This is a genomic window from Psychrobacter sp. UBA6739 (assembly GCF_002453835.1).
Classification (GTDB): Bacteria; Pseudomonadota; Gammaproteobacteria; order Pseudomonadales; family Moraxellaceae; genus Psychrobacter; species Psychrobacter immobilis_A.
The window spans coordinates 1-57,671 of sequence record NZ_DKHR01000019.1; the positions used below are offsets into that span (position 1 = coordinate 1).

The window sequence follows — 57,671 nt, forward strand, 5'->3', positions numbered from 1 at the left end:
CCAAATATCGACAAACTGTCTAAATGTCGGATTGCGACTGATACAAGCTTCTGCTCTATCAGCCAGTGCCGTCATCTCCTGTGCTCGTTCACTTTTTGGAAAGTAAGCAGCGTAGTCGAAGATGCCTAGGGTAATTTCTGCTTCCATTTTCTTCATTACTTGCGCTAATTTTTTACGATTAGCCGGGTTATCTTCTAAACTGGTCTTTTCTCGACAGCGCTTACCTAAGTAGCGGAAATCGACGACCAGCTTGCCAAACCGTCCTCGCATAGTAGCCATAGTAAATCTCCTTATTTTTATTGAAGTGCCATTCCATTGATAGCGCTCATGACAGGTTTACACATATCCTCTTCGATACGTTCCCATACATATAGGATCTTGCGACCACCAAACGGGCGTATGTAATGGATATTCTCAATTAGGACAGTGTCTTTCATTTGATTGCGAATAGTACGTGCATCGTACTTGATACGTTCGGCTAGCTCATCAGTTGTTAAATAAGTATTGCTCATGATATTTACCTCTTTTCGGTTATTAAGTCTTTGCATTAAGTGATAGAATAAAAATTATTTTATCGACCTGTAAAAATGCATCTTGAAGGAATCAGTTGGAAATTACCCGCTTAAAGGTAATTAATGACCGATTTGTGTAATATATTACCTTTTTACTGCAATGTAAAGCATTTTTACCCGAAAAGAGGTAAATTTTATGATCGTGTCTAAACTCCCTGTTATTTTGGCAGAGAAAAAATTGCGTGTAGCAGATGTTGTAAGAGCAACAGGCATGAGTAAATCAACCCTTCATAAACTATATAATGAAGAGTCATCAAGAATTGATTTCAATACTATTGACCAGCTATGTGAGTTTTTAGACGTGCAGGTGGGTGACTTGTTTATCTATCAGCCAAATAAAGATGTTGGTGACCAGTCCTGAAGACCTATAAAACTAGAAATATATGCGTAGAGAAACAGCGGTATAGCCTTATATATAAGGCATTTCAAAGTATAAAATTAAGGTTGGGGTTATTTTTAATACTTACTTTTTCATGATTTGGTCACGTTTTGGTCACGCTATGACCTAATTGTAAAAAAGCAGTAGAAAAGGAAAAGCGATGCTAAGAAAATATTTCTTAGCATCGCTTCTTATAAAGGTAGGAATAATAAGTTGGGGTCAATTACAAAATCAGTATTTATAGCGTGGGCACGAAATGGTCACGTTTTGGTCACGGTGCTGATTTTGAGACTTTTATCTCGTTAGATTAACTTAATAGTTTGATGGATTAATAGTATATAAAAACGCTATAGCCCCCGAAAATTGGACAAAAAAAAGCCTCACTGTTAAGTGAGGCTTTTTAAGTATTTGGAGCGGGAAAAGAGATTCNNCGCTAATTATCAATTAACTATCGTTAGTTGATGAAGGCGTATTATACGCATTTTTTTGAACGTGTCAACAGTTAGTATGAAAAAAAGTAAAAGATAGTAAATTGCCATATTATCCTAGCCTTCATCTGTGATATAACAGATTGTTGTAATCTATATTCCAAAAGCTTTGCTTTCTATAAATAGGCTGGAATACAGTTTTATAATGACTTTAACCATATTAATCATTTTTATGATTTATAAAGATAACACTTAAGGATAAGTACTATGAGTCAACAATATACCATCGCTGATTATTTGTTTGATCGTGTCGCAGAAGCAGGCGCGTCAGAGATATTTGGCGTACCTGGTGATTTCAACTTAACTTTTTTAGACAATATTATCGCCTCTGATAAGCTGCGCTGGGTGGGTAACACCAATGAGTTAAATGCAGGTTACGCAGCTGACGGCTATGCACGTGAGCGCGGCTTTGCGGCGATGGTGACGACCTTTGGGGTGGGAGAATTGTCAGCGATTAACGCGACCGCAGGCTCTTTTGCTGAGTATGCACCAGTGCTACATATCGTGGGCGCGCCAAGTACGGCTCTACAAGATTCAAAGCGCCGCATCCATCACTCACTTGGTGATGGCGTGTTCAATCATTTTATTAAAATGGTAGAGCCGGTCACGGTAGCACGAGCGCAGCTTACCCCTGAAAATGCTGCCTCAGAAATCGACCGTGTGATTCGTTTAATTCTTAAAAAACATCGCCCGGGCTACCTGTTACTATCGCCTGATGTTGCTCGTCAACCTATTTATCCACCGACTACAAAGCTTGTTGATAGCCAAGAAGACATCACCAGTCAAGCAGCATTGGCAGACTTTAAGCAAGCGCTCATAGAGTTTTTGCCAAACAAAACCACGACGCTGATGGCAGATTTGATGGTGCATCGTTTAGGGCTGCAAAATCAGCTTAAGGCATTGATTGCCGATACAGATATTCCTTATACGACTTTATCGTGGGGCAAAACTTTGCTTGACGAGAATAGTGAGCGCTGGGCAGGGACTTATGCTGGCGTGGCATCACGTCCCGTGGTCAAGGATGCAGTCGAAAACTGTGAGTGCTTAATAAAAATCGGTGTGCAATATACCGATACTACGACGGCAGGTTTTAGCCAAGATATTGATGAAAGTACAGTGGTTGATTTGCATTATGAGCGCGCGAGCATTGCTGGCAAAAACTTTGCGCCCATTGCCCTAAAAGATGCCCTAAAAACGCTACATGAAGTCTTGACCTCAAATATTAATATTGTGCCAAAGCAATTCTGTAAAGAAGTCAAGCCGCATGAGCAGCATGGTAAGGACGATGAGGCTATTCTTCAAGATGATCTATGGCATATCATTGCCGATCATCTAGACCATAATAATTTGGTGTTTGCAGAACAGGGAACGGCGTATTTTGGTATCAGTGATGTACGTTTACCAGAAGGCGTGACTTGTTATGGACAACCAATGTGGGGTTCGATTGGTTATACGCTACCGGCAAGTTTGGGTGCGGCTATTGCATCGCCAAACAAGCGCAGTGTTTTATTAATTGGTGATGGCTCAGCTTTGTTGACCATTCAAGAAATCGCGGTGATGATTCAAGAGCATATAAATCCAGTGATTGTACTGATTAATAATGATGGCTATACCGTGGAGCGGGCGATTCATGGTGAAAACCAGCGCTATAATGATATTCCTAAGTGTGACTGGCAGATGATGCCAAAAGCTTTTGGTGCTACCGATGATAATAGTCTGCTGCTAAAAGCAGAAACAGCAGGCGAGTTAAAAGCGGCTCTTACGCAAGCAGCGGCTGTAAAAGACAAGTTGGTTATGTTGGAGGTCATCGCTGATAAGCATGATATCCCGCCACTACTCGCCGATATCAGTGCCGCACTGAAGCCAAAAAACGATTGAGTGAGTAATAAAAAACTCGCTTCATAAAAATGAATAGCCCCATTTAGCACCATTGCTAGATGGGGCTTTTTGCACTTTTTTATCATATAGATTAATTAATCAGCTATTACTCTTATGTCGGTTTGCAGACTTTAGTATCATGGTGGATTGGGCTATTTCCAGCCCTTATCATTCCATAGGAGATGACCCCGTCGTGATTTGGTTAAAAATGCTTATTGGTGCTCTAATGGTATTGGCGATTCAATTATTCGCGCAAACCAGATTTTTTTATTTGGCAGCACTCGCGCCATTGTTCCCCACATTTACATTAATCAGTCACTTTATTGTGGGTACTGAGCGTAGCCCCGCCGATTTAAAAGTTGCATTAATATTTAGTATGCTCGGTGTCATACCGCACCTTATTTATACCTTTGTGGTGTTTTTTAGCATCGGTTACGTCAGCTTATATAAGGCATTACTGTTCGGCGTTGTCGCTTGGACAATAGCCGCAGCGATTTTGGTCCTTACATGGCAGTACATTCAGGCTTAGTTGTGGTTAGAAAAAAACGTAAACTCTGTCAAAGGGCAATATATCAAAGGTATATATAAAATTCGGTACATATTTCTACAGATAATTTTTATAGATTCGGTCGTAGATGTTATTCTTAAGAGCGATTTTATGGTGCTACCTGTAGCAAACTAAAATTAGAATGATCGCGATAACTCCATTCATTACAATTTATAAAAATAGGGCTTAAAAAAAGATGGATACCTTAAATATCATCTATCTCGTAGGGGCATTGTTAATTTTCGCCAGTATTATGGCAAGTACGTTATCGGCGCGCTTAGGCGTTCCGCTATTGCTGTTGTTTTTGATCGTAGGGATGTTGGCAGGCGAAGATGGTATTTTAGGTATCGAGTTCGCCCAATACGGGCTTGCTAATTTCGTTGGGCAGGCGGCTCTTGCTTGTATCTTGTTAGATGGTGGACTGCGCACGTCTTTTAAGTCATTTCGAGTGGGTCTCAAGCCTGCTATTACCTTAGCCACTTGGGGCGTACTTGCGACGGTAATGATACTGGGTATATTCGTCACCTGGCTACTCGATGTTGATTGGCGTCTTGGTTTATTGATGGCGGCCATCGTTGGTTCAACCGATGCAGCAGCGGTGTTTTCATTGCTGCGTAATGGTGGCGTCAAGCTTAACGATCGTGTACAGGCTACATTGGAGCTAGAATCGGGCGCGAACGACCCTTTGGCTATTTTGCTGGTGACAGGATTGATCGCTTTAAATGTTGATCCCGCTGGACAGACAATACTGGGCTTTTTAGGGTTGTTATTACAGCAACTTGGCTTTGGTTTGGGCATGGGCTTACTGTTTGGTTATTTATTGGCGAGGCTATTACCAAAAATACACTTGGCAGAGGGTATGTATGCCATTTTGATCATGTCTGCGGGCTTGGCAGTTTTTGCCGCAACCAATCTGATTGGCGGTAGTGGATTTCTGGCAATTTATCTCACTGGTGTGCTAATTGGTAACCATAAAGTGCGCTCAACTGAGCATGTGATGCGGGTGATGGATAGCTTTGCGTGGTTGTCACAAGCGGTATTATTTGTGGTACTAGGGTTATTAGTGACGCCATCGCATGTGATTGATGTTTGGTATTACTCCGTCGCGATTGCAGCTTTTATGATCTTTATTGCTCGCCCTATTGCGGTCTATACTAGTGTGAAACCTTTTAAATTTAAAGACAGAGAAATCGGCTTTATTTCTTGGGTAGGTCTGCGCGGTGCGGTTCCTATTACGCTTGCCATATTACCGGTGATGGCAGGGATAGATGGCGCTTTTATGTTGTTTGATATTGCTTTTGGCGTGGTGGTTTTGTCTTTGATTTTACAAGGCACAACCATTCCTTTTATGGCAAATTTATTTAAAGTGCGTATTCCTAGTAATAAAGACCCAGAAGAAGAGCATGAGGTCTGGGTATCTGACAAAGCAAGCATTACTTTATATGAGTTTGAAGTAAAGTCAGGGGCATTTGCGATTGATCGTCATCCAATGGCCATCTCTAAGCGCATAAGCCCTAATGAAATCAGTGTCTTTGCCTTGGTACGCAGGCAGCATATTATCGTTGTTGATGAAAACACCAAGCTCAAGTGCGGTGATAGGGTGTGGTATGCGATGACAGGTAACCACGCCACTCAAATTGCTAAGATTTTCAATGATACGACCCTTGACCATAAAGCCATGGATGATTTTTATGGCGATTGGCTGCTATCCCCAAGTGTGAAGCTTGGAGATTTGCCGTTTTTTACCGGTATTATGGCGTCTGAGTCGCTTGTCGATAAACTCAAATCCAAATCTGAGGACAGCGCCAAAAGCATGTGGGATCAAACGGTCGCTGAATATATCAATGATAGCTTAGAGATAAAGCCAGTATCGGGTGATACGGTCGACATCAATGACGAATGGTCGTTGGTCATAAAAGAAGTGGATGATAAAGGGAAGCTTAGAACCATTGGTTTAAAGCATCTAGAGTGATTAATAGCAGGGTAGCTATGTAGCTATTTGCCGTCATTATTCACAAAAGACGCGTCATTTGACTTAAAAACTCGGCGACTTGTTTGTGTAAGTTTTCTCGATAAGCCCAATGATGCTTGACCTCGTAACTGGCCTCATTGGGCAATAGTATTTTCATCAGCCCCATTTCTTCATAACGCTTGGCTAAATCATTAGGCAAGTAACCAACATGATGGCCCGCCAAAATGAGCTGCGCAGTTGCCTCCATATGATAAGTGGTGGCACTCAATGTTTTTGGACGGACATGATTGATACTCAAATCGGTAATATAGCCTCGTTTTATCCATGGATAGTTTTGTTCCAAATCCTCAAAAGTTAACCCTTCTGACCCATAAAACAATCGATGCTCGCGTCCACAGCAGACCACCTGCTTTTCAATAAATGCTGGCTGAAAAGTGAGTAGTGGTGGAAAACTGCCAAAATATCCCACACCAATATCACTCTCGTTGCTTAGCAGCTTCTCTAGCATGCTTTCAGGGCTTTGCACATCGATAGAAAAGTGAATAAGGGGATTGTCACGATAGCTAGCAGCCAAGCATTGGCGCAAGGCATCATAAAAAAATGTCGGCATCTGGTCAATGAGACACAGTCGGATATGACCGCCACGCACCGAATCCAATTGGCGAATATAGTGCAGTTGATGTTGAAAGCTGGCAACCGCTTCGGTAAAACTCAAACAGGCTTCATAAACCGCTGCGCCATCTTCTGTCAGCTTAAAACCTGCGCGTCCACGATGACAAAGCGTCATACCTAAGCGATCTTCTAAATGGGTCAAATGACCACTAATGACAGAGGTCGTCACATTTAAGCGAGACTGTGCGGCTGTCACGCCCTGACATTCTACGATTGCCATAAAGCTACGCAAGGTTTTGATGTCTATTTTTATCAATTCATCTAGCATCGGTCATTATTCCTCAGTACCTATGATGTCTATCAAAATAAATCTTCTATTTATCACTTTTCTAACATCAAATTTATACCAAACTTCTGATAATAACGGTTAAATCTAAATTACTACGAAAAACCAGAAGTTTACTTCTAAATTTTACCATGGTCTGACTTCAAATATTTAGGTATTGTCAAAGCATATAAAAAATTGCCTATTTTAAACAAACTGAAACAAGGATGTGATTTTATGAAATTCAATCAACCATTAAGCGGCAACGATATGCCAAGATTTGGCGGCTTTGCTTCTATGATGCGCTTGCCAACTCAAGCTGATGCAGAAGGGTTAGATGTGGCGTTTGTGGGTGTGCCTTTAGATATCGGTGCGTCAAACCGTAGCGGTGCGCGATTGGGTCCACGACAAATTCGTGATGAATCACGCATGATTCGTCCCTATAATGTCGCCACTCGTGCAGCGCCTTTTGAGTCTTTACAAGTTGCTGATATCGGCGACGTGCCTATCAATACTTTCAACTTGCTAAAAAGCATTGATATCATCGAAAAATTCTATACTGATAAAATCGTGAATCATGGGGCTATCCCATTGACGTTGGGCGGCGATCATACCATTGCCTTGCCTATCTTGCGTGCGCTTGCCAAAAAACACGGCCCTGTCGGCATGGTGCATATTGATGCGCATGCAGATATCAACGATGAGATGTTTGGCGAAAAAATCGCTCATGGTACACCGTTCCGCCGTGCTGTCGAAGAGAACTTAATCGATGGCAACCGCGTGGTACAGATTGGCTTACGTGGTACAGGCTATAGCGCCGAAGAGTTTGATTGGTCAACCCAGCAAGGCTTTCGTGTGGTACCTGCCGAAGAATGCTGGTACAAGTCGCTGACACCATTGATGGCAGAAGTACGCGAAAAGCTCGGTGATGGCCCCGTCTATTTAAGTTTCGATATCGATGGAATTGATCCTGCTTTTGCACCGGGTACGGGCACTGCTGAAATCGGTGGCTTGACCTCAACGCAAGCGATAGAAATCATTCGCGGTATGCGCGGACTTGATGTGGTAGGTGGCGATTTAGTAGAAGTGTCACCGCCGTATGATCCATTTGGTAACACCTCAGTATTGGCGGCAAACTTACTGTTTGAGATGCTATGTATCTTACCGGGTGTGCGCTATGACGATAAGGTAAAGGCGGTGTATTAAGAATGATTTGTAATCGCAAACTGCTTTTATTAAGCTGCTTTTTATAAGGGATTAAAGGGCAGCTTGGGTTTAACACTGAACAACTTATTTAAACGCGATTGAACTTTTTAGGATGATTAACTCATGACGCAAACGCTTCAAACATCTTCTTCAGCGCCCGCCACGCCGTCTCTGACATGTGGTGAGTTGCTCGTACAGTGGCTAGAGTATTATGGGGTAGAGACCGTATTTGGTATTCCGGGTGTGCATACGGTCGAGCTATATCGTGGTCTGCCAAACACCAACATCCGCCACGTGACACCGCGTCACGAGCAAGGCGCTGGGTTTATGGCTGATGGCTATTACCGCGCGTCTGGTAAAGTTGGCGTGTGTTTTATCATCACAGGTCCGGGTATGACGAACATCATGACGGCCATGGCGCAAGCACTGGCTGATTCTATCCCAATGTTAGTGATATCTAGTGTTAACAAGGTAAAAGATACCGGTAGTGGTGAAGGGCACTTACATGAATTGCATGACCAACAAGGTATGGTGAGCAAGGTAGCGCTTACGAGCAAAACCATCTGGCAGCCTGAATCGTTACCCAAGGTCATCGCTGAAGCGTTTGCATTATTTAATGGCGCACGTCCAGGGCCAGTGCATATCCAGCTGCCCATTGATGTGATTACTGCCGATGCCAGCCATGTCGCAAAGCCCTCTGATTATTTAAATAACTTTGCAAAAAAATCGACTGATGCACATGGTTTAACGTCACCTCAAGTAATGAGACCGCTGCCCAATCCTGCGCAATTAGATTTGATCGTTGAATCTCTAAAAGCGGCTAAAAATCCAGTGATACTTTATGGTGGTGGCTGCGTCGATGTCGATCATGACGCGCAAACCCTAGCAGGGCTTATCGATGCACCGACGTTTCTGACCATCAATGCCAAAGGTTTGCTGCCACCTAGCCATCCATTAAGTTTGGGTAGCAACCAATCATTAGACGCAGGTCGCGCCGTTATTGCTGAGGCTGATTGGGTGTTGGCGATTGGTACTGAGCTGGGTGAAACTGATTATGATGTGTTCTTTAACGGCCAGTTCAAAATCAATGGCACGCTGATTCGTATCGATTGCGATGCTCAGCAATTACAGCGTCCTTTTAGAGCCGATATCGCGGTATTGTCCGATGCGCAAATGGCGGTAAGTGGTCTATGTAGTCGTTTAAAGGGTCAGGCGTTAAATCATCAAGCGGTATCACGAGTAAACGAGGCAAAAAAAGCACTATTAGCAGGAATGACACCAGACTTTGCTGGGCAAAATGCGCTACTTCAATTGATTCGAAATGAAGTAAAAGACGTCATCTTCGTTGGTGATTCAACGCAGCCTGTCTATAGCGGCAATCTTGGTTTTGAGGCATTGGCGACGCGTCGATGGTTTAACTCGTCAACAGGGTTTGGCACGTTAGGTTATGGTTTGCCTGCTGCCATTGGTGCCATGATTGGTTCCAACAGTCCAGTGGTCAGCTTGATTGGCGACGGTGGTATTCAATTTACCATCGCAGAACTCATCTGCGCTGCCGAGCTTGAGCTGCCATTGATTGTGCTGCTGTGGAACAACCAAGGCTATGGCGAAATTCGTCGTTATATGGAAGAGGGTGGATTGCCACTAATCGGGGTTAATATTAAGACGCCGAACTTTGAGCCGCTGGCAGCAGGATTTGGTGCAGGTTATCGCAGAATCACAGCCAAACAGCAATTGCTCGACGCTTTAAAAGAAGACATCAAGGGCAAGCAACCCATCATCTATGAAGTTGATGAAGCCGATGACTTTTTAATTGAAATGGGTATGACGTTTACCTGCTTTAGCTAACAATATAGTTAATCCTATATAAATCAGATACGGTGTCAGGCTCGCTTAGTCTACTATTTGTAGTACTTTCACTCGCCTTTCTTGTATCTAAATTATATTGAACCAACTATACCAACACTAAGCATAATAAAGGCTGGTCGCTCAAGGAAGAACGTCTATGATGCCACATGCTAACCGCTCGTCTGGTCGCTTGAGCACCTCGCTGGCAAGCTTATTAACGGATTTATCCGCCGTTGTTGGCGCGACCAATGTATTGACCAAACCCAGCCAGCAGCAGTCGTATACACAAGGGGCGATTGCTTCTATCACGGATGCTGTCGCGGCAGTTGTGATACCAGACTCTCTTGTGGCACTATGGCGCGTCATTAATCTCTGTGCGGCGACTGATGTGATTATTATTGCACAGGCTGCTAACACAGGGTTGACCGGAGGCTCGACACCGTACGGAGAGTACGATCGAGCAGTCGTTGTGATTTCTATGCAACGATTGGGCGGTGTTCATCTGCTCAATGATGCAGCAGAGCTGGTTGCTTTGCCAGCGGCTAGCCTCCAGCAGTTGGAGTCTCAGCTTGCGCCGTTAGGGCGTGAGCCGCATTCAGTGCTGGGCTCAAGTTGTGTTGGTGCTTCGGTGATTGGCGGTATTTGCAACAGCTCTGGCGGTATGTTGGTGCAGCGTGGTCCAGCGTATACCGAGATGTCGCTATTTGCCAAACGTAATGCCATGGGTGAGTTTGAATTAATCAATCACTTAGGCATTGATTTAGGTGCAGATCCAGAAGAGATACTTAGAAACTTACAAACTGGCACGTTCAATAAAAATCCAGAGAGTGCCAACAGGAAGTCCTGTAAAAATCACCATTATCAACACAAGGTGCGCGATTGCGAGGCAGACACACCTGCTAGATTTAATAATGACCCTAACGGATTATATGAAGCCTCTGGTTCAGCAGGCAAAGTCATCGTCTTCGCAGTTCGAGTCGCGACATTTGCCAAACCGACGCAAGAGCAAACGTTCTATATCTCGACCAATGATGCCGATACTTTGACCACACTCAGGCAACAGTGGTTAAAAAGCGAGCTAAACCTGCCTATTTTGGCAGAATATATGCACAAAAATTACAACGATATTACCATGCGCTATGGCCGTGATACTTGCTTGAGTATGCGAAAACTGCCAGCCAGTAAGATAGGAGCGCTGTATCGGTTACAAGCCAAGATTGGCTATTATTTGGATAAATGGCGACTGCCTCAGACTTTACCAGATCGGCTGCTACAAATGACTGGTGTTTTCATGCCGCCGTCATTACCCAATTCTTTGGCTGAGCAGGCGTGCTCCTATCGTTATCATTTAATCATTAAAGTCGCGAATAGCAATAACGATGATAATAGCAATGATAACGGCAGTCATGGTCATATTGCCGCAGCCCAAGCATTTCTACAGTCCCATATGCAGCAGCATCAAGGCGTCGTACATCTTTGTACAGCAGCAGAATCCCAAGCATTATTGGTGTTTCGTAGTGCGGCAACCGTTGCCATGTTTCGTTATCACAATCTTAACCACACAAGGTTTGGCGCGCTGTTGTCTACCGATATTGCCTTACCACGGAATGCTGTAGATTGGGATGAAGTGCTACCTATTAACTTACAAAAGCAGGTCAGTAAAACCTTTTATTTGGGGCATTTTTTCTGCCATGTCATGCACCAAGATTATCTGTTATACCCTGAAGTGGATGCAAAAAAATTCAAGGATGAGCTATTGGCGTTTTATGATCGACGTCGTATAGAGTACCCTGCTGAACACAACGTGGGTCATGTCTATACCGCAAAACCTGCACTACATACTTTTTATAAAAAACTAGATCCGACCAATTCGCTAAATCCAGGCATTGGTCAGACAGCAAAATGGAAAAATTGGCGATCGTCGCCCATCAAGGAGGAATTAAATGACGAATTATCTCGATAAGTCGCAGCAACCGATATTAGGAAACGATGTTGTCGATTCAGAAACGCCGCAAGGAGAGCAGTGGCGTGCGTCAATGTGGAAGTTTTTATTGTTTTCAGCATTGGGCATTGCACTATTTATTATTCCGTTTCAATGGGACGGAAAGGTTACGATTTTATTGGGTGTGTTAACGGACGCTTTGCAAGCTTTGTTGGGTGGTTATGTCGTTTATGTGGCAATGGCAATCGTGACGACCTCCTTTCTTGGGGCGTTGGCTGTGAAGGTGTTAAAACCCAACCTGCATGAAGACTCTATGGTCAAAAAACTCTTCGATGTTGATTGGTTTTGGCTCACTGCCCGATTGCTAGGGATGGTGTTTGTCTGGATGATTTATCTGCAAGTCGGCCCTGAGTTTATTATTAATCGTAATACAGGCGGCGTCATTTTCGAAGATTTGATACCGATTTTGATTCCTTTGTTTTTCTTCGCCATTTTATCGTTACCGTTTTTGACAGATTTTGGTTTGATGGAGTTTTTGGGCACACTGGCGAGCAAAATATTTGTCAAGTTGTTTAAGTTGCCAGGACGCTCAGCGGTAGATGCCATGTCCTCTTGGTTTGGCGCAGCTTCTATCGGCTTGCTGGTGACCATGCAAGAGTATGATAAAAGCTACTATAGCCAGCGTGAAGCGGCGATTATCGCGACGACTTTTTCGGTGACTTCGATCGCTTTTACTTATGTCGTCGCCAAAACCATCGGCGTAGACGATAACTTTGTTTATTTTTATCTGACCATTGCTTTAACAGGCTTTATCGCCGCGATTATTATGCCGCGTATACCGCCACTCTCCTTAAAGCCTGACACCTATCATTCTGGCAAAAGTATGCTTGATGAAGGGATTCCTGCTCAGTACACGACCTACCAATGGGCGGTCAATCGTGCTGTGACGCGCGCACACTCAATGCCAAGTCTGGGTCAAGTGTTCAAACGTAGTGTAAAAAATCTATTCGATATCTATTTTGGGCTAATCCCCGTGATTTTCGCAATTGGTACGATTGGTCTGGGCTTAGCCGAATATACGCCTGTGTTTAAATGGTTGTCTACACCGTTGGTACCGCTGCTTGATTTGTTACAGATTCCAGAGGCAGCAGAGGCGGCTCCAGCAATGATTATGGGCTTTGCGGATATGTATTTGCCAGCCTTGGTCGGCAAAAGTATTGAGAGTGAGATGACAAGATTCATCGTTGGTGCATGTTCTATTACTCAGATTATTTATATGTCTGAAGTGGGCGCGCTGATTTTGAAATCAAACATTAAGCTTAATGTGTTAGAGCTGTTCATGATTTTTATTCTTCGTACTCTGATCAGTTTGGTGGTGATTACTTCAGTGGCGCATTTACTTTATTAGCCATGCAGTCAATATTAACTCAGGCTCATCAACCCAGCCTGTAGTATAACGATAATGTGCTAAATAATCGGTTTATCTAACTAAAGAATAAACTGATTATTTAGCGAATGATTTATATAGACACTTATAAATGCAATCAAAGACAATAGGTATAAAAAAATTATATCAAACCATATAAGGTGATTGACCATCATGGAAATGACGAATGCTAACAGTTTAACGAGGGAAAGCGCCATCCAAACGGTTCACGATGAAGTGATGTTAAATGCAGCTTATATAGATGGCAAATGGATGACTATTGAAGCGCCTGCTACCGATACTGCTGACGCTGATAGCTATGATTCGAATCATGATTCAAGTTATGATTTATATGATTCAAATTCGGGAACAATCATCGCTACCACTCGATTGTGTACCAATACACAGGTAGAAATGGCAGTCAATGCGGCTTCTGCGGCGTACCCATCTTGGTCGCAAACTGCTGTAAGCGAGCGCGCATCGTATCTCAATGCCATTGCCGAGACGATGGAGGAGCAGTTTGACAAATTGGTGGGATTGTCTGTGTTAAATAATGGTAAGCCCATTGAAGAGGCAAAAATAGACGTGAGCGATGCCATTGCCTGCTATCGCTATTATGCCAATCTCATCACAGAACAAGCGACTTGGTCGGAGGTATCCACCAGCGAGTCAGGCATACGCTTGCTAAAAACGTATGCGCCTGTTGGTATTTGCGCCCTTATTGTCCCATGGAATTTCCCAATGGTGACCACTGCTTGGAAGTTAGCCCCTGCATTGGCTGCAGGCTGTACGGTACTATTAAAGCCCTCCGAGGTGACATTATTGCCAGAGTTGATGCTGGGCAATATATTGTCTGCTATTAAACTACCGAAAGGAGTCGTTAATATTTTACCGGGTGCAGCTGAAGTGGGCGCTGCCATGACCTGCCATCCATTAATCGACAAAATTTCTTTTACTGGTAGCAACGCCGTTGGTGAAAAGGTAATGAGCCAAGCGGCAAAAGGTATCAAAGATATCAGTCTAGAGCTGGGCGGTAAGTCAGCCATCGTCGTATGTGCAGATGCTGATATCGACGACGCTTGTGATTTAATCATCGGTGGTATATTTACCAATGCTGGTCAGATATGTTCAGCCACATCAAGGCTGCTTGTTCATGAAAGCATTGCTCAGTCGTTGTTTGAGACATTAAAAGTTAAGACAGAAAGTCTGAAAATCGGTGATGGCTTTGACACTGACACGCAAATGGGTCCACTGGTTAGTGAGCAGCAACTGAATCAAGTAAAAAAATATTTTGACATTGCTGCTGCCGAAAGCCTGACTTGTCTCACTGGTGGTGAGGTTTTAAATCGGCAAGGGTATTTTGCGATGCCGACCATTTATACCAATGTTCCAGTGACCAGTCGATTATGGACAGAGGAGGTTTTTGGGCCAGTACTAGTGAGTCAAACGTTTACAGACCATGCAGAGGCAATTTCTTTAGCCAATGATAGTAAGTATGCGTTGGCAGCGAGCATTGTTAGCGCTGATGAAACGGCGGCAATAGAGATGGCGCTACAGATACAAGCGGGTCACATTTGGATCAATGAACAACAGATTGTATTGCCAGAGTCAGGGTGGGGCGGGTTTAAGCAAAGCGGTATCGGGCGTGAGCTGGGTGTGGATGGCTTGTCTGCATATCAAAAAAGCAAGCATGTGCTATTGACGGCTTAAACGTTGGGCGCTTTCATATCTCATTAAGACATTGATATTGCTACCAATCGCTAAATGAGGTATTTGCTTTGTAAATTAACTTTACTGGACTAAGAATGCCATTCAAGATAAAATTGAGCAATCATTCAAATTTTATCGCTGTGCTTATTTTTACATGAGGTTACGGCTTTTGAGATGGAAAAACTATGTCACGTACCGCACTTTATAACCGTCAGGATGCCTTAGAACGCGCATTACAGCTTTTTTGGCAAAAAGGCTTTCATGCTACTTCTTTAAAAGATATAGAAGAGGCGCTCGATATGCGTCCGGGAAGCATTTATGCTGCGTTTGGCAGTAAAGATGGATTATTTCAAGAAGCGTTAGACTACTATGCTCGCCTAGGTTTGAGTGAGCTTAAGCGGGTAATGGGCGCTTATCAATCGCCGCTGTTGGGGTTAGCCGCTTTCGTGCGTCAGCTGGGCGGTATTCGTGATAAAGGGCTGCCGAGTCAGGCTTGCATGTTGGTCAAAAGCTTACTGGAGCTTGGTGCTCGTGAGCAGACAGCGCTACAAAAAGTTGAAATGCTGTTGGCAGGTATGGAGCTGCGTTTTATAAATTACTTTACCGAAGCACAGCGGCTGGGTGAATTGGATAGTAAGTTGGATCCGACTAGGCTTGGACGACGACTACAGGCGGAAATCATGGGGCTGCGTGCTTTTGCGCAGCGTGATGTCGAGAGTGCAGCGGTGCAAGCGTTGGCTGAAGATATGGCGCTCTCCATAGAAGCGCTGCGTATTGATGAGCCTGTTGGCGAGTAGTGCATGTTGACTATTTGCAAATAAGCACTGCTAAAAGGTTATTGCCGATTAGGTAAGGCTGATTGCTAAGATATTTTTGGTATGAAAAAAGGGTTTTAGAGTTACTGTATAGCCAGAGACTATACAGTAACTCTAAAACCCTTAGCTTTTCTAAAACTCTTAGTTTTGAAGACGCAATCATTAATCAGATAATTTAGTCTGGTATATCAGCCAACTGCTGCAAAATGCTTTTATAATTTTCAACACCTTGTGCGCCGCTAATTAAATGACGCTCATTGAAAACCATAGATGGCACACTTTGAATGCCTTGCTGTTGCCAATGCTGTTTTTCTTTTTCTACTGCTGCCGCAAATCGCTGGTCTTCTAAGACCGCTAGTGCTTCGCTACGATCCAGTCCGATTTCTGCTGCGACATCTGCAAGTACGGTACTGTCAGCTACATTTTTATTATCGACGAAGTGTGCGACGAACAATGCTTGTTTTAGGTCGTGCATACGTCCTTGCTGATCGGCCCAATACAGCAACTGATGCGTATTAAAAGTGTTGTAAGTACGAAACTCATCGGTAAACTGAAAATTAAATCCAGCTTCTTCACCTGCTGCTGTCATTCTAGCTCGGCTCTCTTTAATGTCCTCAGCAGTCGTACCGTACTTCTCCATGATATGCTCACGATAGTTTCGTCCTTCGTGCGGTGTATTAGGATTTAACTCAAATGGATGCCAGTGAATCTCGTGTGGAGTGTTGGTTTGTTTTAATGCCTCGGCTAGTTGACTATAGCCGATAGCGCACCAAGGGCAGACCACGTCTGACACGATATCTATTCGTAATGGTTTTTTTAAATTACTCATAGTGGCTCCTTATTTGGTTCTTATATAATTAGACAGCTTTATGCCATTCAAACTTTTGGAAAGGCTTGTCGATTGGCGTGTTGGCCAAATGGTTGGTGTAGTTACTCATCACTTTTTGAGCCGCTGCAAGAACCACTTCCAAAATCTGACGTTTAGTAAAGCCTGCATCTAAGAACGCTTGCACTGCGTCATCATTTACATTACCACGATCACGAACGACCGATAGCGTAAAGTCGCGTAATGCTTCTAGTTTTGCAGTTGGTAGAGGTGTCTCATTACGTAATGCTTCAGTAATGGCGTCGTCTACTTTCATGCTTTTTGCGATACCAGTATGAGCGGGTACACAGTAATGACACTCATGCTCTACGTTGATGGTTTGCCATACGACCGTGACTTCCTCATCATCAAAACTGCTGTCTAAAAACAACTGATGCAGACGTTGATAGCCTTCGAGCAAGCCAGGCGCTTCAGCCATGACGGCATGTAGATTAGGTACCATACCAAACGCTTTGATAGAAACGTCAAGTAAGTCTTTGCTTGCTGCTGGGGCTGTGTCTTTGTCGTGTAGGGTAAATTCAGTCATATTAAAACCTTTTAATCATTATTAGTGAATTTTTATAAAAGTAAGTGTATAAGCGACTTGAGAACCTATTATATAGTTGAGTGAGTACTCAATTTTATAAGTGAGATTTTCGTGAGTCGCTCAACAACTGCAGCCACTATAATCCATTTTGAGCAATCGTTCAAATAATATTTGAGAGAATGCTCAAGTTGTTTGTAAATTTCGTTTACATTCAAAGCTAGGCGGCATCACGACAGTTATTTGTTTTTCTTAACCAAATTATTGCTAAATGGCATGGTTAACAATCCCCATAGCGAGGCATTTTGTTTGGCTGCTGGGTATTCTTTTAGCCCAATATCTAGCTCATTATCAGACTGCTTTGCTTTACCCTTATAACTACCAAAAATCCAATCCCACCAAATGACACTAAAACCATAGTTTGAGTTGGTCTCACTAACGCGTTGGCTATGGTGAATACGGTGCAAAATCTGCGTCATTAATATTAAGCGTAGCGGTTTTTCAAGCGCAGGTGGCAGGCGAATATTGGCATGGTTAAATATCGCTAAGCCATTTAACGCAATCTCAAATATCAATACGGCGATGGCAGGAACGCCCAACAAGCTGACGGCAACGAGCTTTACTAGAATGCTTAAAATGATTTCAATGGGATGAAACCTAAGCCCTGTGCTGGCATCAACATGCGCATCAGCGTGATGGACTTTATGTAAACGCCATAGCATAGGCACGCGGTGAAATAATCGATGCTGCCAGTAAATGATGATGTCGAGCAATATCAAGCTTAGTATGACGACGACAATGCTTGGCAAATTGATGATATTAAATAGACCAATGCCATGCTGCTGATTATACAGCGCCACAGCCGTTAGACCGACAGGCACCGCTAGACGAGCAATAACTGACGAGATAAAAACCAAGCCAAAGTTAGCGAACCAGCGTTTGCTGCTTTTGATCGGTGCTTGACGTGCAGGCATGCGCCATTCTATCAGCATCATAATCACTAAAATGCTTAAAAAGAACCCAAGCCGCCACCATACTTCGTTAGTCATTAGCTGCCTCTTAACTTATTATATTTATATACTGTTTTTATCTATTTCTAGCTGCTTAAGGGTATGGTAGCCGCCATGGATACGGGTAGAAATCGTAATCGCGCAGGCTGTGGCAAAAATGCTGGCAAGTAATACAAAGTGCTGTGGCCACAGGCAAAAAGCGACAAACAGCGCAATGGTTTCTGTGCCTTCCGTCAAACCGTTTAAATAATAAAAACTCTTATATTTAAACTGCGGTTTATCCAGTGTAAACTTTTCCGCAGCAATGGCAAACGCTAAGAAGCTAGAGCCTGTGCCAATAAAGGTCGCGAGTAATAAAGCGCCAGCAATGGCATTCTGTTCAGGATTTGCCAATATAAAACCCAGCGGGATGGCGGCATAAAATAAAAAGTCGAGCGTAATATCTAAGTAGCCGCCTGCGCTAGAACTTTGCTTTGCATAACGGGCTAAAGCGCCATCAAGACCATCAAAAATACGATTCAATGCAATGACTGCCAGTGCGCCATACCAAAGCTCAAATGCGAGTAACGGCAAGGCTAACATACCGATTAAAAAACCTGCCACCGTGAGTTGATCAGCCGTGATGCCGCGTTTATGTAATACAACGACCACAGGGGCTAGTATCGGCTTAACCATGGGCGTGAGAAATTTGTCTAGCATGCGCTTGCCTTTTGTATTTCGCTTTGACGTTTAAGACTTTATGTATAAAACGATAACTTTAAAACTACAGGTCTAAATGAATAACTTTACCCTTTGCGGCCTCGGCATCGCTATAATCGTGCGTGACCATGATGGCGGGAAGTTTATGAGTGCGGATTTGCTCAAATACCAGTTGCCGCGTATCTACTCGAAGTTGGGTATCAAGCTTGCTAAAAGGCTCATCGAGTAGTATCGCTTTTGGTGCGCTGAGCAAAGTGCGCAGTAGCGCCACGCGTGCTTGTTGTCCGCCTGATAAATTATCGGGATGGCGATTTTCCATGCCTGCTAGACCAACTTGTTCAAGTGCCTGCTCTATTTTTTCACGGCGCTGTTTTTTATTGAGCTTCTCAGCGCTATTCTTATTGTCTTGAGGCATCGCAAAAGCAATATTACCTGCGACCGATAAATGCGAAAACAGTAGGGCGTCTTGATACAGTACCCCAATATGACGCAAGTGCGTCGGCAAATGACTTACATTTTTATCATTTAACCAAACCTCACCAGTAGCGGTGAAACCATTTGGCAATATACCTGTGAGCCAGTTCAACAAGCTTGATTTACCACTACCAGATGGACCCATAATAGTTAGTATTTCACCACCAGCAATCTGCTCATCTAGGCTCAGTAATAGCTCGCCTTGTCGATATAACTGTAAGTCTTTTATCTGTAAAGAGGATTGCATCAAGAGCCCTTTATCTGCGTTTTTATAGTGAGTTGTTTTTCAAAATCAGTGCTATTTAGAATCAGTTCTTTTCAAAACGAATATATTTTAAAAAACGTTTTAACGGCTGCTATTTTTACCACTTTTAAAGAAGTACTTCGGCAATACCCACGCCAATATAAAGCCTACTAACGGTAGCGCCATTTGGATGATGGCATACACTGCACTGGTGCGCCTACTGGCACCATTGGCAAGGGTCACCGCTTCTGTGGTAATAGTGGCGATACGTCCGCCGCCTGCTAATAATGTCGGCAAATATTGACCAAAGCTAATCGCCAAACCAAGAGCAATGGCAATCAAAATCGGCGCAAACAGTTGTGGTAATTTCACCTGCAAAAATACTTTGGCTGGCGTCGCACCAAGGCTTGCCGCTACATGAGCAAAATGAGGGTCTAGACGTCGATAACTGCTGGCAAGCGATAAAAACACATAGGGCAGCACAAAGAGCAGATGGGTAAATGCCACATTAAAAAACGCTGTTTGATTATTCACCAGTTGCTGTAGCCATACTAAGCCAAATAAAAAAGCAATGCTCGGCACTAACAGCGGCAAATAGATAATTAAACTGGTAAATGTTGAAAGTGGTTTTTGACTTAATTGCTCAGCTTCTAAACATAATAAAGTCAGCACAATGGCAAATACCGTACTCACGATACCGATTGTAATGGTATTAAATAATGGCGTGCTCATTTGCGTAAAGGCGCTTTGAAAATGCAATAACACCAACTGCTCTGGCAATACAGCTGGAAAGCGCCAAAAACCAGCTACTGACCACATTAAAAGACCAATGAGCGCCAGCAAGATAAAGCCAATCACCACAGTGGTCAATGCTGCGGTGATTTTTTGCCATAATGCATCGGCATAGTGGCGCTTGCCATTGAGCAACGTGCCATTAAAGCAAGTTTTTATCGCTCTCTCGCTACCAAGCCACAAGGCGATTAAACTACCCGTCAAAGCGAGCTGTAATAACGCGCCCGCCGAGGCTTTTATACGTAAGTTTAAATCAACATCGTTAAACCATTGCATGATAGTGACCGCCAGCGTTGGCGGCGTGTTTGGACCGAGTATCAATGGCATCTCTACGCTGGCACTAGTATAGGCGAGCACGGCTAAGATAGGCAAACGTAAAAAAGGATAGAGGACAGGAAGTACCGCTTTAAAAAAGGCAGTAATGGGGTAATAGCCGAGATTTAGCGCAACTTTATACTGCTGACGTAGCTTTTTACCAAGCTCAGGCTGTGCCAAAGCGCCTAGCGCCATGAGTAATAAAAACGGCAGCTCTTTTAAGGTTAAGCCCAAAATGATGCTAATGCCGTACGGGTCATGGGGAAACATACCGTCTGGAGCCAATTCCCAACCGCTTAGCCATGGTGATATAAGGCGTGAAAACATACCAGAAGGCGCAATTAAAAAGCCAACGGCGATGGCTGCCGCTGCATGAGGAATGACCAAGATTGGACTCAGTAAATGCTCAATACGGTTCAGCCAAACGCTATTAAAAAATGCTGCTAATATCATTAAGGTCATGACAAAAGCGAGTAACGTACTTAGCAGTCCAGTAGCGATGCTTAAAGCGACCATTTGAGTAAGACCAGGCGTCTGCCAAAGATCATGAAACCCTTGTAGACTAACAGTTGTTTGCTCAAGTGCAGTCACCCAGCTAAAGGCAGGCAACAGCACGCAAACCAAACCACCGAGTACCGGCAATATCAGTAGCAGCAGTAAAAATGTCGGACTCAAGGAGACGATACGCGTAAATAGGTCTGTTTTATAAGGCGCGGTTATACCAGTAATTGTTGCAGAATGGACTTTTTCCTTAGTCGTTTTATTATTAGTATTTTTACTCATGGGCTGACCCCATAACGTGTCTGCCAACCTTGCATAATGGCATCAACCCAGCTCGGATGTGGTTCATTCACGGTACGTTTGATGCTATCAAAGGGCAGGGCACTAGGGTGTGGTTTATTGTCTTTGAATAGCGCTTGTTGTTCAGGATTGAGCGTAGAGAGAACAAGTACGGTTTTATCACCCCATATATCAGGGGTTTGCTTTTTGGCCTGTGCTTCTGGGCTCATCAAAAAGTTTGCCACTAGCTGTGCGGCTTGCGGATGGCTGGCGTTATAAGGAATGGCCACAAAATGGGTGTTACTTAAGCTGCCATCACTCATTGCATAGCTACGAATGCTCTCGGGTAAATCATAACGCTGCACGGCCGCTGGTACTTCAGGTGCAGAAAAAGTAAAGGCCAGACTCAGCTCGGTATCATCGACCAAGCGCCGCATGTGTGCGCCCGTTTGCACAAATTGCTCACCCTTACGCCATAGAGTGGGATGTAAGTCATCTAAAAATGCCCATAAAGGGGCTAATACCATATCTGTATTTTGCTCAGTGGCTGGCAGGTTGAGCTGTGCCTTGATGTTTTTGCCTATCTTAGCATCCTGATTTTCGTGCAGCATGACTAAGGCATACTTTAAAAAGCTCATTCCTAAAAAGTCAGGTGGCTTTGGATAGCTAAAACGCCCGGGGTTTTGCGCTGTCCAATTGACTAGCTCATTTAAAGTGGTTGGTGGCTTGTCAGTTGATAAGCTGTCGTAATAAAAGGTCAACGCAGCTTGTCCCCATGGCGCTTCCATGCCGTTGGTCGGCACACCAAAATCAAAGTTAACCGCAGGATTGTTCTCTGGATCGGTCAAGGCAAAGTTAGGGAGCTTATTCGCCCATTGTTTGAGTAATAATGAATTCTCACTCATGGTGGCAAAGTTTGCGCCATTTATCCAGATGAGATCAACGCTGCCTTTATCGTTGTTATTGGCAGATTTTTCTGCAAGTACACGGCTAACGGCTTCACTGGTGTCGCTCAATTTCACATGAACCAAGTTAATATTATATTTATCATCGACTTGCTTGGCAGCCCACTGTAGATAGGCGTTGATCTGTGGATCACCGCCCCATGCATAAAAGTAGACGTCTTGGTTTTCCCCTTGCGCCTCTATTTGCTGCCAAGATGATAAATTTTGATTAAGGTTACCAGTAGTGGGTGAGGCAGTGCTTGCTGATATACCAACACAAATGCTAAGCACCATAGCATAGGCGCTATAGCGGCTTAGGTTTTTTAACGCGGTCAAAGCGGGCAGAGATTTGATAACGTACATTTAAGTTTCCGTTATGATGATATGTTTTTAGCGCAGTGAATAAAAACCCAGCTAACCTCGACGCCATGTATGGTATTTCTCAAGCCAGTTTAATATCGTTTCGGGCGCATGATTACGTTTCCATTCACCAGCCGCGTATTTATTAGCCTCTGCCCACGTTGGATACATATGGATAGTGCCAAGTATTTTATTCAGCCCTAAACCGTGCTTCATCGCCAGTATGAATTCTGGCATTAAATCCCCAGCATGTTCAGCGACGATGGTCACGCCAAGTATTTTATCTTTGCCTTTAGGGGTAATGACTTTGATAAAACCATGATTGGCACTTTCCGTCACCGCGCGATCTAAATCTTTAAAGTCGTAGCGGGTAATTTCAAAATCGATGCCTTTTTCAATAGCTTCTTGCTCATTTAAGCCCACGCGTGCGACTTCTGGATCGATAAAAGTCGTCCACGGAATCACGCGGTAATCTACTTTAAATTTCTTTAGATGTCCAAATAAACCATTTACGGCAGCGTACCATGCCTGATGGGAGGCCACATGGGTAAATTGATAAGGACCAGCGACATCACCAGCGGCGTAGATATTAGGGTAAAGGGTTTCTAAATAGTCATCGGTATCAATCGTACGCTCCGTTTCGATGCCCAAATCTTCAAGACCATATCCTTCTAAGCGGGCACTACGTCCAACGGCACAAAGCAATTCGTCATATTCAATAGCGATTTCTTGCTTGTTCTGACGGTCTTGCTTAACGGTACTGTCGCCTTGCACTTCAACGATAATGAACTTTTTACCATCGCGAGTTTCACAGCGAATCGCTTGATGCGAGGTTAAAACGTTTACGCCGCTCTCAATGAGGACTTTCTGCGCAAATTCTGAGACTTCCACGTCTTCTTTTTTCATGAGACGCGCGCTTCTTTCGATCTGGGTGACATTTGAGCCTAAGCGTGCAAAAGCTTGTGCCAGCTCAGAGCCGATTGGTCCGCCGCCAAGGACGACCAGCTTTTTCGGCGCTTCTTCTAATTCGGAAAATTTATTCCATATGGTATCGCTGGTCACGTAGCCCGTTTCTTCCAAACCCGGCAAATCTGGGATAAATGGGCGCGCACCAGTAGCGATAACGATGGAACGTGCGGTTAGAGTTTGCGTGCCGCCATCGTTTAGCGCAATCTCTACCGTCCACGGGTCGATGAATTTGGCATAACCTTTTAATACTTCGACACCCAAGTCCGTATAACGCTCGACGCTGTCGTTTGGGGCGATGTCAGCGATGACTTTATGGATGCGGGTCATGACGTTCTTAAATGAAAATTCTGGTGGGGTATTTTCCAAGCCATAACGCTCACCATTGCGCATTTGTTCTGCCACTTTTGCGCTTTTAATCAGTGCTTTACTGGGTACACAGCCATAGTTTAAGCAGTCACCGCCCATCTCGCCCGCTTCGATTAAGGTTACTTTTGCTCGGACGGTCGCCGCGATATAGCTAGTGACTAGCCCGCCAGCACCTGCGCCAATCACAATCATATTACGGTCGAATTTTTTAGGTTTGCTGTAGTTTTTATAGACGCGGCGTTTTTTTAGCATATTTAATATCCCTTTTGCGATTAATGGGAAAAAACCTAACAACGCAAATGAGACAATTAAATTAAACGATAAAATTCCTGACAAGCTGTCAATTTGCGCCAGTTGCGTACCAGCATTAACGAATACAAAGGTACCCGCGAGCATACCAACTTGGCTTACCCAGTAGAATGTCCTCGCTTTAATCGCGGTGACGCCCATGAGTAAATTAATCAAAAAGAACGGAAATATCGGCACTAAGCGCAGGGTAAATAAGTAAAATCCGCCTTCTTTTTCAACGCCAGCATCAATGGCTGCTAAGCGTTCAGGAAAGCGCTGTTTAATCGTATCACGCAGTAAGTAACGTGAGGTTAAAAAGGCGAGTGTCGCACCAATACTGGAGGCAAATGAGGCGACCAGTAACCCTTGCCATAAACCAAATAATGCCCCAGCTGCCAAGGTTAAAATAGCGGCACCCGGTAAGGATAATGCGGTGACGACGATATAAAGTAAAAAGAATCCACCGATAATCAATAATGGTGATTGCGTTTTATAGTTGTTAAATTGCGCCATCGACCCTTTTAAGCCGTCAAGCGTCAATAATTGATTGAGGTCAAAGTAGAAAAAGCTTGCTGCTAATATTAATATTAGCAGTATTAACAATATTCTTTTAATCATAAAATATCCGGCTAAGTAGTAGAGCGAAGGCTAAAGTCATCGTCATTCTTTTATGATTAAGAACCTTGACCATGTCAGTGGTAATGACAAGTTAGTGGTAACGATAATTGCGTTAAGTTTTTTGCATGGTTTGTGCATTTATATACAATAAAACAGCTAAATTAGTAGTCTTCATAGTATAGGGCTTGAGTTTCAGAGGCTAGTATTTATATTTTTGCATGTTCAACCCAGCCCAATCTAACGACAAACATGACTGATGTTTAAGCTAAAGAAACTTTTTTGCCCAAGGTTAAGGTATCCCAATCTCTCATTAAGAAAAGCGCTAAACACGCCGCCAACATCGGCCATGCTGCAAAGAACAACAAGTTATCAAAAGGCTTGAGATATAAGCCGAAGGTTGAGAACGTCGAAATCGCATGAAGTAGCAAGATAGTGCCGTAAGTCCAAGTTTTGAATAATCCTGTGACAAACAACAGAATGAGGATGAATTGAGCCGCGCCAATGACATAGAATACGGTGTCGCCTATACTTTCAAAACCATAAAAACTAGAAAAGACGCCTGCGGCATGATCAGGATTAATCAGCTTATCTAAAGTCCAGACTAAAAAAACAATGAAAATACCCAGTCGAAGCAATAACAGTGAAAGAGGGAGATGTTTTGGCATAAGTTATTTCTTCTTAATAAGCGTTAAAAGTGAGTGCAAAAGAGCTTGGTAAGTCTAATCAATGACATATATGGCAATGACTACTATTGTCAGGCAGTAAGCATGAATAAAGTATTTATTTTGAGTGATTACTCAAAATTAGACAAAATACTAACGCTCAGTAAGTCAATAAACCGCATTGTAGTTGTTATTGAATGGTTGTTCAAGTTTGTAGCCTCAAGCATGTTACCGTTCCAGAGCATCGTTACGTTTTTCAACCAAAGCAGCAATGCTGGGTTAAAGGTGGTCGCTTTTCGTACAATAAAAAGCCCTTCATGGACTATCTCAGTCTATGAAAGGCTTTTGGCTGACATCATAAGTATGATGAAATTGAACGGTTACCACATTAAGTCATCTGGAATCACATAGGCGGCATAAGGATCATCTTCTGCCAGCACTTCTTCTGATGTATTGTTAGACACGACCATGAAGCCCTCCATTTTTGCATCGATGCGATCTGCCAACGGGCGAGGAAGGAGTGCATAGCCTTCTTCTAAGCGTGCAATCACCACATGACCGGCGACGATTTGGTCATATAGTTTTTGAGTGACAAAGATTTTTTTAACCTTAGCATTATCGACAAATTGATAATTGACATCGCCATTGGTATCGGCAATCTGATGCTGCTTAATCATCTGTACGATATTAGCCTTGAGCATCTTCTCTTCTAAAATACGTTGTTTTTCTTGATTGAGCTTTTGATCTTTCTCTAGTTTTTTCGCTTGGGCTTCTGCCAACGCTTTTTTCGCTTCCATGCTTTCTGAGTCACCAGTACGCTTGGCATGCTGAGTCTGCTTGCTGATTTTCTTGGCTTTTTTGCTATCCACCAATCCCACTTTTAATAACTGAGCCTGTAGGGCATTTTTTGCCATAATTCCATCACCTAGATAAGGATACTTAAATCATAAATGCTAAAAACCCATTGTAGCAAAATTCGCTACGGCATGTTGTTAGACGATGACAAGACTTTTTTAATTATGGTAGAAGTGGGCACACATCGCTGGCTGAAGCCGTTTAAATTCGTTATTATCAAGGCAGTGGATACGCTTTTTTTACCGTTATATTTTTTGGTAACTATGTTCTTTGGTAACTATGTTTTTCGGTGACCATATTTATAGTGGGTATAGAAAGCTGTATAGGATTAAATCGTTAAATTTAAGGACGGAATATGACAACATCACAGCACATTTTAGCCTGTATAGACGGCTCGGCAGTGACTGAATCGGTTTGTGACTATGCAGCATGGTATGCCAGTAAATTAAATTTACCCGTAGCGTTGTTGCATGTGAGTGAGGTTCCAGCCTCGACCAGACGCGATTTGTCAGGCGCAATAGGAGTCAATAGCCGCCAGTTTTTATTGGAGGAATTGACACAGTTAGACGAGCAAAGAGCGAAGGTGGTGAACAGTTATAGTAATGCTTTGGTACAAGACGCAAAAAGCCATATTCAAGGCAACTTTACTCAAGTCGATATTCGTATCTCTCAACGTCGCGGCAAGCTGTTACCTGCCATTGAACATTTTAAAGCAGAAAATCGTGCCATCGTCATGGGACGCCGAGGTGAAGATCACAAAAGCAGCCGTATTAATATCGGTAGCCAAATCGAAACCGTTGCCCGCGCATCTGACGTTCCTATATTGATTTGCTCAGAGACGTTCAAAGAACCTAGCTCATACATGATAGCCTTTGATGGTAGCAAAACAGCTATTAAAGCAGCATGGATGGTTGCAAGAAGTCCTGTATTAAAAGGGTTGCAAGGTCATATCGTCATGATAGGCAATCATAACGACACGTCAAAACAAAGCTTAAGCGCCGCAGCGGCACAACTGGAGGACGCAGGTTTTAGCGTAGCGGCGCATCATTTATCTGCCTCCGATGCCGTTGACGGCTTGTTGAGGTTTCAGGTAGAAAACAACATTGATATGATGGTGGTGGGTGCTTATGGACATTCGAAATTGCAACAATTATTTCTTGGTAGTACCACGACAGAAATTATCGCCAGCACGCTATCTCCTGTGATTTTAGTACGTTGAAAACTCGGTATAATAGCGAGGTGCAATCATTACGCCTTCAGCTGTCGATAACGTTCAATAATCATATCTGACGTTTGCTAAAGGATCATCTCATCATACTATTTTTGGACATGGTTTATGCTTATTCATGCAGACTTTACTTGCCGCGCTGCCCTTACACCTGAGCAACACCAGTGGATTAAGTCACCACAAAATGGGGTAGAGCGCGTGATGCTTGACCGTGTGGGTGCAGAAAAAGCACGTGCCACTAGCCTTGTACGCTATGCGCCCAATTCTTATTTTCCGCATCATCTACACCCGGGTGGTGAAGAGATTTTAGTATTGTCAGGTACTTTTTCTGCAGATGACAAACATTACTCAGCAGGTTGGTATTTGCGCAATCCACCGACCTCAGGACACAAGCCCTATAGTGATGAAGGCGCAGTGATTTTCGTCAAGCTACGCCAAATGCCAGCTGATGAACCTCATTATGTGGCTATCGATACTAAAGATAATGCTCATTGGCAACAGCAGGGCAGCCGTGATGTTTGTCCTCTATTCTCAGGTGACAATGAGCAAGTGAGTTTGCAGCGTATCAAGGCAGGCGAGTTACTGTTTAATGAGGCAGTCTGTGGCGGTGCAGAAATACTGGTGTTAGCAGGCAAGTTGATAGATGAGGGTCAAGTTTATCAGCGCGGCGGATGGATACGTCTGCCAGCAGGTGAGCATGCGCAAATACAGGTAGGATCTGAAGGAGCTACAGTGTATCTCAAGACAGGTCATTTAATGCAAGTGATAGGGTTGTAAGGAGTAGTGATCACAGTTTATGAGCAACTCACCAGCTGCTCATATTCTACAATGTCACTATATTTTGTCACTATACTTTTATTTAGCCAATAAAAGTAGATAAGCAGTGGGGTAATGATTAGTTACGCAAGATTTATCAATCATTACTCAAACCGCTTTTAAAGCGGTTTAAAAATACAAACCGTCATTGCTCATCATTCTATACTTTGCGCATCCTCTCGTTTGACAATTTTATGCTGGTCTTCTGTGCTATCGACTTTCCAATAGCTAGATATGTACAAATGCGTTTTGGGTATTGGGTGATCTATCTTAAAATAATGGCGTAGAGCGCGCATACTATGGAATTCGCAAGCTGCCCAAACAGCAGGTTGTCCTGTTAGCCACGTAAGCGTTTTAACGCGATCAAGTAATGGGCTAGTTTCTGCATTTGGATGCGTGTTTATCACCCAATGAATGTCAAGGTTGTCTGGCTTCTTGAGTAGTTGCTTATCTGCTTCATTGGTAATCTCAAGGACTGCATAGCCGCGTGCGTCAGCAGGTAGCTGGGCAAGATTGACGGTAATCGCCGGCAGCGCTGTCATATCACCGATCAATAAAAACCAATCTGCCTCATTGTTAATCAGCTTCTTTGGTCCAGGGCCGCCTACCAATATTTGCTCGCCCACTTGGGCGTTACGTGCCCATGTTGAAGCAGGGCCTTCTGTCTCATGCAATGCAAAATCGACATCTATTTCGTCATCACGTTGAACGCTGACGGTATAGGTACGCATCAATGGTCGAGCCTCATCGCCTTGAGGGAATATCAGCTTAATGTACGCGCTTTCTTGATCTGCCGGAAAATCAGTCAGTCCAGCACCGCCAAGCGTGACACGGCACATATGTGGCGTGAGGTATTTACTGCCAATTACATCTAGCATTCTTGGGGTAGGTTTTCCCATATTAATACTTTCCTTCATTTAACTATTTGATAGTTTAGGTCATCATTTGAGATGAGACCACTCTATAAGATGGATATTCTCTGGTAATGGTAAGTTCTACATTGCCTAAAAATTGGCCTTTAGACTGACGGACATTTGGCGCTCAGGTCCCATCCAGCAATTGTTAATATCATAACAAGCGCCGACATAGGTTTTATCAAAGAGATTGTTGACACTCGCGCCGACAGTGAGCATCGGATTGATTTGATAATTACCGCCAATGTCTACCAAAGTCACGCTTGGTAATTCGTCTGAGTTTTGCTTATCAAGTTGCATACCGCCTTCATAGCGCACGCCAGCGTTGAGACTGAGCTTGTCAGTAGCGTAATAATCTGCCCACAATGTTGCCTTGTGCTTAGCCGTTTGCGCAGGAGTATTGCCAACCACATCAGGGTTGAATTCATCTTCTGTAATTTCAGCATCGGTATAGCTATAACTGGCGGCAATATCTACCCAGTCGTTAAGCATGTGGCTGCCTGAGACTTCAAAGCCTTTGGAGGTAATTTCACCCGTTTGTGTTTGACTTCTATAGTTAATTTCGTCAGCCACCACGACGTTTTTTTGAGTGATATCAAATACTGCTAATGTTCCTTGTGTGGCGCGATTGGCAGAGAGATATTTGACACCAGCCTCTAGCTGATCGGCAGTCGTTGGCTTAAATGGCGCATTGGTAATAAAGTTACTACCGACCACTGGTTGAAACGACTGCGAGTAGCTTGCATAAGGAGATAGACCATTATCAAAGTCATAAATGGCTGCGAGACGACCACTGGTTTCTGACGCATCATTGTTAATTGTTTTTTTATTATAAATGACGCCTTTAGTGGCTTCGGTTTGCTCAGTACTACTGTCAAAATTATCGTGACGTAAGCCTGCTACTACTGTCAAATCTTGCCATTTCATCTCATCTTGTACATAGAACCCAAGTTGGCTTTGTTCAATGTCTTCATTTTGACGATAAGCCTCTAAAGGCAACGTATCAGCATGGATTTGTGAGTAATCTGGATTGGATAAGTCAAGATTTGGCGTGCCATCTGCGCCAGCATCATAATAAGTGGCGCTACTGTCTGTCTCTTGATATTCAACACCAAACAGTAGGTTATGTGAAGTATTAGCAGTATCAAATTTATAGGCCAGCTGGTTGTCTGTGGTCCAGTTATTCATGCTCTCATCGGTGGTGTAGGCCACGCGATTTAGTATCTTATCACTACCGCTTACAAACCCGCTGTTGTACATATTACGCTGCTGCGCGTCGGCGTCGGTATAGCGCAGAATGTGTTTAAAGGTGAGCGTATCATTGATGTTCCAGTTCACCGTGACACTCGGCATGAGTACTTCTTTGCTGAAGTGATTCCACTCATCGCCGGCATAGGCGTCACTGCCCAGTTTTCCATAGCTGGCATGGTAGACAGTGCCAACGGCAGGCAATGGAGTAGAAGGCACCATTTTTGGATCATCTTGATAAAACAGATTGGCAAGAACGGACACATCTTTTGTCGGTTGCCATTGCAGTGACGGATTGATCAGTGTGCGTTCTTCTTCTGTGGTCTGCATCTGCCCGTCTTTTTGTCGTTTTAACGCCACCAGTCGATAATTGAGCGTATCTGTGATAGGTCCTGTCGTATCGACCGCCACTTCTTTTAGGTTTTGATTACCCACTCGCAACTGTACCTCAGATGCTTGAGTGCTTTTTGGGGTTTTGGCGACTTGATTGACCATGCCACCTGGAGATGCATAGCCATAGAGTGAGGATGCGGGCCCTTTGACCACTTCGACTGCTTCTGTTGCGTAGATATCGACTTGCGGCATCAGATTCCAAGCCCCATCGTAGGGCAGTCTTAATCCATCGTAAAAATTGGAGTAAGTTTTAAAACCGCGAATATTGTATTCATCAAAGATGGACACCGTACCGCGACTCTCAGTACTCACTCCTGGCTCATAACGTAATGCTGCATTGACGCTGTCTGCTTGACGTTTTTGCAATAGCGCTTGATCGATTCTCGTATAGCTCATGGGTGCATCATTAGGGTCTAATGCTGTTTTGGTGCCCGTACTACGGTAGTTGTCGGCATAGACAGTAATGGTATCCAGGGTGGTCGATGGTGTCACGGTCTCATCATTATTGACATCATTATCGACTTCGTTCTCAACACTGTTTTCGATGTTATTCGGTATCGTCTCAGCATAAGCTGCATGGCTCAAACCCATTGCCAATCCCAGTTGCACCGCGAGAGTTAAACGTTTTTGACGAATGGATGTAGACGTTGAGATAAAACGCATCATATTTCCTTGTAAGTTATCAAATGCCGAAAGCGAGAAAAAAGGAATAATAACATTAATGATTATCATTATCATTAAAAATTTACAAACAAAGCGTTCTTAGTAAGATGTCGAGTGAAGTAGCCTCATTTTTAGCCATTAAGATGACTATGATGCAAACATGAAAATTGAAGAAACGCCTTAATATGACGATAATTTTTGACTATAAGCAATGGTGTTTACAAGGCTTTTCTCGTATGATGCAGCCGTCTATTTGGAATCAACTTTTAGATCAACAGACAGACAGGATTTATTACTACTATTAATAGGTCTAGGTCGTTCATTGAGCAACCAAAGATTGTTAAAGGTCATATTTATGAACAGACATACAAGTCAATCAACCAATACTCAACGCTATTTTACGGTATGGCGATGGCATTTTTATGCAGGAATGTTTATAGCACCTTTCTTAATTATCCTAGCTTGCAGCGCACTTGGCATGCTGTTGATGTCTAACATAGCAGGTCGTGATGATGATCGCCTCACCATTACCACCCCAGATTTAGCGGTGACAGCACCTATTTCTACGCAAGCTAAAAATGCGTTGAACACTTTACCTAATAGCACGCTGGTGAAATATATCGCGCCTCGTGATACGGACACCGTTGCCTTGTTTCAAGTTAAGTCAGCCAGTCATGAGAATATGGTGGCGGTGAATCCTTATACGGCTGATATCGTTAAAAGCACGCCGACTAATAGTGGTCTGTACTATACCTTTAATGATATTCATGCTGATTTACTATTGGGCAAAGTCGGTGATTATATACAAGAAACCACTGCTTCATTAACCATCTTAATGATTCTAACGGGTTGGTATTTGTGGTGGCAAAAACGCAAATCACTCAAAGCCATGCTTATCCCCAATGATGCTGTAAATAATAAGAAAAAACGCTCATTCATACGTACCATCCATGCGACATTGGGCAGTTGGATATCTGTGTTGCTACTGTTTTTCTGTATTTCAGGAATGGCATGGGCAGGCATCTGGGGCGAGCGTATGGTACAGGCATGGAGTCAGTTTCCTGCGGGCAAATGGGGCGTTGCGCCAATGCCGCTTTCTATTGATCACAGTCAACATCATGCTGGTATGGATATGAATAACGCTGAAGCCACGCCGCATGTTCATGGAGCAACACCAGCCACAGCACCCACGCATGGTGATGCACTAAATACGGGTAGTACCAAAGATGTGCCTTGGGTGCTTGAATTGACACCAATGCCAGCATCTGGCACTGTCGCTGGCAAGGATGGTATCGCGTCCAATATACCCATTATGATCGATACCGTAGATCGATTTGCCCGTGAGATTGGTTTTGTCGGACGTTACCAATTAAATCTGCCACAGGGTAGTACGGGCGTCTGGACGATTAGCCAAGACTCAATGAGCTATGATATGAAAAATCCAATGGCTGATCGTACGGTACATATCGATCGTTATTCGGGCAATATTTTGGCAGATATCCGATTTGATGATTACAATGCTTTTGGTAAATTTATGGCGGCAGGCATTGCTATTCATATGGGGACGCTTGGATGGTGGAGCGTACTGGTCAATGTCCTATTTTGCTTATCGGTTATTGCTATTTGTGTGAGCGGTTACATCATGTGGTGGCAACGCCGTCCACGTCATACCAGTGAAAAGCTTGGACTGAATCCACCAGCGCGTGGTCTCAGTTTTTCTATATGGTGGCCGTTTGCCATTCCTTTGTTAGTAGTGGCAATCATATTCCCGACCGCCATCATCGCGATTGTCGCTATCGGATTACTAGATTTCTTAGTCATTTCACGGGTTGGGTTTTTACAGAAACTATTATTTTAAAATTAAATAAAAGAGCCATTCAAAAAGTTATTCTTATCTAAATAAAATCGGGGCAGCTTTCTAAAAGATGCCCCGATTTTTTATTGTTCGCCATTAACTTTTTACTAAGCCAGTATTTACGCCAACATAGCAATGGCATCGGCACTAGCACGTTGCCGTTCTTCAGCATTTAACTCAATGAGTCTGCCTTCTTTCATCAGTAATAATCGATCTGCATGTTCAAAATAGCCGTCATCATGACTGATGATAAACAGCGTTTTACCCAAGGCTTTGAGTTCAGGTATCAGTGTTTGATAAAACACGCGGCGAAAGGCAGGATCTTGGTCAGCCGCCCATTCATCGAGTAGCAGTATGTCTTTTTGTTCAGCCACGGCAATGAGCATGGCCAAGCGCTTGCGTTGTCCTTGTGATAGCTTGTCTGTCGATAATTGGTTGTCAGTCACGCTGACTTTATCTTGCAAATTGAGCTTGTGTAGCCATGTATTTACGAGCGCTTCATCGGGTTGCTGTCCCTCTCTACCAATCAGCTGTTTAAAAAGATGCTGATCGCTAAAAATAGCAGAAAAAAGCTGTCGATAATCAGCATTATTCTGTGAATCAACGAGCTGACTGTCTATTTTTACAGCACCGATGCTAGGGGTGAAAATGCCTGTAATAATCTTGGCAAGCGTAGACTTGCCGCTACCATTTGCCCCGATTAAAAACACCACATCGCCACGTTTCAAAGTCAGATTAACCGATTTTAGGATATCGCTAGCATGCTCGTTTTCTTTAACTGCCAGCTCATTTGCATCGGTATCAACACTTGCATAACGATAGCCAATATCATTGAATGATATGGACTGCCAGTTGTTGACCACAATATCCGTCGTAAAGGTTGATTGGTACTCCGCCAATTCCAACGATTGTATTTTATCCAGTGCCACTTGTGCGGTTTGTAAGGTTGGGTACGCGCCGACGGCATGGAGGATGGGTGATTGCATGAATAGAATGGTTAAAGAGAAAGTGGTGGCAATACCCATCGGTATAGCAAGATAATTTGACACGGCAAACACCACACCAATGGCTGCGAACATCATAATATTCGACCAATTCACGGCGGATAAATGATATGTATCCGATTTAATCACTCGATTTTGATAAGATTTGGCATGATTTAAGAAATCATTTTTATAGAGTTTTTCAGCGCGGTGTTGATTAAGCGCCAGCTCTTTGCGACCATCTATAATGGATTGATAGTCCTCATATAAAAGGTCATTAATCTCTCTAAGCTCTCTTAAATGAGTATAGACATGCTTCACTAAAATGGTGCTTATCCAAATCGTCATCACAATCCAAAACATGACAATCAATAATAATGGCAGCGACAACCAGCCTAAATAAAGGGCGACACCAACCGATAAAATAACGCCTTGCACCAGCTCTGGCATACGCACAAAGGCGACGGTAATTGATTGAATATCTGAGGATAAGCTGGCGAGTAACCGTGCGCTACCCAAATGGTCTATTTGTGGAACTTTGGTGTCGATGATTTGTTTGACCAGCTTGGTTCTGAGCTCATAGACAAACTTGTGACCGAGACGGGTTAAGGCATATTGTGATAAAAAAGTAGTGACCAATAGCAGGACAACCAAGGCTGAAAATTGACCCAAACTTGCCCACGATAAGGTATTAAAAACAGGCTGACTGATAAAGGTGTGATTGATATAGGCAATGATGCCCACACTGACCGCCGCATTCACCAAATTAAGGAAAATAACTTTAACAAAGGGCAGGCGATAGTGTGTCCAAATCATCTGATATAAAGAAACGGTGGCGTGAGAGGACATAATGGCTCAATAATAGAATGGTTTTTTGCGTATTTTTGATGGCATAAAAGGGAGTAGGTTGTGCCTAATCCCTTTTATCTAAGTCTTATAAACGTGGTTTAATCTGCATGTCTTAAAAGTCGAAAGTCGCTGATACTTTTAGGGCAGTAGGCTCACCGGCATTTAAGTATCCAGCACCCGCATAACCACCCACTGATTGCCAATAGTCTTCACCAGTAATATTAGTAACTACTCCTTTTAGCGTCACGTCTTGGCCAGCGAGCATGGTTTTATAGCGAGCACCTAGATCTAGCGTGGTATAACCGTCAACTTTTAAGCTGTTGGCAGCATCGGCATAACGTGCGCCTGTGTGAATGATATCACCGGTCACCGTCAATCCTTCAACTGCTGCTAAATCATATTCTAGGTTGACGTTACTTTGTAGCGTGGGCAGTCCGATGACTCGGTTGCCGTCGAACGTCACATCGCCCGTGTTTTTTTGCTTAGCATTTAAGTAAGTAACACCAGCATTGAAGCGCATGTTTTCGCTCGGGCTACCAAATACAGTCAATTCCACCCCTTGATGTCGATTTTCGCCTGCAGCCACAAAGGTGTTGGCGTCATTGATATAAGCGCGCGGCTCATTAGTGCGGAATATCGCCAAACTACTGCCAATCAAACCATTGTCATACTTAACACCAACCTCAGTTTGCTCACTCACATAAGGGTCTAAATTTTGACCACCATTGGCGACAGCACCACTATTATTAGTCAGAGGTGCCCTTGCGCCTGGCGCTAGGCTTTCGATATAGTTACCATAAACAGACCAGTCCATGCTTGGTTGATAGACAATTCCAACGCTTGGTGTCCATTCACTTTTATCGTAATCAGCCGTTTTAGCCTGAGTGTTAGGATCATAGCTGGTGGTTTTTAAATTCTGATGACGCACGCCTAAAGTGGTTTTTAGTTTGTCATCGAACAATGATATGGTATCGGCTAGCGCAAAGCTTTGGAATTGCTTCTCGTTGGTTAGTTTTGGATCATCTAAGTTACCACCGAAGATTGCTGTGCTTGTAAAAGGTACCTCAGCGTAGTCAATAGGGCGATATAAATTGGTTGCGGGTTGATTACCAAAATCATAGGCGAACGCCCCTTTTTCTTCTTGGTCATAGAGATCCGCTGCTAGTACCCAATTATGAGCCACTTCACCTGTTTGCCATTTACCACGCAGACCGAGCTCAGCACTTTGTACCAAATCTTTTCTAGAGTTATCAAAGCGATAAAACGTACCTGCACCATCAACATTGTTGACGGTTAGATTGGCCAGTGAGTTTTCCTCCTCACCACTTCGCACACCGTAAGCGCCGTAAGCTGTGACGTTATCATTAAAATCGTACTCGCCTCTAATCGTACCGAATACATCTTCTTCATCTGAATACGTCCAAGGCTGCGCCCAATTCTTCGAGCCGTCTGGTGCTTTTGGTACTCTAGAAACACCAGCAAGTGTGACACTAGGACGGGTCTCTTTGAGTTTGTTGTCTTGCCAGCCCAAATCAGCTGATAGTCGATACTGATCGCCTCTATAATCTAATCCTAACGCTGCCAGACCCAGTGTTGAAGATTCATCATCAATCGCGCTGTCGCCATCTTGATAAGCGGCATTAAAGCGAACGCCAAACGCATCATCAGTACCAAAGCGATCACTAACATCTACGGCAACTTTGCCTTGATCGCCCTGACCATAACCGAGTGTCACCTTACGTAGCGGGTCATTGCCAGCTCGTTTGGGTAGCAGGTTAATCGTACCACCGGCGTTACCACCACTGGGTGCTGCGCCATTGAGCATCGCGGATGCCCCGCGCTGAACCTCAACACGCTCGAGCAATTCCGTTGCGATATACTGCCTTGGCAATATGCCGTATAGACCGTTATACATGGTGTCATCAGAGGTTGTGACAAAGCCGCGCATAAAGTACGCTTCTTGAAAGTTGCCAAAGCCTCTAGCGACACGAACAGTCGGGTCTTTTTTGAGCAGGTCGCCCACACTTTGGGCTTGTTGATTGCCGATATACTCATTGGTATATGAGGTAGTGGAGAACGGTGTGTCCATGATGTCTTGATTGCCCAAGATTCCGACACGGCTTCCTGTCGCTACTTGACCACCTTCATAGGCATCTGGCAACCCATCGGCTGATGCATCAGCACTACTGGTCACGACAATCTCATCGAGTACCACGCTTGGGGTATCAGATTGAGCGTCAGCATTTAAATCTGTTTGTGCCCACGCGGCTTGGCTTGCACCCAGTAGTATTACCGATGTAGACAGACAAGATGAGCACAGTGATTTTAATGACAAGGGATGGCGAGACATATTCAATAGAGTAGGGCGAAATAAAGCAGAGTATAAACGAGACAGTTGCATGAATATTTCCAGCACATAGATTAAATGCTTATTATAATGATAATCATTTTCATTACAATATATTACTGGATTAAATCTCAATATATTTTTATCGTATTAAGTGTACGTTTTCGTTAGGCAAAGTAGTAAGTCGTCTAAAGTTGATCAGTCGCGTTATACCAGCAGCAACGATTGTTATTAGCTCAATTTAGCAGTCAGCACAAGTGGTTGGTAAGTGTCTAAATGCTTTCTGTTTATGACTAAATGTTTGCTACTTATTGAATGTTTGCTGTTTACAAAAAATGCCACTTATGAAAAACATAATGATTATTGCGCACGCCAGTAGACTTTAATGACCATATCCTGACGTGATAATCCAAGATTTGCCTTTAGTTGCTGTCGCAATGATTTGATATCCGCTGCTTCCAGCGCGCCCCATACTTTGTCAATATTGACAGGCAGTCGCGCAAATTGTGTATTTAATAATGCCATTATTTGTTCAGTAATATCAGTTGTTGGGGTATTAACCAGCTGGCACACATTATCTTGCAAAAAATGCGCATTATGGCGTAGTTGATTACTGAGCGTTAGGGTATGTAGATAACGGATATCGTCTGGATCATTAGTGATGGCAATGACGAGGGGCGGCAATGGATTCTGCCAGTTTTCCAATAGATTGGCCACCGTAGGTAAGGAGGTTTCATCACAGATGAGTAAGCACTGACCAGTGCTGAGATGTTCTATTTTCTCTGGATATTCACGTACTGTTTTGATTTGACTGCCACAGTTAAGCGCGCGCGCCCAATTGCCTCCTGCCGTATCGCCATGAGTATAAACGTCTATCCACGCTTGGACAGACGAGCTGCTCGAATCTCGCCATGCTTTTCGCAAGGTATAGTAGCGCTGCAAAAGTTTGTCGCTATCTCTTGAATGGTCTTTTGACTGGTGTTTTGTAGCAGATAGACCGTCCGCATCTAGCTCAAACAAATACGCGTAGCCCGGATGAGAGAGTGGCGTACTATCGGGTGCGGTTACTAGCAGTCGATACATATTGGGGCTGGCATAATAGCCATTAATGACCGTAAAACGCTGTTCTTGAAGCTTGATCGTGCGCTTGCCAAGCTTATTGGCAGAGGTTTGCAATAGCGTTATATATTGCTCCTGTAGCGTCATAGAGTCACTAATAGGAACTATAAAATCGATAAAATATTGACGGCTGAGCTTGCTGCTGTTTGTCAAGGTATCGTTGTCATGATGGGCGGTTGTGACATCCATTAATATCCCATCAGTATACAGCTCTGCTATCGAGGCGATCTCGTGCTCACTCACTGCCGTGTTAGTAAAGGCATTGATAAACATCGCGAGTTCATCTTGATGCTCTTCATTGACATGACTCATAAACTGGGCTTTGTCAGCCATGTCGAGCGGTGTTTTATCGAAATCGTACTGAGTAAGTGGTTGAGCCATAAAATGTCGTCCAAGCCAAAATTCAAATAATTATTCAGCACAATTTTTATTAATAAATGATTGGCTGCTGATTAAGGGCAAGATGGAAATATAATAGTTAATAAGCATAAAACATTCAAATGTTAATGATTATTAATGTCATCTAGATTTTATTACGATAATATACCATAGGTTAATTTATTTACAATCATAAAAGGACTGGTATCAGCGAATGACTAATAGCTTTCTTGTAATGCTTGGCAGTGGTGACTCTTAAAATGTGTATAAACGTGATCGCCCAACCCGTTTTTGCAAGGTTTGATAGCTTACAAAAACGGGTTGGGCGAGCTAAAGTCGAACAGTAGAGTGTTAAGGAGCAGGCTGAATGTCTATTTTAAATTCCCATGAGGTTGCAGTCGTCGCTGAGCTATCAGGGTAATTGATTTTATCCAAACGCACACGGGCATAGCTATTACCTTCAGCGGATCTAATGAGCGCGCCTTGAGCGCTGTCAACCGCTTTGGCATTTAGTTGATGGGTCATGCCATTGTAGGTATACCAGCCAAAGTCTAGGTTCGGGAAATTACCCGTATAAGCAGGATTGAGATCCGAGCCTTTACTATCAATGACCCAGCTTCTGGCACTCATCGGTTTATCGTACACAGCGGTGTTGGTAAGGTCGGTTAAAGTCGCCGCACTACCATCGGTTATAAACTTGCTGACAATGGGCTCACCTTTATCATCATAATACCCTATTGGTGTTTTTGATAAGAAGCCACCAACTTTGCCTTTATGAGTGCCGATAGCAGAATCGCCACCATTTAAAATGACGCTATTACGCTTAAAACCAATCTGCCAAGTACTGTTTTTATCGGCGCTACTTTGTCCTGTGGTTAGATCAAAATAGACCCAGTTATCATTGTTTGAGGCATCGATAGTTTTCGTCTGTACCTTATTCGGTAGCGCCGTATCAATCCAGCGCAGAGTAGGGTAGCCCGAGGTTCCAGCATTATTATAGTAGTTGGTAATCTGCATGGCATAAATAGGCTGCTGGACGCTGCTGTCTGTCATGGCGCTGCTATTATCTGTGGTGACAAGATAGACACGATTGTTCGGGTAGAGCTGATGGTTGTCTTTTAAATTGTATTCAAACCAAGGCTCTGCATCAAAAATACCGCCACTACGGTCTTCATTATAGTGCATGGTAATATCACGACTGGTATCAGGATCTTGAGTTGCATTGCTATAACGACTCAGATCTGACCAATCGATTAAACCAAAAACGCCGCCTTTACCTGCGCCAGAATCACCGCTATTTGACCAAAGCTTGACCGAACGCGCTTGGTTATCAAACTTGATATCCCACTTATCCTCAGCACACGAGCTTTCAGCTTTGGCATCAAAGTCATAACAGGTCGCAGTATTGGGCGCTAGATTGGTGACTTGCCAAGTGGCCGTTTCGCTAAAGCTGGCACTGATCACAGGCGGGGTAGTGCCACCATTACCGTTACTGTCATTACTGGTGCCATCACCGCCGCCACCGCAGCCAGTCATGCTGAGTGCTAAAATACTGCCACTAAACAGTAATGCCAATTTGGTCGGCTTGGTTTGAATTGCTGGGGAAATGGGGTTCATATCAGCTTCCTTGATGGTTGTGGTTTCAGATAGAGGGTACAAAATAAGAGTAAAAATAGCGGTACAAATACACTTGCTTTAGAATGATTGTGAATCAAAGGCTTACCAATGGTAGCTGGCGCCAAGTAACCACTCGCGATTATCAATGGGACGGTAGTCACTGGTATCGGTGATATCACGCTGCACATCAAAGATATTATTAATTGCTGCATACAAGCTCAAGTTTGCAGTTGCGTCATAATTGAGCTTGCTATCGAGTGTCCACCAAGACGGTGAATACGCTTGCTCGCTGGTACTAATCAGCTGTTTGGATTCATAATTGAGGCGCGGGATCAGCTGTAATTTGTCATTAAGCTGATAATCTAGTGCCAGCATCGCTTTGTGATTGGGCTTATAGGTCAGCTCGGTATCTGTCACATTGTTATGCGTTTTTAAATAAGCATAGCTGGCTTGTAGTTTGGCGCGCTCGTCCACTTGCCAGTCAATGCCAATATCGCCGCCATAGGTTTTGGCACTATCGACGTTCATATATTTATAAATAGCGATATTTCCCTCAAAGCTTGCATTGTCTTCATCGGTCTGAATCAGATCATCTATCTCGTTATAAAAACCATTGACCGTCAAATTCACGGTGTCGCTCAGCTGACCTTGATAGCCGATCTGGTAACTGGTTGAGGTTTCAGGCTGCAATTCAGGATTGCCCATGACTTTATAACCCAAATTGCTATGATCGAAGACGTAGTAGCGTTCTTTTAGATTGGGCACGCGATAACCACCGCCAATACTGCTACGAAAGACATGGTCGCGCCCGCTTGCATCCAAATGGTTGTATTTGAGTGACACTTTTGGTGCAGTATGGCCACCAAAGTCTTCATCGTTTTGATAGCGAATACCGCTCAACACTTCCCAGTTATCGCCGATCAGCCAATCGTCTTGTAGATACAGCTCACCGACATCACGGCTGACGTCATCGCTGATAAGCTCGCTGACTTGGTTTTTCGTTTGGCTTAACTTGTCTTGCTGAACTTGACCGCCGACTTGGATAAGATGAAGGTGCTTATCGGATAGCAATAGCTCAGGTAAGTCGATCTGGGCTTGTGCCAACGTCGTACTAATCTCTGTATCACGGGCACTAGTGATAGCTTGCTGTGTTTTAGTATTGGATTCGCTTTGATATTCCTCATGCAGCGCTTGAGCGGACAATCGATAAGTCTTGCTGCGATCATCGACATGCGGCGCGATATCAGCGCGTGCCCCGATACTAAAGCGCTGTTTGCTGATGTGCTCATCTCTTTGCTGTGCCAAATAGCGCGGCGCGACATAGTAATTAAAGCGACTAATATCGTCTTCTTTATAGTGGCTGGCTTCTAGCCAATATTGAGAATTTTTGACCAGTCGGCTATCGTTGTGGTCATTGTTATTACCTGATGTGTTGTTACCGTCAGGGCGGTAGCTGAGGCGGGCACTGACTTGTGATTGCTCGCTGGCATCTTTTAATCTGGGCCATGCTTCATGGTCTAAGCTTAAGCCCTCATTATCCAGATACGAGCCTGATAGACGCGCGTGAAAGCGCTGGTTTTTATCCAACGCCCCTTCCACGCTGGCTTCTACATAGCGCTTATTGGCATCTAGCTTTTTACCAGATGGATTTTGCTGCCCATTGCTGGCAATCTCGGTGGTGATATGTCCTGTTGCCGCGCCAATGGGTTTGGTGATGATATTAATGACGCCGCCCATCGCCGCGCTACCAAACTGCGCTGATGCCGCTCCTTGCACCACCTCTATCTGTTCGATATCTATATTCATATATTGATTCAAATTTACTGTCGAGCCAGTGCTGGCTGTGATCGGTAAACCATCAATCAACACCAATACTTGATCACCCGTGAAGCCTTGCATGCTGACTTCGTAACCTGTCTTGCCGTGGACTTCACGTAAGTAGACATTGGGCAACAAGGCCAGCGCTTCTTTTAAAGTATGCGCATGGTTGTCATCGAGCTGCTGGCGACTGAGTACTTGCAGGGCAACTGGCGAATCACTTAAAGCGCGCTCAGAGCGAGTCGCCGTTACCACGATAGGGTCTAAACGTGTGCTCGGCATGGCTGCATCGTCGGGCATATCACCATTCGTCTCTGCGAAAATTGGCGCTGCTTGGACTGAAACTGACGTGAATGCAAACAATGCTAATGCCACACTTATGGCTAGTGGGCTACGACGCAGCGGTGAGGGATGGGTGTTTAGTCCCGTATGAGTCAACGATAAATCAAACGCTAAAATTGACATAAATAAAACAGCCATCGTAAAAAGAGAAAGTAAGAAAGTCGCGCTGCTTAAAGACCTTTTGCTACAAAAAGAGCGATCTAAATCGACCTTTTCATAGTATTAATTATTAAAGGTTTGGTTACTTGATTCACTAGATTAAGCAACAAAGCCTAGACATAGTATTTCAAACGATAATAATTATCAAGATGTAAATGATAATTATTATTATTTACAAAGTGAAAAAATGTTGCCATAATGATTTCGTCCGAAGCTTAGAGACAAAATTATAAATGATGAACTAGCAGCGATAATTGATAAAAGTCTGCTTGATAAATACACCCTTGCTGCATCATTGCAAGCATTGTACTACAGCAGGCATTGGTTTTATCAAATATTAATCATAGGCATCGTCGCTGCTATTTTCTGAAGATATTCATATCTCAATACTATATAGCCAAGATCATTGGCTTTTTTACTACTATTTATTTTATGGAGACCATCATGAGTCAACCGTTATCGTTAACCAAAAAAAATACTGAGCTGTGGCAACAGTACCAAGCATTAAAAGCAAAAATACCCATGCTATTTCCCACAGAAGGAGCGGCTGCGCTAGGTGTCAGCGAATTTGAGCTGATGTTGGCATCACCCTATAGCCAGTATATTGGTGATCAGTGCAAAACTGTATTAAAGCAATTTGAGAACTTTGGTGACATGGAAAGCATCGTCAGAAACGAGCTGGCCGTGCATGAAAAAACGGCGCCGTATCACAATCTTAAGCTTGGCGAAAAAATGGGCTTGGCACTCAATGTTGGTGGCTTAGATTTGCGATTCTTTATGTGGCAATGGCGGCATATGCTGGCGGTAACGGATACCAGCCGCGCTGATAAGCCATCTTATAGTATTCAGTTCTATAACGCTCAAGGTGCTGCTATCGACAAAGTGTATCTACGAGAGTTAAGCGCTGAAACTATCGCGCGTTGGCAAGCGATGATTCAGGAGCAGCAGCAAACGGTGAATAATGAGACGCTGACGTTAGAGGCACAAGAGCCACTTAATGACTGGCGTTACAAGGCATTAAGTGAAGAGGAGCGCGCGCAGCTACAGCAAGGCTGGCAGGCGATGACAGATGTGCATCAGTTTCATTCATTACTAAAAAATCTCGATATCGATCGTGCTAGTAGCTACCATCAAGCACCAGAGCATATGACGCAGCAGCTTGATATTGGCGCGGTCGAAGCGGTATTTGAGCAAGCGCGTGATGCGAAATGTCCGATTATGATATTTGTTGGTAATAGTGGACTGGTGCAGATTCAGACAGGAACGGTACAGACACTCAAGCGCATGGGCGATTGGTTCAATATTTTAGATAAAGACCATAATGACTTTACGCTGCATTTAAAAGACAAAGCATTGGCGCAAGTGTGGAGCGTTAAGCGCCCAACCAAAGACGGCATCGTGACTTGTATCGAAGGTTTTGATGGTCACGGCGTCAGTATCTTTAGCGTATTTGGTCAGCGAATTGAAGGCACGCCTGAGCTTGAAGCATGGCAGCAAATTGTCTCAAAGGTCATCGAAGCGTATCCGTATGCAGAAGCCTTAGCGCCAGTGGTTATGGCTGAAGAAGAGAGTGTGTAAACCCGTCATAAAAAATCAGCAAATTTTGCGATATTGACACTCACATAACGGATAAGTCATAGCTGTTGTGTGAGTTATTTGGGATGCTTAATACACGTTAATGGTTCTGTTAATAGTGTCATTTTTTACGTTAGCAAATTAGGAATGCTTATGTCTTCTGCATTATCAAAAACAGTAATCACTCACGCAGTGATAAATAAAAAATTGACCAGTCGGGCTATCAGTACTGCTGCCATTATTGGCGCATTTGCCGTGCCCTCACTTTCTGCCCAAGCTTATGATCGTATTGTCGCGATGAGTCCCGATGTTGCAGACGTCGTGGTGGCACTAGGAGCGACCAATAAGTTGGTTGGTAAAGATGCAACCAATCATAATCCAGCGTTAAAGAGCGTGCCAGCCGTGGGTATGCACCGTAATATCACCGCCGAGTCAGTGTTGGCGGTCAAGCCTGATTTAGTGCTCGGCAGTTATATGGTGCAGCCTGCGAGTATTTATCAGCGCTTAAATGGTCTAAAGGTTAAAGCAGTCAATGTCGCGCCCAAAGAAGAGGTAAGCACCTTTGCCAACAGTATTAAATCTATCGGCAGTTACGTTGATAGAAAATCTGAAGGGTCGCAGCTTGCGAAGCGTTGGAATACAGGGATGAGTCCAATGGCAAAGACGGGTAAGCGTTATTTATTAAGTTACGATGGTCGTATCGTTGCAGGCAAAGGCACGGTAGGGGATGAGTTGATTCGCCGAGCTGGTGGGATTAACGCTGCAAACGTATCGGGGTTAAAACCTATGTCCCGTGAAGGCTGGCTGGCCGCCAAGCCCGATGTCATTATTATTGCTGATCATAATCAGGAAGTGGTTGGTGGGGTCAGTAAATTTAGTAAGCGTCCAGAGGTTGCAGCAAGTGCCGCAGGCAAGAAGGGCGGCGTACATTTTTGGCCAGCAGATGACTTTCTGCGTTATGGCTTGCATTCGCCTGACGTCTTAAAAAAGCTGAACGCTGTAGCAAAATAGCCTAAGCAAAAATAATTTATCTCATATTCAACAAAATGACATCTCACATGGCAAATACGATTTCTGCTTCTATCCCTACACAAACTAGAAAACATAAACCTAGCATCTACTATATTACTGCCGCTGTCACATCTGTATTGCTAATTTGGTTGGCGCTTGGTATTGGCTTTGGCGAATGGTCAAGTCCCAATTATCTTGATAACACCATCTGGCAGCTGCGTTATCCGCGTGTGGTGACGGCATTACTGGTTGGTATGGCGTTGTCAGTTAGTGGTGCAGCATTACAGGCTTTATTTGAAAATCCTTTAGCTGACCCTAGCTTAATCGGTACATCAGGTGGCGCAGCGCTTGGTGTTGTTTTGGTTCTGGCATTGGGGTTTGGTGGTATTGGGATACCGCTTGCTGCGTTTACCGGAAGCGTATTGGTGTGCTTGTTTATTCTCGCTTGTCATCGGTTTTTGGGTGGTGGGCAGATGGGCTTGCTGATATTAGGATTTGTCATCAGTGCTTTTTGTGCTGCGGTGGTCAGCCTGATTTTATTCATGTCTGATGACATGGTGCTGCGTTCCGCGACCAATTGGCTGTCAGGCAGTATGGCGGAAGCGGGCTTTGTACCGCTGCGTTATTCGATTGTCTCTATGCTATTGGGGTTAGCAATTTTATTGCCATTAGGTCGTCAGCTAGATGGATTGATGCTTGGTGAGGCAGCCGCTAAATCCTTGGGTATCAAAGTGGGTGTGGTTCGTTGCTTGGTCGTGATTGCCTCGGCATTACTGACAGGGGCAGCGGTGTCTCTGGCAGGCGTCATTGGTTTTATTGGCATGATGGTGCCAAACCTGCTGGCTATTCTGTTTGGCGGCGGACGTATGCGTCTCATGATTTGGTCTGGCTGGCTTGGGGCGATATTATTACTCGTCATTGATGGCGCGGCGCGACATGTCGCTTATCCAGTGGATGTGCCTGTTGGCATCGTTTTAGCGTTGCTTGGCGGTCCATTCTTTATTTGGCTATTTGTGCGTAGTAGCCGCCGCTAATTGGAGAGAGTATCTATGTTCCATTCATTTTTTACGGCTATATCAAAGACATCATTAGCGAGTCGAGACAGTCGTATAAATAGTAGTGATATCAAGAGTAGTGATGCAGGCGAGTTATTGTCGATGCAAGATATTCATATCTCGCATGGTCATAAAACATTGTTAAAGATAGACAAACTAACCGTGCCAAGCCAAAAGCTGGTCGCCTTTATCGGACCAAATGGCGCGGGTAAAAGTACGTTGTTGCATACGGTTTTAGGTCAACACACAGGAACCGCGCTTAAAACGGATGGTCACATTACGATTTACGGTCAGCCGATCAACGAGGTCATGAATGATGGTCATATCGCTTGGGTTGGGCAACATGAGCGTTTTGAGCTGCCGTTAACGGTACTGGATTATGCGCTGTTAGGAGTCTCGCCAAATCTTGCATGGTATCAGCGCCCAAATAGCCATCATGTTGAGCGCGCGCAACGTTTATTACAAGACTTTGAGTTATCAAGTTTGGTCAATGCCCGCGTGCAAACCTTATCAGGCGGTGAAAAACAGCGCTTGGCTATCGTAAGGGCACTGATGCAAGACACTAAAATCATGATGTTTGATGAGCCGACCAATCATCTTGATATTCGCCATCAGCGTTTCTTACTTAATTACTTGCATAATTTGGTACGACAGCAGCGCAAAAGTATCTTGGTTGTGTTGCATGATTTGACCCATGCGCATCGCTATACTGATGAAGTGGTGCTATTAAGCGGTGGACAAATTGTTGCACAAGGAACGCCTAGTGAAGTGATGACACGCTCGCAATTAAGCGATGTTTATGATGTCGATATTAAGGTGCATCAAACTGAAGATGGCTTGGTGTTTATATGATTCTGAGCAGTTGAGCCATTATTCTGACTTTACGATAGGCATTTGATGATCAACTTGGCTTTTTAATTTGTATATATTGCACTGATTTATTCGGCAGTAAAAACCCCTTCATGCTATATAAATAATAGCATGAAGGGGTTTTTTTTACATCTTAAATATTGTAGTGAATCAAATATTTTTAATATAACCATGCAAAATATAACCATACCAACAGGATGATTTTCAGTTAATAAATAATTTTAAACCTAAAAAATTTTGCAGTAAACTCGCATAACGATCGGATTTAGTAGAAACTGTAAACCACTAGGTATTTGTTCTGAACGGGAGAAACTCATTGCGCGCTATTCCTTATAAACTGATTGTTAGCGCACTACTGCTCATCATTGTTGCGGGCTTTTTTGCCTTTCGCTGGTGGCAAGGACCACTATTACCAAGCTATAGAATATCTTCGATGCCTTTGGTGCAGACGGTCGTAGCGACTGGACGGGTCGTTGCCGTATCAAATACTGACATTGGTAGCGAGATATCAGGTGTTGTATTAGAGCGACGAGTAGCAGAAGGCGAACAAGTCGCAGCAGGAGATTTATTATTGGTACTAAGCTCCGATGACGTTGCAGCCCAAGTGCGGCAAGCAGAAGCCGAGTTGGCGGAATTGATTAGTAGCACTCGTCCACAGGCAGCAGTAGATTTGGCAAATGCCGAAGTAGCGTTGGCGCAAGCTGACCGTAATGTCGAGCGTAGGCGCGAATTGGCTGCTATCTCGGCCATCTCTGATGAGGAAATGGAGCAAGCGATTCAAGCCCAAGCCCAAGCACGCAATGACCTTGAAAATGCACGCCTGAGAGCGAATGCACTCTCCTCTGGTGGTGTTGAAGAAGATTTATTACGTGCTCGTATCGCCGCATTGCAGGCTCAGCTTAACAAAGCGCAAGTACGTAGCAAAGTATCAGGCACTATTCTGACCCGAAATGTAGAAATAGGCGATTTGGTACAGCCAGGTCAGAGCTTGTTTACTATTGCCCTCGATGGTAAGACTGAAATAAGAGTACCGCTTGATGAACGTAATTTATCTCGATTGGCTTTGCAGCAACCATCAGTCGCTATTGCCGATGCCTATCCAGATAAACCGTTCCCCGTACGTATTAGTTTCATTGCACCAAGTATAGATCCGCAACGCGGTACAGTAGAGGTGAGATTGTCCGTCGATCCTGTACCTGATTTTTTGCGTCAAGATATGACGGTATCAGTGAATATCGAAACGGATCAACGCGCAAAAGCCTTAGTCATTCCTAATGATGCACTAGCCAATGTTAAAGAAGACAGCGCCGAAGTATTATTATTGCGTGATGGTAAAATACAACGTCGAGTAGTGAAATTAGGGTTACGCGGGCTATCAGCATCAGAGGTGCTCTCAGGACTGAGCGCAGGTGATGAGATATTGGTTGATGCCACAGTCTCACTGGCTGATGGAAAAAGAGTGAGAACCGCGCTTCAAGCAGCACCTTTTATCGCTCCTGATGCTGACAAGATAACGACGGTAAGTGATAAGAGCCAAGCAGCGGAGACAGTCAATTGACGGCTTTTTTCGGTAGACTATGGATTGATGCCACTATTGCCATCAGTTTTTTACGCGAGGGACGAGTACAGTCGTTGATGATTACTCTGGGAGTGGCGATAGGTGTTGCCGTTATTATATTTATCACCGCACTCATCCAAGGATTACAGACCAACCTTATTGACAGCACCCTTGGCAGTCAGGCACATATTCGCTTAGTAGCGCCAGACGAAGTAAACCTAATAGCGCCGTCTGCTGATACGCTGCAACTGATACAAGAGGACAAGCGTCCACAGCGGCTACGTTCTATTAATAATTGGCAGCAAATCACTGACACGCTAGATCAACTGCCCTTGTTAACTGCCGTATCGCCAAACGTGTCTGGGCCTGGGTTTGTCCGGCGTGGCGAAGCATTAGAGTCGGTGATACTAGTAGGTACTGATTTAGAGCGCTATCAGAACATTATCCCACTTGATGAATACTTAATCAGTGGTGAGCTGCGAGTGGGCGCAGATAATGTATTGATTGGTAGTGAACTGGCTAAAGATTTGGGTGTAGAGGTCGGCAGCAAATTACGTTTGGATACGGGTCAAGACAGCAGTAGCAGCAATAATCTGAGTAACAGCCTTGGTAGCAACCTTAGTAACAACAGCGCTGTAGTCAATATCGCTGGTATATTTGAGCTCGGCGTACGAGAGCTTGATGCGCGCTACGTGTATCTAGACCTAAAACAAGCGCAGTCATTACTCAACCTACCGGGCGGTATCACAGTCATTGATTTGACGGTTGAAGATATCTTTGAGGCGGAGGAAATCGCTGCACAAGTGGGTCGTTTGACCTCACTGCAAGCAGAAAGCTGGATTCAAACCAACGCCCAACTGCTGAGTGGTCTCACGGCTCAAAGTTTATCTAGCAATATGATTGTCGTTTTTGTGGCGATTTCGGTGGCTTTTGGCATTGCCAGTGTGCTGTCGGTCAGTGTGGTTCAGCGTACGCGCGAGATTGGTATCTTACGAGCCATGGGTGCAACTCGTCAGCAAATCCTACGAATATTCTTAATTCAAGGGGCTATATTTGGCTTGTTAGGCTCTATTGTCGGTAGTGGTGTCAGCTATGTATTGGTCTGGTCTTTTAATACTTTTGGGCCCGACATATTTACAATTCCCATATCGATAAATCTGATCTTAGTGACTATGTCGTTAGCCACGCTAACTGGTGTTATAGCAGCCGCTATTCCAGCGCGGCGCGCAGCAGCACTTGATCCAGTGGTGGCTATTCGTTATGTCTAATCATGATTCTAGCGACACTTTTAACAGTGACTTTAACAATGTTTCTGTCAATCCTTTTAATAAGACGTCAACTCCTATGTCCAGTCAATCTCACGAAGTTCTGCGTTTAGAGGCACTAAAAAAGTCTTATAACATCGGTCAACCTAATGAGATTGAGGTGCTGCACGGTATTGACTTAACTATCAGCACTAACGACTTTGCCGCCCTGATTGGTCCTTCTGGTTCAGGTAAAAGCACTTTGCTAAATGTACTAGGGTTACTAGATCAGCCAACCAGCGGTGAGCTATATCTGTTGGGTCAAGCGACCAGTGCTATGAATGATGCTGGTCGCACCGCTTTGCGTGGCAGTAGTATTGGCTTTGTCTTTCAGTTTCATCATCTGATTCAAGCGTTTAGCGCATTAGACAATATCTTAATGCCGCTAACATTGACACAGGGTCGTCCAAATAAGCGTGCTATCCAAAAAGCGCGCGAGCTACTGGCAGCGGTTGGGTTAGAGCGCTTTGCTGACAGTAAGCCTAACGAGCTATCAGGTGGTCAGCAACAGCGTGTTGCGATTGCACGTGCCTTAATAACCGAACCGGCATTGCTATTGGCTGATGAACCTACAGGTAATCTGGATACCGTGACGGCTGGCGAAGTGTTTGAGCTGTTCCGAAAAGTCAATCAGGAACGTGATTGCGCGGTATTGCTGGTCACCCATGATCCACGCTTGTCAGCATCTTGCGATCGCACGATTAATTTGGTTGATGGTCGTATTGATAGTGATACGTTGAATAATTGAAAAATATTGTAGTGATAATAAAAGTCATATTGGCGGATTACTTATCTGCTTAACAAGGATTCCTATAAATCCCACCTTCAATACTGACATCAATAAAGGTAGCGGCTTCGATTGTATGAAATCTCATGTAAAACAACCGATAATCACAAACCCTTTTTTATAAAAATTTGGGGTAAAAGCTAAATATATCTATATTTCTAGGTCAATGTATTCGTGTCATCACCTTTAGAGCCATGCTCATTCAAAATGATTTTGTTATCTATTGTTAAATACCAGTAGATGCTATGTATAATGCAGCACTAGCATAGCTTTCACTCAGTATGGCTTTCACTCATATGCCTTTAATAAGAAGATTACATTATGTCAAACAAGCGTCCTTTATATATTCCCGTTGCAGGACCCGCTCTTTTAGAGACTCCTTTACTAAATAAAGGCAGTGCTTTTTCATCAGAAGAGCGTGATAGCTTTAATTTAACTGGTCTATTACCTCACAACATTGAGACAATTGAAGAGCAATCACTACGCGCTTATCATCAACTGCGCTCATTCACTAATGATATGGATAAGCATATTTACTTGCGTAACATCCAAGATACCAATGAAACCTTATTTCACCATCTAATTGAGCAGCACATTGAGGAAGTCATGCCGCTCATTTACACCCCAACTGTGGGTCAAGCATGTGAAAAATTCTCGCAAATTTATCGCCGTAAACGGGGTTTGTTTATCTCATATCCTGAGCGTCATAAAATCGATGACATGCTGCAAAATGCCACCAAGCAAAACGTGAAGGTAATCGTTGTCACTGACGGTGAACGTATATTAGGTTTAGGGGATCAAGGCATTGGTGGTATGGGTATTCCCATTGGTAAATTGGCTTTGTATACCGCTTGCGGCGGCATTAGCCCTGCTTATTGCTTACCAATTTTGTTGGATGTTGGTACCAATAATCAACAGCTACTTGACGATCCTATGTACATGGGCTGGAGAAACCCACGCATTTCTGGTGATGAGTATAATGAGTTTGTCGACTTGTTTATTCAAGCCGTTAAACGTCGCTGGCCAGAGGCATTATTACAATTTGAAGATTTTGCCCAAGAGAATGCGACACCATTATTGAATAAATATCGTGACCAATTATGCTGCTTCAATGATGACATTCAGGGTACTGCTGCGGTTTCAGTCGGTACCTTGATTGCCGCGTGCTTAAATAAAGGTCAGAAACTTAGCCAACAAAAAATAGCATTTTTAGGCGCAGGGTCTGCTGGTTGCGGTATTGCTGAACATATCATTCGCCAAATGCAGCGTGAAGGGTTAACGGAGGCGCAGGCTCGCAGCCAAGTATTTATGGTTGACCGCTATGGTCTGCTTACTGATAACATGACGGAGCTACAAAAATTCCAAGAACCGTTAGTACAAAAAGAATCCGCTATTGAAAGCTGGGATAAAAGTAAGAAACTCGGTTTAGCGCAAGTGGTTAAACAAGCAAAAATAACTGTATTGTTTGGTGTCAGTGGGCAAAAAGGTCTGTTCACCCAAGAGGTGATCGAATCCTTGTGTGTTAATACTGAGCATCCTATTGTATTACCACTTTCAAACCCCACGTCTCGTGTGGAAGCGACACCGCAAGAAGTGACTAATTGGAGCAAGGGTGAGGCAATTGTTGCAACAGGTAGCCCTTTCCCTCATACCACTTTTGAAGGTCAGTCTTTCGAGGTTTCTCAGTGTAATAACAGCTATATTTTCCCCGGGATTGGTCTGGGTGTTTTAGCAGCACGGGCCACGGGTATCAGCGATAATATGCTCATGGCGGCAAGCCAAGCCCTTGCAGATATATCAATGGAATACGAAAAAGCCCCTGGTGCCATCCTACCGCCTATTAAGGTGATCAGAGAGATCAGTGAAAAAATAGCGTATGCAGTGGCATTGCAAGCGGCTCAAGATAAGCTAGCACTACCTATCACAGCGGAGAATTTACAACGTCGATTAAAAGCGAATTTTTGGTTACCTGAATATCGTAATTATCGCCGTACTTCTTTCTAATGTTAGAAATTAGATATAATAAATTCTAATATTAAGCACATTATCTAAGTAAAATACTAAATGAAAAAAGGTTGCTAACGCTATATTACATATAGTGTTGGCAACCTTTTTTACTGCTATCCAATCTATTAGTTTAGCAAGTTTACTTTTACCGGTTTTTCAGCACAGCTCAATGATTGTTTTTTATTAAATTCTAGACAACAAAAAACCCTTACAAGCAAATGCCTGTAAGGGTTTGAATTTGGTGGGCCCAGTATCAACCACATTAAAATATTAAGTTATTGATTTAAGTATTTTTATTTAAAGATATTTTTTCTTATACCAACGGTTATACCAACAATTGAATCGAATTATAGATTTATTTTCCAGCCAATATTGCAGTAACTTTGGTCTTAATATTAATTGTTATTTATTGTTAGATGTAGGTAATATGATAATTGAAGAATATAAATTATTCTAATTCTACCTTGACATCATTCAGATAATATGTAGGGAAGTAAAATATTAAGAAGTCATGTATATATTCTTACCCCAAAGTGGCAAGTAGTTAGTAAGGTATTGCTTACTCTAGTGAGAATTTAATATTCCAACGACCAGCTTCCTTATATTCACCTTTAGCATTCAAACCCCAGTATCAATCAAGCCACTTGAGTATTTCTAAACATATTAAAAACCCTATAAAGCGTCCCTATAAATACCTAATGGGTTTTTACTATGTAACAAAACCCATCGCTTTGCGATTTATAATGCTGATCATTGATAGTGCTATACCCTTAAAAACTATGATATTTCTAACTAAGAACTAAGGATTTTATCACCAAGCTTCTAGCTATTTATGACTAAAAGTTAAGCCTTATATTAAAAAGCCGTTGCCACGTCTGAACATTAAGCCCTTAAACTCATGTTACTTATTTCTATAGTATTCATCTACTTTATTGGAGTGGATAATTAAATCTTTGTTGAGTATTTAATTTTTAATAGCTATGTTCAACGCTCAGCAAGTTAATTCTAGTTTCATACGTTTATGTATTACATATCCAATCAGCTGCTCAACACGTATGTCTTTAACTTCAGCTGAGCACAGCCAACTCGCATTCGTCTATAGATAAGTACTATCACTGACCAAAGCTTCATTAGGATAATTCGCATCAAAATTCTGAGCAAATAAATCAAGTTAGATAAGCTGATTAGGATCGGATTTGGCAGTCGCTTTAAAATGTTCGTGACAGCGGAGTTTAATACATTATTTTATCTAAGGCTTCTAATCATGTATTGGCTGATACTATGACCGTAGCACTGCTTAATCTCATCATGAGCCACTCTGACTAGCAATTTTCCCTTCTGCTTATAAAGCACCTATTGCCTTTCTCGCAATAGCTTCTAGATAAATTTAATAGGCTAACTTAAAAAATATTAGATTTACTTATAACTGATATTAATTTATAACGTTTGACTGTGACTTTTTAGCAACATATATTAGATGAGTGCGAATAATCATCATATATTATAGGTGTTAGCAACAAGGTGTGGCCAGATGTAGCTTGAAAATTACATTAGAATTTTTAATATAAATTCTTAAGGCTTTTAATAGATATCAAGGGTTTTGATAGAAAGCTAACAGGTTTATCAACCGAGAAAATAAGTTTTTAGAAACAAAGGAATGTATAGCATGAAAATTTATAGTCATGAAAATCAAAAGCTTCACCATCCGAAGACTTACTTTTCGCGTGGACAAATGCGCGAGCCTCAAGAAAAACCTGAGCGATTGGTTGAGCTTTTAAAGGCGCCAAAAGAGTTAGGCTTGGCAGTAACAACTGCTAAAGAGATAGGAATCGCACCGATTTTAGCCGTACATGATTTGGATTATGTTGACTTCTTAAAGCATGGCTACGATGAATGGATGGCGATAGATGAAGAGATGGGTGAGGAGGTTCAAACCACCATTTATGCTCGGAATAATAACTCAGGACTTGGTATTTTAGCAAAAGCGGCAAAATATCAAGCCGATGGTAGTGCGCCTATTGGCAAGTACTCATGGACCTCCATTTATTGGTCGGCTCAAACAGCACTCAACGCTGCTGAAGCTTTGTTAAATCATGAAGATAATCAAAATAACATTCAAATATGTCTAACCAGACCTGCAGGCCATCATGCTCGTAAAAACGCAGCAGGTGGCTTTTGCTATCTAAATAATGCTGCCATCATTGCACAGCACCTCCGTCAAAAATTTCAAAAAATTGCCATCATCGATACGGACATGCACCATGGTCAAGGTATTCAAGAAATATTCTATGACCGTAAAGATGTGCTATATACATCTGTACATGGTAGCCCCATCAATTTTTATCCTGTAGTCGCTGGTCATGAGCATGAGAGAGGTGAGGATGAAGGTTATGGTTATAACATCAACTTTCCAATGCCTCATGGTACCGATGAAGTGGGATTTTTTCATTATGTAGATCGCTCAATCGAGTCCTTAAAACTATTTGAACCAGATGTCATTGTTCATGTCTTAGGGTTTGACGTCTATAAAGATGATCCACAAGCCAAATGTCACGTTAGTACGGAAGGCTTTAAAACCTTAGCACAGAAACTTAAAGTGTTAAATAAACCTATTATCGTGCTGGTTGAAGGAGGATATTGCATAGAAAAGCTCAATGAAAATCTACAAGCTTTTTTATCTGGTTTTATTTCAGAAAAATAATAATGATTAATGAGAAATAAATATTTAATCGCTACCCATGTAAAGGATTTATTAGGGTAATTGCTCGATTAACTCACAACAACAGGGATGTTTAATATGAGTGTTTCAATTATCAAAGCGATCAGCTATGCCGGTGTGTATGTTGGTGCAGTCATTGGTGCAGGATATGCCAGTGGACAAGAAGTGCTGCAGTTCTTTGCAGGCTATGGCTTTATCGGAATGTTGGGCGCTGTCATTACTATGATTATGTTGGCATGGTACGGTACGGTATTTATGGAGTTAGGTCATCAGCTTAAAACCAATAGTCATCGTGTGGTTCTCAATTATTTATGTGGCAAAAAAATAGGTTTTTTTGCTGATTATATTCTTTTATTTTTCATGTTTGGCGTCATTAGTATCATGTTTTCAGGTGGTGGTGCAGCTATCCATCAGTACTGGGGGCTCCCTCCCGTTGCCGGAAAAATAATTATCGCCTTAATGACACTATCTACCGTAATTTTTGGTTTTACTTCGTCTGTTAGAGCCCTAGGAATCATTTCTCCCTTAATGATTTTGGCGGTAGTTATTATCTCTGTCATTACCTTCACTACGTACTCTGATCAACTGGCAACCGTTGACGCTACTATTCAAACCCTTAAACCCGATACAGCCACTACTTTTTGGTGGACGTCAGCGATAGTTTATGTTTCATATAATGTCATTCCAGGCGTATCCACTTTTGCCTCAATTGGTAATAAAGAGCCAAACTTAAAGACAGTAAGAATGGCTGGCATAATTGGTGGTATGACATTAGGTATTTGTTTGTTATTCATTATTATGGCGCTCTTATCTGATCTTGAGAATGTGATGAGCTATGAGCTTCCCTTCTTAGAAATAGCGCGTGGTATTGGTCCGACTACTGGGTTTTTATTTAGCATCGTGCTTGTAGTTGCTGTATTTACAACGGCGGTCTCTAATCTTTATGGCTTTGTGATCCGCTTCTTCGATTCAGATACGGAAACGTCGAAGTTTCGTATTTTAACTATTGTGGTCGTTGTACTCTCTCTGCTTGCTTCACTATTTCCATTCAGCACATTAGTAGGCACATTGTATCCAGCTTTAGGCATTCTCGGAATGTATGTTCTGCTCTGTGCTTTATATAAGACTTTTAAAGGTCAGATATTTATGGCTGAACGACCAAAGTTGTAATAAAGAAAATGAAGGGGAATGGTATGCGATACAAAGTAATTGTGATTGGTGCTGGTATGGTGGGTACGTCCATCGCTTGGCACCTACAAAAAAATAATTCTCAGGTTCTATTATTAGATAAGAAGCCACCGGGATCAGAGACATCGTATGGTAACGCAGGGTTGATACAGCGAGAAGCAATTCATGTGCATCCATTTCCCAGACATCTTGCGGAACTCATTAGAGTGTTACCGAATCAGAATACAGATATACGTTATCGCTGGCCTGCGGTCTTCCGTTATCATCAGGCTTTGTTAAAGTACTGGCAGTTTTCTGCGCCTTCTTCTGTCCAAAAAATAGAAAAAGAGTGGAAGACTCTGATTGAGCATTGCACAAGTGAGC

44 protein-coding genes (1 of these 44 running past the window's edge) are annotated in these 57,671 nt (G+C 43.3%); 24 read left to right on the forward strand and 20 right to left on the reverse strand.

Going from position 1 to position 57,671, the window contains the following annotated elements:
• Positions 1 to 279, reverse strand: a 279-nt coding sequence (locus B2575_RS04915) for an Arm DNA-binding domain-containing protein (RefSeq protein WP_296240403.1), incomplete at its 3' end; no start/stop codon positions are given.
• A 17-nt stretch (positions 280 to 296) separates the two neighbouring features.
• A complete protein-coding gene (locus tag B2575_RS04920; protein ID WP_011513303.1) occupies positions 297 to 512 on the reverse strand; it encodes a hypothetical protein in 216 nt (71 codons plus the stop codon).
• 196 nt (positions 513 to 708) lie between these two features.
• Here B2575_RS04920 and B2575_RS04925 point away from each other — a divergent pair, with 196 nt between their 5' ends.
• The 4 genes from B2575_RS04925 to B2575_RS04940 all read left to right on the forward strand — a co-directional run bounded on the left by B2575_RS04925 (position 709) and on the right by B2575_RS04940 (position 5,836).
• On the forward strand, positions 709 to 933 hold the full coding sequence (locus B2575_RS04925) for a helix-turn-helix domain-containing protein (RefSeq protein ID WP_131401335.1): 225 nt from the start codon (positions 709 to 711) through the stop codon (positions 931 to 933).
• A gap of 713 nt (positions 934 to 1,646) precedes the next feature.
• Entirely contained in the window at positions 1,647 to 3,317 is a 1,671-nt protein-coding gene (locus tag B2575_RS04930; RefSeq protein WP_296240406.1) for an alpha-keto acid decarboxylase family protein, read from the forward strand.
• A gap of 193 nt (positions 3,318 to 3,510) precedes the next feature.
• Positions 3,511 to 3,846: a GlpM family protein gene (locus B2575_RS04935; protein ID WP_227676529.1), complete on the forward strand. Its 336-nt coding sequence runs from the start codon at positions 3,511 to 3,513 to the stop codon at positions 3,844 to 3,846.
• A 214-nt stretch (positions 3,847 to 4,060) separates the two neighbouring features.
• Positions 4,061 to 5,836 carry a potassium/proton antiporter gene (locus B2575_RS04940; protein ID WP_296240407.1) on the forward strand — a complete coding sequence of 592 codons (1,776 nt, stop codon included), beginning with the start codon at positions 4,061 to 4,063 and terminating at the stop codon, positions 5,834 to 5,836.
• Positions 5,837 to 5,876: 40 nt separating this feature from the next.
• Here B2575_RS04940 and B2575_RS04945 read toward each other — a convergent pair whose 3' ends face one another.
• The gene (locus tag B2575_RS04945; RefSeq protein ID WP_201604230.1) at positions 5,877 to 6,776 is read right to left on the reverse strand and encodes a LysR family transcriptional regulator; all 900 of its coding nucleotides are present in this window, start codon (positions 6,774 to 6,776) and stop codon (positions 5,877 to 5,879) included.
• A gap of 234 nt (positions 6,777 to 7,010) precedes the next feature.
• On the opposite strand from B2575_RS04945, the gene speB reads away from it, so the two are divergent.
• From speB to B2575_RS04975, 6 genes are all read left to right on the forward strand, one after another.
• On the forward strand, positions 7,011 to 7,979 hold the full coding sequence (speB, locus tag B2575_RS04950; protein ID WP_055125012.1) for an agmatinase: 969 nt from the start codon (positions 7,011 to 7,013) through the stop codon (positions 7,977 to 7,979).
• Positions 7,980 to 8,102: 123 nt separating this feature from the next.
• Complete coding sequence (locus B2575_RS04955; protein ID WP_296240410.1) at positions 8,103 to 9,827, forward strand: 5-guanidino-2-oxopentanoate decarboxylase; 1,725 nt, start codon at positions 8,103 to 8,105, stop codon at positions 9,825 to 9,827.
• A gap of 157 nt (positions 9,828 to 9,984) precedes the next feature.
• The gene (gene dld, locus B2575_RS04960) at positions 9,985 to 11,790 is read left to right on the forward strand and encodes a D-lactate dehydrogenase (protein WP_296240411.1); all 1,806 of its coding nucleotides are present in this window, start codon (positions 9,985 to 9,987) and stop codon (positions 11,788 to 11,790) included.
• Positions 11,771 to 13,177 carry a YjiH family protein gene (locus tag B2575_RS04965; RefSeq protein WP_296240412.1) on the forward strand — a complete coding sequence of 469 codons (1,407 nt, stop codon included), beginning with the start codon at positions 11,771 to 11,773 and terminating at the stop codon, positions 13,175 to 13,177. The genes dld and B2575_RS04965 overlap by 20 nt, the downstream gene beginning before the upstream one ends.
• A 192-nt stretch (positions 13,178 to 13,369) precedes the next feature.
• Positions 13,370 to 14,905: an aldehyde dehydrogenase family protein gene (locus B2575_RS04970; protein WP_296240413.1), complete on the forward strand. Its 1,536-nt coding sequence runs from the start codon at positions 13,370 to 13,372 to the stop codon at positions 14,903 to 14,905.
• Between the two features lie 185 nt (positions 14,906 to 15,090).
• Positions 15,091 to 15,702 carry a TetR/AcrR family transcriptional regulator gene (locus tag B2575_RS04975; RefSeq protein WP_296240414.1) on the forward strand — a complete coding sequence of 204 codons (612 nt, stop codon included), beginning with the start codon at positions 15,091 to 15,093 and terminating at the stop codon, positions 15,700 to 15,702.
• Between the two features lie 193 nt (positions 15,703 to 15,895).
• Here the strand turns inward: B2575_RS04975 and B2575_RS04980 are convergent, their stop codons facing one another.
• The 10 genes from B2575_RS04980 to B2575_RS05025 form a co-directional block, all read right to left on the reverse strand.
• Entirely contained in the window at positions 15,896 to 16,549 is a 654-nt protein-coding gene (locus B2575_RS04980; protein ID WP_296240415.1) for a DsbA family oxidoreductase, read from the reverse strand.
• A gap of 28 nt (positions 16,550 to 16,577) precedes the next feature.
• Positions 16,578 to 17,132, reverse strand: coding sequence for a carboxymuconolactone decarboxylase family protein (locus tag B2575_RS04985; protein ID WP_045454350.1), 555 nt, complete (start codon positions 17,130 to 17,132; stop codon positions 16,578 to 16,580).
• Between the two features lie 236 nt (positions 17,133 to 17,368).
• Positions 17,369 to 18,178, reverse strand: coding sequence for a sterol desaturase family protein (locus B2575_RS04990; protein ID WP_045454347.1), 810 nt, complete (start codon positions 18,176 to 18,178; stop codon positions 17,369 to 17,371).
• A gap of 24 nt (positions 18,179 to 18,202) precedes the next feature.
• Complete coding sequence (locus B2575_RS04995; protein WP_296240417.1) at positions 18,203 to 18,838, reverse strand: CDP-alcohol phosphatidyltransferase family protein; 636 nt, start codon at positions 18,836 to 18,838, stop codon at positions 18,203 to 18,205.
• Between the two features lie 64 nt (positions 18,839 to 18,902).
• Positions 18,903 to 19,559 carry an ATP-binding cassette domain-containing protein gene (locus B2575_RS05000; protein WP_296240418.1) on the reverse strand — a complete coding sequence of 219 codons (657 nt, stop codon included), beginning with the start codon at positions 19,557 to 19,559 and terminating at the stop codon, positions 18,903 to 18,905.
• 99 nt (positions 19,560 to 19,658) lie between these two features.
• Entirely contained in the window at positions 19,659 to 21,446 is a 1,788-nt protein-coding gene (locus B2575_RS05005) for an ABC transporter permease (protein ID WP_296240419.1), read from the reverse strand.
• Positions 21,443 to 22,750 (reverse strand): ABC transporter substrate-binding protein, encoded by a 1,308-nt coding sequence (locus B2575_RS05010; protein ID WP_296240420.1) that lies wholly within the window; start codon positions 22,748 to 22,750, stop codon positions 21,443 to 21,445. Before B2575_RS05010 ends, B2575_RS05005 begins: the two co-directional genes overlap by 4 nt.
• A gap of 51 nt (positions 22,751 to 22,801) precedes the next feature.
• Positions 22,802 to 24,988, reverse strand: a complete 2,187-nt coding sequence (locus B2575_RS05015) for an FAD-dependent oxidoreductase (RefSeq protein WP_296240421.1) — start codon at positions 24,986 to 24,988, stop codon at positions 22,802 to 22,804.
• Positions 24,989 to 25,248: 260 nt separating this feature from the next.
• Complete coding sequence (locus B2575_RS05020) at positions 25,249 to 25,653, reverse strand: hypothetical protein (RefSeq protein WP_296240422.1); 405 nt, start codon at positions 25,651 to 25,653, stop codon at positions 25,249 to 25,251.
• A gap of 377 nt (positions 25,654 to 26,030) precedes the next feature.
• Complete coding sequence (locus B2575_RS05025) at positions 26,031 to 26,564, reverse strand: DUF2058 domain-containing protein (protein WP_296240423.1); 534 nt, start codon at positions 26,562 to 26,564, stop codon at positions 26,031 to 26,033.
• 296 nt (positions 26,565 to 26,860) lie between these two features.
• On the opposite strand from B2575_RS05025, the gene B2575_RS05030 reads away from it, so the two are divergent.
• Positions 26,861 to 27,724: a universal stress protein gene (locus B2575_RS05030; RefSeq protein WP_296240425.1), complete on the forward strand. Its 864-nt coding sequence runs from the start codon at positions 26,861 to 26,863 to the stop codon at positions 27,722 to 27,724.
• A 117-nt stretch (positions 27,725 to 27,841) separates the two neighbouring features.
• A complete protein-coding gene (locus B2575_RS05035) occupies positions 27,842 to 28,510 on the forward strand; it encodes a cupin domain-containing protein (RefSeq protein ID WP_296240426.1) in 669 nt (222 codons plus the stop codon).
• A 194-nt stretch (positions 28,511 to 28,704) separates the two neighbouring features.
• Here B2575_RS05035 and B2575_RS05040 read toward each other — a convergent pair whose 3' ends face one another.
• Complete coding sequence (locus B2575_RS05040; RefSeq protein ID WP_296240427.1) at positions 28,705 to 29,448, reverse strand: siderophore-interacting protein; 744 nt, start codon at positions 29,446 to 29,448, stop codon at positions 28,705 to 28,707.
• 105 nt (positions 29,449 to 29,553) lie between these two features.
• Positions 29,554 to 31,770: a TonB-dependent siderophore receptor gene (locus B2575_RS05045; RefSeq protein ID WP_296240428.1), complete on the reverse strand. Its 2,217-nt coding sequence runs from the start codon at positions 31,768 to 31,770 to the stop codon at positions 29,554 to 29,556.
• 352 nt (positions 31,771 to 32,122) lie between these two features.
• Here B2575_RS05045 and B2575_RS05050 point away from each other — a divergent pair, with 352 nt between their 5' ends.
• Complete coding sequence (locus B2575_RS05050) at positions 32,123 to 33,625, forward strand: PepSY-associated TM helix domain-containing protein (protein ID WP_296240429.1); 1,503 nt, start codon at positions 32,123 to 32,125, stop codon at positions 33,623 to 33,625.
• A gap of 116 nt (positions 33,626 to 33,741) precedes the next feature.
• On the opposite strand, the gene B2575_RS05055 is transcribed toward B2575_RS05050, so the two are convergent.
• The 5 genes from B2575_RS05055 to B2575_RS05075 all read right to left on the reverse strand — a co-directional run bounded on the left by B2575_RS05055 (position 33,742) and on the right by B2575_RS05075 (position 43,198).
• The gene (locus B2575_RS05055; protein ID WP_296240430.1) at positions 33,742 to 35,454 is read right to left on the reverse strand and encodes a multidrug ABC transporter permease/ATP-binding protein; all 1,713 of its coding nucleotides are present in this window, start codon (positions 35,452 to 35,454) and stop codon (positions 33,742 to 33,744) included.
• 112 nt (positions 35,455 to 35,566) lie between these two features.
• Entirely contained in the window at positions 35,567 to 37,855 is a 2,289-nt protein-coding gene (locus tag B2575_RS05060; protein ID WP_296240432.1) for a TonB-dependent receptor, read from the reverse strand.
• Positions 37,856 to 38,161: 306 nt separating this feature from the next.
• A complete protein-coding gene (locus tag B2575_RS05065) occupies positions 38,162 to 39,301 on the reverse strand; it encodes a siderophore-interacting protein (RefSeq protein ID WP_296240433.1) in 1,140 nt (379 codons plus the stop codon).
• A 348-nt stretch (positions 39,302 to 39,649) separates the two neighbouring features.
• Complete coding sequence (locus tag B2575_RS05070) at positions 39,650 to 40,915, reverse strand: HmuY family protein (protein WP_296240434.1); 1,266 nt, start codon at positions 40,913 to 40,915, stop codon at positions 39,650 to 39,652.
• Positions 40,916 to 41,017: 102 nt separating this feature from the next.
• Positions 41,018 to 43,198, reverse strand: a complete 2,181-nt coding sequence (locus tag B2575_RS05075) for a TonB-dependent receptor plug domain-containing protein (RefSeq protein ID WP_296240435.1) — start codon at positions 43,196 to 43,198, stop codon at positions 41,018 to 41,020.
• Between the two features lie 480 nt (positions 43,199 to 43,678).
• On the opposite strand from B2575_RS05075, the gene B2575_RS05080 reads away from it, so the two are divergent.
• The 11 genes from B2575_RS05080 to B2575_RS05130 all read left to right on the forward strand — a co-directional run.
• Positions 43,679 to 44,812 carry a ChuX/HutX family heme-like substrate-binding protein gene (locus tag B2575_RS05080; RefSeq protein ID WP_296240436.1) on the forward strand — a complete coding sequence of 378 codons (1,134 nt, stop codon included), beginning with the start codon at positions 43,679 to 43,681 and terminating at the stop codon, positions 44,810 to 44,812.
• Between the two features lie 150 nt (positions 44,813 to 44,962).
• Positions 44,963 to 45,820: a heme/hemin ABC transporter substrate-binding protein gene (locus B2575_RS05085; RefSeq protein WP_296240437.1), complete on the forward strand. Its 858-nt coding sequence runs from the start codon at positions 44,963 to 44,965 to the stop codon at positions 45,818 to 45,820.
• Between the two features lie 47 nt (positions 45,821 to 45,867).
• Positions 45,868 to 46,854 carry a FecCD family ABC transporter permease gene (locus B2575_RS05090; RefSeq protein WP_296240438.1) on the forward strand — a complete coding sequence of 329 codons (987 nt, stop codon included), beginning with the start codon at positions 45,868 to 45,870 and terminating at the stop codon, positions 46,852 to 46,854.
• Between the two features lie 15 nt (positions 46,855 to 46,869).
• Positions 46,870 to 47,727, forward strand: coding sequence for an ABC transporter ATP-binding protein (locus B2575_RS05095; protein ID WP_296240439.1), 858 nt, complete (start codon positions 46,870 to 46,872; stop codon positions 47,725 to 47,727).
• A gap of 334 nt (positions 47,728 to 48,061) precedes the next feature.
• The gene (locus B2575_RS05100; RefSeq protein WP_296240440.1) at positions 48,062 to 49,303 is read left to right on the forward strand and encodes an efflux RND transporter periplasmic adaptor subunit; all 1,242 of its coding nucleotides are present in this window, start codon (positions 48,062 to 48,064) and stop codon (positions 49,301 to 49,303) included.
• Positions 49,300 to 50,571: an ABC transporter permease gene (locus tag B2575_RS05105; RefSeq protein WP_296240441.1), complete on the forward strand. Its 1,272-nt coding sequence runs from the start codon at positions 49,300 to 49,302 to the stop codon at positions 50,569 to 50,571. The genes B2575_RS05100 and B2575_RS05105 overlap by 4 nt, the downstream gene beginning before the upstream one ends.
• Before the next feature lie 76 nt (positions 50,572 to 50,647).
• Positions 50,648 to 51,355: an ABC transporter ATP-binding protein gene (locus B2575_RS05110; RefSeq protein WP_296240442.1), complete on the forward strand. Its 708-nt coding sequence runs from the start codon at positions 50,648 to 50,650 to the stop codon at positions 51,353 to 51,355.
• A gap of 360 nt (positions 51,356 to 51,715) precedes the next feature.
• Positions 51,716 to 53,398, forward strand: coding sequence for an NAD-dependent malic enzyme (locus B2575_RS05115; protein ID WP_296240443.1), 1,683 nt, complete (start codon positions 51,716 to 51,718; stop codon positions 53,396 to 53,398).
• A gap of 1,669 nt (positions 53,399 to 55,067) precedes the next feature.
• Positions 55,068 to 56,102, forward strand: coding sequence for a histone deacetylase family protein (locus B2575_RS05120; protein ID WP_193031432.1), 1,035 nt, complete (start codon positions 55,068 to 55,070; stop codon positions 56,100 to 56,102).
• Positions 56,103 to 56,198: 96 nt separating this feature from the next.
• A complete protein-coding gene (locus B2575_RS05125; RefSeq protein WP_296240444.1) occupies positions 56,199 to 57,290 on the forward strand; it encodes a beta-carotene 15,15'-monooxygenase in 1,092 nt (363 codons plus the stop codon).
• Positions 57,291 to 57,313: 23 nt separating this feature from the next.
• Positions 57,314 to 57,671: the 5' portion of an NAD(P)/FAD-dependent oxidoreductase gene (locus tag B2575_RS05130; RefSeq protein ID WP_193031436.1), read on the forward strand. It continues 893 nt past the right edge of the window; the window shows 358 of its 1,251 coding nt (coding positions 1–358); the start codon lies at positions 57,314 to 57,316; its stop codon lies beyond the right edge, outside the window.

Excerpts from the sequence above, each read along its gene's own strand:
- B2575_RS05015 (WP_296240421.1), bottom strand. The coding sequence starts at position 24,988 with ATGATTAAAAGAATATTGTTAATACTGCTAATATTAATATTAGCAGCA.
- B2575_RS05020 (WP_296240422.1), bottom strand. The coding sequence starts at position 25,653 with ATGCCAAAACATCTCCCTCTTTCACTGTTATTGCTTCGACTGGGTATT.
- B2575_RS05085 (WP_296240437.1), top strand. The coding sequence starts at position 44,963 with ATGTCTTCTGCATTATCAAAAACAGTAATCACTCACGCAGTGATAAAT.
- B2575_RS05080 (WP_296240436.1), top strand. The coding sequence starts at position 43,679 with ATGAGTCAACCGTTATCGTTAACCAAAAAAAATACTGAGCTGTGGCAA.
- B2575_RS05040 (WP_296240427.1), bottom strand. The coding sequence starts at position 29,448 with ATGGGAAAACCTACCCCAAGAATGCTAGATGTAATTGGCAGTAAATAC.
- B2575_RS05115 (WP_296240443.1), top strand. The coding sequence starts at position 51,716 with ATGTCAAACAAGCGTCCTTTATATATTCCCGTTGCAGGACCCGCTCTT.
- B2575_RS05060 (WP_296240432.1), bottom strand. The coding sequence starts at position 37,855 with ATGCAACTGTCTCGTTTATACTCTGCTTTATTTCGCCCTACTCTATTG.
- B2575_RS05055 (WP_296240430.1), bottom strand. The coding sequence starts at position 35,454 with ATGTCCTCTCACGCCACCGTTTCTTTATATCAGATGATTTGGACACAC.
- speB (WP_055125012.1), top strand. The coding sequence starts at position 7,011 with ATGAAATTCAATCAACCATTAAGCGGCAACGATATGCCAAGATTTGGC.
- B2575_RS04940 (WP_296240407.1), top strand. The coding sequence starts at position 4,061 with ATGGATACCTTAAATATCATCTATCTCGTAGGGGCATTGTTAATTTTC.
- B2575_RS05120 (WP_193031432.1), top strand. The coding sequence starts at position 55,068 with ATGAAAATTTATAGTCATGAAAATCAAAAGCTTCACCATCCGAAGACT.
- B2575_RS05000 (WP_296240418.1), bottom strand. The coding sequence starts at position 19,559 with ATGCAATCCTCTTTACAGATAAAAGACTTACAGTTATATCGACAAGGC.
- B2575_RS05070 (WP_296240434.1), bottom strand. The coding sequence starts at position 40,915 with ATGAACCCCATTTCCCCAGCAATTCAAACCAAGCCGACCAAATTGGCA.
- B2575_RS05110 (WP_296240442.1), top strand. The coding sequence starts at position 50,648 with ATGTCCAGTCAATCTCACGAAGTTCTGCGTTTAGAGGCACTAAAAAAG.
- B2575_RS05050 (WP_296240429.1), top strand. The coding sequence starts at position 32,123 with ATGAACAGACATACAAGTCAATCAACCAATACTCAACGCTATTTTACG.
- B2575_RS05090 (WP_296240438.1), top strand. The coding sequence starts at position 45,868 with ATGGCAAATACGATTTCTGCTTCTATCCCTACACAAACTAGAAAACAT.
- B2575_RS05035 (WP_296240426.1), top strand. The coding sequence starts at position 27,842 with ATGCTTATTCATGCAGACTTTACTTGCCGCGCTGCCCTTACACCTGAG.
- B2575_RS05030 (WP_296240425.1), top strand. The coding sequence starts at position 26,861 with ATGACAACATCACAGCACATTTTAGCCTGTATAGACGGCTCGGCAGTG.
- B2575_RS04980 (WP_296240415.1), bottom strand. The coding sequence starts at position 16,549 with ATGAGTAATTTAAAAAAACCATTACGAATAGATATCGTGTCAGACGTG.
- B2575_RS05065 (WP_296240433.1), bottom strand. The coding sequence starts at position 39,301 with ATGGCTCAACCACTTACTCAGTACGATTTCGATAAAACACCGCTCGAC.
- B2575_RS05125 (WP_296240444.1), top strand. The coding sequence starts at position 56,199 with ATGAGTGTTTCAATTATCAAAGCGATCAGCTATGCCGGTGTGTATGTT.
- B2575_RS04945 (WP_201604230.1), bottom strand. The coding sequence starts at position 6,776 with ATGCTAGATGAATTGATAAAAATAGACATCAAAACCTTGCGTAGCTTT.
- B2575_RS05010 (WP_296240420.1), bottom strand. The coding sequence starts at position 22,750 with ATGTACGTTATCAAATCTCTGCCCGCTTTGACCGCGTTAAAAAACCTA.
- B2575_RS04970 (WP_296240413.1), top strand. The coding sequence starts at position 13,370 with ATGGAAATGACGAATGCTAACAGTTTAACGAGGGAAAGCGCCATCCAA.
- B2575_RS04930 (WP_296240406.1), top strand. The coding sequence starts at position 1,647 with ATGAGTCAACAATATACCATCGCTGATTATTTGTTTGATCGTGTCGCA.
- B2575_RS04955 (WP_296240410.1), top strand. The coding sequence starts at position 8,103 with ATGACGCAAACGCTTCAAACATCTTCTTCAGCGCCCGCCACGCCGTCT.
- B2575_RS04990 (WP_045454347.1), bottom strand. The coding sequence starts at position 18,178 with ATGACTAACGAAGTATGGTGGCGGCTTGGGTTCTTTTTAAGCATTTTA.
- B2575_RS04920 (WP_011513303.1), bottom strand. The coding sequence starts at position 512 with ATGAGCAATACTTATTTAACAACTGATGAGCTAGCCGAACGTATCAAG.
- B2575_RS05095 (WP_296240439.1), top strand. The coding sequence starts at position 46,870 with ATGTTCCATTCATTTTTTACGGCTATATCAAAGACATCATTAGCGAGT.
- B2575_RS05075 (WP_296240435.1), bottom strand. The coding sequence starts at position 43,198 with ATGTCAATTTTAGCGTTTGATTTATCGTTGACTCATACGGGACTAAAC.
- B2575_RS04995 (WP_296240417.1), bottom strand. The coding sequence starts at position 18,838 with ATGCTAGACAAATTTCTCACGCCCATGGTTAAGCCGATACTAGCCCCT.
- B2575_RS05005 (WP_296240419.1), bottom strand. The coding sequence starts at position 21,446 with ATGAGTAAAAATACTAATAATAAAACGACTAAGGAAAAAGTCCATTCT.
- B2575_RS05025 (WP_296240423.1), bottom strand. The coding sequence starts at position 26,564 with ATGGCAAAAAATGCCCTACAGGCTCAGTTATTAAAAGTGGGATTGGTG.
- B2575_RS04975 (WP_296240414.1), top strand. The coding sequence starts at position 15,091 with ATGTCACGTACCGCACTTTATAACCGTCAGGATGCCTTAGAACGCGCA.
- dld (WP_296240411.1), top strand. The coding sequence starts at position 9,985 with ATGATGCCACATGCTAACCGCTCGTCTGGTCGCTTGAGCACCTCGCTG.
- B2575_RS04925 (WP_131401335.1), top strand. The coding sequence starts at position 709 with ATGATCGTGTCTAAACTCCCTGTTATTTTGGCAGAGAAAAAATTGCGT.
- B2575_RS04965 (WP_296240412.1), top strand. The coding sequence starts at position 11,771 with ATGACGAATTATCTCGATAAGTCGCAGCAACCGATATTAGGAAACGAT.
- B2575_RS05045 (WP_296240428.1), bottom strand. The coding sequence starts at position 31,770 with ATGATGCGTTTTATCTCAACGTCTACATCCATTCGTCAAAAACGTTTA.
- B2575_RS04985 (WP_045454350.1), bottom strand. The coding sequence starts at position 17,132 with ATGACTGAATTTACCCTACACGACAAAGACACAGCCCCAGCAGCAAGC.